Raw genomic sequence first — 57,551 nt, 5'->3', positions numbered from 1 at the left:
AACCACGGCCCGCACCACACCTTCCGGGGGTATGCGGCGGGCGCGGTCGACTACATCTCCAAGCCCTTCGACCCGTGGGTGCTGCGCGCGAAGGTCTCGGTGTTCGTCGAGCTCTACATGAAGAACTGCCAACTGCGGGAGCAGGCGGCCCTGCTGCGGCTCCAGTTGGAGGGCGGCGGCAAGCCCGCGGCCGGTGCGGCCAAGGAGCCGGCCGGACTGCTCGCCGAGCTGTCGGCGCGCCTCGCGGCCGTCGAGGAGCAGGCGGAGGCGCTGTCCAAGCAGCTCGACGACGAGTCGGCGGACGCGGCGGCTGTGGCCACCGCGGCCCATCTCGAACGCAAACTCACCGGGCTGCGCCGGGCACTCGACGCACTGGAGCCGGGCACCGGCAGTGGAGCCCCTTCGGTCCCGTCGCAGAACTGACGTCCGCCGCGGGCGCAGTTGTGCGTGAGCGAGCGTCAGTTCTCCGACCCGGACGAGCGACACGAACGGGTGAAGCAGTGGGCACACGTGTCCGCTGCCGTCTCCACAGGTAACCTCACACCTATGGCCTCACGTCCCTCCGCAGCCAAGAAGCAGCCCGCCAAGAGGGCTGCTCCGGCGAAGGCTCCGACGAAGAAGGCCGCTGCGAAAAGGGCCCCCGCGAAGAAGGCGGCCGCCAAGAGGACCGCCCGCCCGGCGCCCAAGCCGGCGCCCAGCCCCACCGGGGGCATCGTCAAGCTCGTGCGCGCCGTGTGGCTGGGTACCGCGCACGCCGTCGGCGCGGTGTTCCGGGGCATAGGGCAGGGCGCGAAGAACCTGGACCCGGCCCACCGCAAGGACGGCGTCGCACTGCTGCTGTTCGGCCTCGCGCTGATCGTCGCCGCCGGCACCTGGGCGGATCTGCGCGGCCCGGTCGGCGACCTCGTCGAGATCCTGGTGACCGGCGCCTTCGGCCGCCTCGACCTGCTCGTGCCGATACTGCTCGCGGTGATCGCCGTCCGCTTCATCCGGCACCCGGAGAAGCCCGAGGCCAACGGCCGCATCGTGATCGGCCTGTCCGCGCTCGTCATCGGCGTCCTCGGCCAGGTCCACATCGCCTGCGGCGCGCCCGCCCGCAGCGACGGCATGCAGGCCATAAGGGACGCAGGCGGCCTCATCGGCTGGGGGGTGGCGACCCCGCTGACCTACACCATGGGCGAGGTGCTCGCCGTACCCCTGCTCGTGCTGCTCACGATCTTCGGGCTGCTGGTCGTCACGGCCACCCCGGTCAACGCGATCCCACAGCGCCTCAGGCTGCTCGGCGTGAAGCTCGGCATCGTCCACGACTACGGCAGCGAAGACGAGTTCGGCGAGGACGACGAGCGCTACGACGAGCAGTGGCGCGAGGCGCTGCCCGCGCGCGCCCGCAAGCGCGGGAGCGCCCCCGAGGCGTACGACCCCGACAGCGCCGAGCAGGAGGCCCTCACCAAGCGCCGGAGCCGCCCCCGGCGCTCCGCGGTGCCCCAGCCGGACATGCACCGCCCCATGGACGCCGTGGACGTCGCGGCGGCCGCCGCTGCGGCCCTCGACGGTGCCGTCCTGCACGGCATGCCGCCCTCGCCGATCGTCGCCGACCTCACCCAGGGCGTACGGGTGGGCGGCGACCGCGAGGAGACCACCCCGACGCCCGTGCCGGCGCCCGCCACGCGCCCCAAGCAGGAGAAGCTCAAGGCCGAGGTCATGGACCTCACCAAGGCGCCCCCGGAGGAGGTCCGCGACCTGCCGCCGCGCGCCGAGCAGCTCCAACTCTCCGGCGACATCACGTACGCGCTGCCCTCGCTCGACCTCCTCACGCGCGGGGGCCCCGGCAAGGCGCGCAGCGCCGCGAACGATGCCGTGGTCGCCTCGCTGACGAACGTCTTCTCCGAGTTCAAGGTCGACGCCGCCGTCACCGGCTTCACGCGCGGGCCGACGGTCACGCGCTACGAGGTCGAACTGGGCCCCGCCGTGAAGGTCGAGCGGATCACCGCGCTCACCAAGAACATCGCCTACGCCGTCGCCAGCCCCGACGTGCGGATCATCAGCCCGATCCCCGGCAAATCCGCGGTCGGCATCGAGATCCCCAACACCGACCGGGAGATGGTCAACGTCGGGGACGTCCTGCGGCTCGCGGACGCGGCCGAGGACGACCACCCGATGCTGGTCGCGCTCGGCAAGGACGTCGAGGGCGGCTACGTCATGGCGAACATGGCGAAGATGCCGCACATCCTGGTGGCCGGCGCCACCGGCTCGGGCAAGTCGTCGTGCATCAACTGCCTGATCACGTCGATCATGTGCCGCGCTACCCCCGAGGACGTCCGCATGGTCCTCGTCGACCCCAAGCGCGTCGAACTGACCGCCTACGAAGGCATCCCGCACCTGATCACGCCGATCATCACCAACCCGAAGCGGGCCGCCGAGGCGCTCCAGTGGGTCGTACGCGAGATGGACCTCAGGTATGACGACCTCGCCGCCTTCGGGTACCGGCACATCGACGACTTCAACCAGGCGATCCGCGACGGCAAGCTGAAGACGCCCGAGGGCAGCGAGCGGGAGCTCAAGACCTATCCGTATCTCCTGGTGATCGTCGACGAGCTGGCCGACCTGATGATGGTCGCGCCCAGGGACGTCGAGGACTCGATCGTGCGCATCACGCAGCTCGCGCGCGCGGCCGGCATCCACCTGGTGCTCGCGACGCAGAGGCCGTCCGTCGACGTCGTCACCGGTCTGATCAAGGCGAACGTGCCCTCCAGGCTCGCGTTCGCCACCTCCTCGCTCGCCGACTCTCGCGTCATCCTCGACCAGCCCGGTGCCGAGAAACTCATCGGCAAGGGTGACGGGCTGTACCTGCCGATGGGGCAGAACAAGCCCACCCGTATGCAGGGCGCCTTCGTCACCGAGGACGAGATCCACGCCGTCGTCCAGCACTGCAAGGACCAGATGACGCCCGTCTTCAGGGACGACGTCACCGTGGGCACCAAGCAGAAGAAGGAGATCGACGAGGACATCGGCGACGACCTCGACCTGCTGTGCCAGGCGGCCGAGCTGGTCGTGTCCACGCAGTTCGGCTCCACCTCGATGCTCCAGCGCAAGCTGCGCGTCGGCTTCGCGAAGGCCGGGCGGCTCATGGACCTCATGGAGTCCCGGGGCATCGTCGGACCCAGCGAGGGGTCCAAGGCACGTGACGTTCTTGTGAAGGGTGACGAACTGGATGGCGTGCTCGCGGTGATCCGCGGGGAGTCTGAAGGGTAGGCGCGGGTAGACGGGTCCCGAGGGGGTGCGGCCGTCCGTGACTCACCCGTTAGAGACCGTCGGGCAACCGTTTCCCTTTGCCGTACGTCAAGTTGAGCGAGAGGACAGATGGGGCTCCCACCATGGGGTCCGTGTCTGGCCCGCCGTCGGGTTGTCCGGCCATACCGATGGCGTACAAAGTCCCACCGCCCGGTTGCCCCACCCTTTCATACCCCCCCTAGACTGAACTTCCAGCACAGGTGGCTACACGCTCGAAAGGCGCCCCCGTGTCCATCGGCAACTCCCCTGAAGACGAGCGTCCGTTCGAAGACGGTCGTTCCTCAGACGGTCATGAGGAAGAAGCCCGCCCTTCCGTCGGCCGAGCCCTGCAGCAGGCGCGCATCGCCGCCGGGCTGACCGTCGACGACGTCAGCAGCGCCACCCGGGTCCGCATCGCCATCGTGCACGCCATCGAGGCCGACGACTTCACGCCCTGCGGCGGTGACGTCTACGCCCGCGGGCACATCAGGACCCTCGCCAAGGCCGTCCACATCGATCCGGCTCCACTCCTCGCGCGGTACGACGACGATCACGGCGGACGTCCGGCCCCGACGCCGGCGGCGCCCCTCTTCGAGGCGGAACGTATCCGTCCGGAGCGCCGGGGACCCAACTGGACCGCGGCCATGGTCGCCGCGATCGTCGCCGTGGTCGGCTTCGTCGGGTTCACGGCGTTCAAGGGCGGCGACAGCGGCAGCGACGCCAAGTCGCAGGTCGCCCAGGGAGCCTCGCCCAGCACGAGCAAGCCGGCCAAGCCGACCCCTTCGAACAGCGATAAGGCCACGCCCAAGTCCGACCCCTCCGACAGTGCCATCGCCGCCGCGCCCCAGGACAAGGTGACGGTCCAGGTCAGTGCGGTCGACGGCCGCAGCTGGATCTCCGCCAAGGACCACAACGGCCAGTTGCTCTTCGACGGACTCCTCAAGAAGGGCGAGTCCAAGACCTTCCAGGACAGCTCGAAGGTCAACCTGATCCTCGGCGACGCCGGAGCGATCCAGCTCTACGTCAACGGCAAGAAGATCCAGGACGACTTCCAGCCCGGAGCGGTGGAGCGGCTCACGTACACGAAGGGCGACCCCGAGGTCGGATGACAGGTCCGGCACCCGGTCTCACGGGGTGAGTGATCAAGGGGTTGGCCAAGATCGGCCAACCCCTTCGACGTGGGGTGTCAGTGGGACGAAGTAGTCTTGAGCCCATGCCTGAACGCCGTACCGTCGCACTCGTCACTCTTGGCTGCGCCCGTAACGAGGTGGACTCGGAGGAGCTCGCAGGCCGCTTGGAGGCGGACGGCTGGCAACTCGTGGAGGACGCCGAGGACGCGGATGTCGCCGTCGTCAACACCTGTGGCTTCGTCGAGGCCGCCAAGAAGGACTCCGTCGACGCTCTCCTCGAAGCCAACGACCTCAAGGGCCACGGCAGAACGCAGGCCGTCGTCGCGGTGGGCTGCATGGCCGAGCGGTACGGCAAGGAACTCGCCGAGGCGCTGCCCGAGGCCGACGGAGTGCTCGGCTTCGACGACTACGCCGACATCTCCGACCGCCTCCAGACCATCCTGAACGGCGGCATCCACGCCTCCCACACCCCGCGCGACCGCCGCAAGCTGCTGCCGATCAGCCCCGCCGAGCGGCAGGAGTCCGCCGCTGACGTCGCGCTGCCCGGCCACGGCCCGGTCGACCTCCCGGACGGCCTCGCGCCCGCCTCGGGCCCTCGCGCACCCCTGCGCCGTCGGCTGGACGGCGCCCCGGTCGCCTCGGTGAAGCTCGCCTCCGGCTGCGACCGGCGCTGCTCCTTCTGCGCCATCCCGTCCTTCCGCGGCTCCTTCATCTCCCGCCGCCCGAGCGACGTGCTCAACGAGTCGCGCTGGCTGGCCGAACAGGGCGTCAAGGAGATCATGCTGGTCTCCGAGAACAACACGTCCTACGGCAAGGACCTGGGCGACATCCGCCTCCTGGAGTCGCTGCTGCCCGAACTGGCGGACATCGACGGCCTGGAGCGGGTGCGCGTGAGCTACCTCCAGCCCGCCGAGATGCGCCCCGGGCTCATCGACGTGCTCACCTCGACACCGAAGATCGCGCCCTACTTCGACCTGTCCTTCCAGCACTCCGCGCCTGACGTGCTGCGCGCCATGCGCCGCTTCGGCGACACCGACCGCTTCCTCGAACTGCTCGACACCATCCGCTCCAAGGCCCCGCAGGCCGGCGTGCGCTCGAACTTCATCGTCGGCTTCCCCGGCGAGACCGAGGCCGACCTCGCCGAACTGGAGCGCTTCCTGAACGGCGCGCGCCTGGACGCCATCGGTGTCTTCGGCTACTCCGACGAGGAGGGCACGGAGGCGGCGACGTACGACAAGAAGCTCGATCAGGACGTCGTCGACCAGCGGCTCGCGCACATCTCGCGGCTCGCCGAGGAGCTCGTCTCGCAGCGCGCCGAGGAGCGCGTCGGCGAGACCGTGCAGGTGCTGGTGGAGTCGGTGGACTCCGAGGACGGCGCCTACGGCCGCGGCGAGCACCAGGCGCCGGAAACGGACGGCCAGGTGCTGCTCACGAGCGGCGAAGGCCTGAGCGTCGGCCGTATGGTCGAGGCGAAGGTGGTCGGTACGGAAGGTGTCGACCTGGTGGCCGAGCCGCTCCTTGGCTCGCTCGCGTGTAGTGAGGAGGCGGGCAGATGACCGGAGTCCCGGCATCGGCGGCGGGCGACACCTCCAGCGCGAACGGCGCGCCCGTGAGCGCGGGTTCCGGTGCGGCCTCCGGTGGTGCCTCCTCCGGTGTCGTCGAGTCCGGCGGGCCCGGCGGGCCGAAGCCGGCGCGCGGTGCGAAGGTCGTCGCCGCCGCCGTCAACCAGGCGAGCGTCTGGAACATCGCCAACCTGCTGACCATGCTCCGGCTGCTGCTCGTCCCCGGCTTCGTCGCCCTGATGCTGGCCGACGGCGGGTACGACCCGGCGATGCGCTCGTTCGCCTGGGCGGCGTTCGCCGTCGCCATGATCACCGACCTGTTCGACGGTCATCTGGCGCGCGCCTACGACCTCGTCACCGACTTCGGGAAGATCGCCGACCCCATCGCCGACAAGGCGATCATGGGCGCGGCGCTGATCTGTCTGTCCTCGCTCGGCGATCTCCCGTGGTGGGTGACCGTCGTCATCCTCGGCCGGGAACTCGGGATCACGCTGTTGCGTTTTCTTGTCATCCGGTACGGCGTCATTCCCGCGTCCCGCGGCGGCAAGCTGAAGACGCTCACGCAGGGCGTGGCCGTAGGGATGTATGTGCTGGCGCTGACGGGCTGGCTGGCCACCCTGAGGTTCTGGGTGATGGCGGCGGCGGTCATTCTGACCGTGCTGACCGGGCTCGACTATGTGAGACAGGCCATTGTGCTGCGCAGGCAGGGAATCGCCGAGCGCATGGCGGCGTCGGAGGAGACGGAAGCGTGAGTTCCACGGCCGCTGAAGTGGTGCGACTACTGACCGTGAGCGGTGCGACGCTCGCTGTCGCCGAGTCGCTCACCGGTGGTCTGGTTGCGGCGGAGATCACATCGGTGCCCGGAGCCTCCAAGGCCTTCCGCGGTTCGGTCACCGCCTACGCCACCGAGCTGAAGCACGAACTGCTCGGCGTCGACGCCACCCTGCTGACCGAGCGGGGAGCGGTGGATGCGCAGGTCGCGGCCCAGATGGCGGCCGGCGTAAGGAAGGCTCTGGGCGCCGACTGGGGAATCGCGACCACCGGTGTGGCGGGCCCGGAACCGCAGGACGGGCAGCCCGTCGGCACCGTTTTCGTGGCCGTGGACGGGCCCCCCGGACCGGAATCGGATGCAGCCGGTGGCGGGAAAGTGGCCGCGCTGCGGTTGAACGGCGGCCGGGCGGAAATTCGTATGGAGAGTGTACGGAGCGTACTCGCGCTGCTTCTGGAGCGGCTCGTGAGCGAACAGACCGGGAATGAGCGGGCACAGGATACGGAACAGAACGGGGGGTTTTGATGTTTGCAGCCCTGAGTGAACACGACATCGCTCCCCGCACGGCCGCGGCGCAAGGCGGTACGGTGGGGCGAGAAGGATGCGGCTACGCGGTCCGAGGAGGGAGCCACCGATGATTCTGCTCCGTCGCCTGCTGGGTGACGTGCTGCGTCGGCAGCGCCAGCGCCAGGGCCGTACTCTGCGCGAAGTCTCCTCGTCCGCCCGAGTCTCACTCGGCTATCTCTCCGAGGTGGAGCGGGGGCAGAAGGAGGCATCCTCCGAGTTGCTCTCCGCCATCTGCGACGCGTTGGACGTACGGATGTCCGAGCTCATGCGGGAAGTGAGCGACGAGCTCGCTCTCGCCGAGCTGGCCCAGTCTGCTGCGGCCACCGGTTCTGTGCCCACGTCGGTACGTCCGATGCTGGGTTCCGTCTCGGTGACCGGTGTGCCACCGGAACGGGTGACCATCAAGGCCCCCGCCGAGGCGGTGGACGTGGTCGCCGCGTGACGCTGACGCTGGTCTGAGCCGATGCGGCGCCGACCGGTATGAGGATGTGTTGAAGGCCCCGGCCGGGGCTTCTCCGGTGAGAGCTGGAGAGGTGAGGTCGGGGTCTTTCGCGTTCCGGGCGCTTTGTCGGTCCGTGGCGGTCCGTTTGCCGGTGTGGCCCAGCGCGGTCATGGTTGAGGCGGGTGGTGCGTCCGTGTGCCGTCGATGTGCCCTCCTCGCGGGTGACCGCGGCGGTCTGGCGTCCGGCTGGAGGTGGTGGCCATGGCGGGGCGGATAGCGCGCTGGGGGGCTGCCCTGGGACTCGGGGCACTGTGGTGGTGGGCCGTGCTGAGGCTCGCTCTGGCTGCCGACGCCGGGGTCCTGGAGGGAGCGATCGCAGCCGGAGGGTGGGGGCTGAGCCTGTTGCCGGTGCACTGTGTGCCGAAGGCCAGGGCGGCTGGAGCCGTCAGGCAGGGGCGCTGGAGGGACGCTTGGCGGGTGTCCCTCGTTACCACGGCATCGCCACGCCCCCGTTCGGACGGAGGATCTGGCCCGTCGTGAACGACGACGCGTCGGACGCCAGATGCAGCACGGCGTGGGCGATGTCCTCCGGCTCACCTACCCGGCCCAGCGGCGACAGCCGGGCCATCATCGCCTCGGTACGGGCCTGCGCCTCGCCCTCGTGGTGGTCGGTCATGGGCGTGCGTATCCAGCCCGGCGCGATGGCGTTGACGCGGATGCCGTGCCGGCCCAGCTCCGTCGCCAGCGTCTTCGTCAACTGGACGACGGCCGCCTTCGCGGCGCTGTAGCAGAGCAGCCCGGCTCCTCCGGTGTCGATCGCGCCCGACGCCATGGTGACGATGCTGCCCCTGGTGCCGCGGTCGAGCATCAGCCGGGCCGCCTCCTGGCAGGCGTACAGGACGCCCTTGAAGTTGACGTCCAGCACCCGGTCGAGATCCTCGTCCAGGGTCTCCAGCACCGGGCTGCTGTGCATGATCCCGGCGACCGCCGCCATCACATGCAGGTCCTCGCAGGACTCGACGGCCTGCCTGACCTGGGCACGATCGGTGACGTCCAGGTGGTGGACGCGGGCGCTGCCCCCCTGGTCCTTGATCAGGGTCGCCGTCTCGTGCAGGCCCTGTGCGTCGCGGTCGGCGCAGTGCACGGTGGCGCCCGCCTCGGCGAGCAGGACGGCGCAGGCGCGGCCGATACCGCTGGCGGCGCCGGTGACGAATGCGGTGCGTCCGGTGAGGTCGTACGCGTTGACGGGCATGAAGCGACGGTACGAACGTTCCTGACGGTCCGTCAATTGGTCGTACGGTGCCGGGTTCCGCGGGGTGGGGTGGTGCCCGGTGCCGGTCCCACCTGGCAGGTCGGGCACCAGTAGGTGGGGCGCTCGCGGGAACCGTCGCCTTGGTCGGCCGTGCGGATCGAGGTGCCGCAGCGCAGGCAGGGGCGGGGTGCGCGGCCGTAGACGAACAGGTCGGGGGTGTGGCGCGGGGGGCCGCTGTTCGTGAGGGTGCTTGTGGTGTTGCGGGCGGGGCGGTCGCGGTTGGCTTCCAGGAGCCGCTTGGCGATCGCGGGCAGCTTCGCGGCGCGGTCGGCGGGGAGTGCGCCGATGGGGAGCCAAGGGGTGGCGCCCAGGAGGAAGCAGAGTTCGCTTTTGTAGATGTTGCCGATGCCGGCCAGGTTGCGCTGGTCGAGCAGGGCCTCGCCGAGCGGGCGGGAGGGGTCGGCGAGGAGGTTGGACAGGGCCTGCTCGGGGTTCCAGTCGGGGCCCAGGAGGTCGGGGCCGAGGTGGCCCACCGCGCGGTCTTCGTCGGTTGTGCGGAGGAGTTCCAGGACGGGGAGGCGGTAGCCGACGGCTGTGTGGCCGGTGTTGCCGAGGATCGCGCGGATCTGGTGGGCCGGGCCGCCGCCGCTCCAGCGCCGGCCTTCGGCGTACACCCTCCATGTGCCGTCCATGCGCAGGTGGGAGTGGAGGGTGAGGCCGCCCTCGATACGGGTCAGCAGGTGCTTGCCCCGGGGTGTGACGTCCAGGACGGTGCGGCCGGTGAGGTCGACCGTGGCGTACTTGGGCACCCTGAGGTCGCTGCGGGTCAGCACCTTGCCCGCGAGGGCGGAGTGGAGGCGCTTCGCGGTCTGCCAGACGGTGTCGCCTTCAGGCATGGGTCAAGGGTGGCACGAGGTGGTGAGAGTCGGTTCGGTTCATGCGCGCAGGCGCAGGCCGCGCGGTGTCGCGATGAAGCCCGCTCCTTCCAGGAGGGCGCCGATGGGAGAGGTCAGGGCCGAGGCGCCGTTGACCCGCTCCACCGTGACCGTGCCGAGGGAACCGGCTCGGGCCGCTGCCGCGAGGGCCTCGGCGGCCGCCTGGAGGCGTGGGTCCTCGGTGGCCGTGGAGTCCGGTGCGGAGGGCCAGGCGAGCAGGGTCTTGCCGCCGCGCTCCATGTAGAGCGTGAGCTCACCCTCGACGAGCACGACTAGCGAGCCCGCTTTCCGCCCCGGCTTGTGCCCGGCCCCGGTCGGAGGCTCGGGCCACGGGAGGGCCGCGCCGTACGCGTTCGCCGGGTCGGCGGCGGCCAGGACCACGGCTCGGGTGGTGAGGGAGGGGCGGGTGCGGTGGTTGGCGTAGGGGGAGGCTGTGTTGCTCCGGGGGTGCGGGGCGGGGAAGTCGCGGGGGGAGATGTAGTCGCCCGGGGACGGGGGGTGGGAGGAAGGAGTGCGGTGCTGCCGGGCGGCCGGGGCGGTCGGTGTGCCCGCGTCGTCGAGGTCGTCGAAGTCGGTGAAGGGGCCGAAGTCGTCGGCGAAGTCGTGGACCCCGTGGGAGTCGGACGGGTCGGGCCGACCGTGGTTGTCGGAGGAGCCGTAGGTGGTCGAGGTGGTGAAGGGGGCTGCGGAACCGGACGTCGGTGTGCTGGAGCCGCTCAGGGTTCCGAAGCCGTAGGGGTCGTTGTCGGTGGGGTCCGGTGTGGGCAGGTCGTCGCCCCGGTCGCGGGCGTTCGCGACCGCGCGGAGCCGGTCCACCGCGCCGTCCATCGCGAACTGGGCGGCGCCCAGCCCCTCCACGACATAGCCGCGCCGTGCCTGACCGCTGTCCTCGAAGACGGACAGGACGCGGTACGTCGCCGAGAAGCCGCCCTCGACGCCTTCCGCGGCGACGGCTCCCCGGGTCACCACGCCGTGCCGGTCGAGCAGGGTGCGGGCCAGTGCGTGGGCGCGCACGGTCGGGTCCGGTTCGTGGGCGGGGAGCAGGGACCAGCGGCCCGCGACGGTCGGCGGACCGGTGCGGGAGGCCGGGCGGGTGGCGGCGGTGAGGGAGCCGTACCGCCCGCGCGGGACCGTGCGTTTCGCGCGGTGGGCCGTGGAACCCGCCGTACGGCCGGAGCCCAGCAGGGAGCGCATGGGGGCGAGCGTGTCGTTCGTCAGCCGGCCGGACCAGGCCAGGTCCCAGACGGCGTCGGCGAGTTGGGGATCGGTGACGTCGGGGTGGGTGGTCGCACGGACCTGGTCGGTGATCTGGCGGAAGAAGAGGCCGTAGCCGCCGGAGAGGGTGTCCAGGACCGACTGGTGCAGCGCCGTGAGTTCGAGTGGGTGTGGTGGCGCGAGGAGCAGGGGGGCCGCGTCCGCCAGGTACAGGGAGACCCAGCCGTCCTTGCCGGGGAGGGAGCCCGCGCCCGCCCACACCAGCTCGCCGGCGGAGGTGAGTTCGTCGAGCATGGCGGGTGTGTAGTTCGCCACGCGGGACGGCAGGACGAGCTTCTCCAGGGCGGACGCGGGCACGGAGGCGCCCTGCAACTGCTCGACGGCGCGCACCAGTCCGTCGATGCCGCGCAGTCCGTGGCCCTTGCCGATGTGCTGCCACTGGGGGAGGAACTGCGCCAGCGCGGCAGGCGGCACCGGCTCCAACTCGTGCCGCAGCGCGGCCAGGGAGCGGCGGCGCAGGCGACGCAGCACCGTCGCGTCGCACCACTCCTGACCGATGCCGGCCGGGTGGAACTCGCCTTGTACGACACGGCCGTTGGCCGCGAGGCGCTGCAACGCGCCCTCGGTGACCGCCACTCCGAGGCCGAAGCGGGCGGCTGCCGTGGTCGATGTGAACGGGCCGTGGGTGCGGGCGTGGCGCGCGAGGAGGTCGCCGAGCGGGTCCTTGACCGGTTCGGTGAAGGCTTCCGGGACGCCGACCGGGAGCGCTGTGCCGAGGGCGTCGCGCAGTCGGCCCGCGTCCTCGATCGCGGCCCAGTGGTCGGCACCGGCGACACGAACCCGGATCGCGCGGCGGGCCGAGGCAAGATCCTGGGCCCAGTGCGGCTCGGCGCCCCGCTCGGCCAACTCGGCGTCGGTGAGCGGGCCGAGCATCCGCAGCAGGTCGGCGACGCCCTCGACGTCCTTGATCCGGCGGTCCTCCGTGAGCCACTGGAGCTCCCGCTCCAGCTCGGTCAGCACCTCGGCGTCGAGAAGCTCGCGCAGCTCCGCCTGGCCGAGCAGCTCGGCCAGCAGGTGGGAGTCCAGCGACAGGGCGGCGGCGCGGCGCTCGGCGAGCGGTGAGTCTCCCTCGTACAGGAACTGGGCGACATACCCGAAGAGGAGGGAGCGGGCGAAGGGGGACGGCTCGGCGGTGGTGACCTCGACGAGGCGCACCTTGCGGGACTCCAGGTCGCCCATCAGCTCGGTGAGCCCCGGCACGTCGAAGACGTCCTGGAGGCATTCGCGGACCGCCTCCAGGACGATCGGGAACGAGCCGAACTCGCTTGCCACCTGGAGCAGTTGCGCGGCCCGCTGGCGCTGCTGCCACAGCGGGGTGCGCTTGCCGGGGTTGCGGCGCGGCAGCAGCAGCGCGCGGGCGGCGCACTCGCGGAAGCGGGACGCGAACAGGGCCGAGCCGCCGACCTGGTCGGTGACGACTTGATTGACCTCGCCCTTGTCGAAGGCGACGTCCGCCGCGCCCACGGGGGCCTGGTCCGCGTCGTACTCGGTGCCGGCCCTCATGGGCTCCTGGTCGAGCAGGTCCAGGCCCATCAGGTCGGCGTCGGGCAGCCTCAGGACGATGCCGTCGTCGGCGTGCATCACCTGGGCGTCCATGCCGTAGCGCTCGGAGAGGCGGGCGCCGAGGGCGAGGGCCCAGGGGGCGTGGACCTGGGCGCCGAAGGGGGAGTGGATGACCACGCGCCAGTCGCCGAGTTCGTCCCGGAAGCGCTCCACGACGATCGTGCGGTCGTCCGGGATGTGGCCGCAGGCCTCGCGCTGCTCGTCCAGGTACGACAGAACGTTCTCCGCGGCCCAGGCGTCGAGGCCCGCCGCGAGGAGGCGCAGGCGGGCGTCCTCCTTGGGCTGCGAGCCGACCTCGCGCAGGAACGCGCCCACCGCGCGGCCCAGTTCGAGCGGGCGGCCGAGTTGGTCGCCCTTCCAGAAGGGGAGCCGTCCGGGGACGCCTGGTGCGGGGGAGACCAGGACACGGTCGCGGGTGATGTCCTCGATCCGCCAGGAGCTGGTGCCGAGCGTGAAGACGTCCCCCACGCGGGACTCGTAGACCATCTCCTCGTCCAGCTCGCCGACCCTGCCGCCGCCCTTCTTGGGATCGGCGCCGGCCAGGAACACCCCGAAGAGTCCGCGGTCGGGGATCGTGCCCCCGGAGGTGACGGCGAGGCGCTGTGCCCCGGGGCGGCCGGTGATCGTGCCGGCGACGCGGTCCCACACCACGCGCGGGCGCAACTCCGCGAAGGCGTCGGACGGGTAGCGGCCCGCGAGCATGTCCAGCACGGCCGTGAACGCGGACTCCGGGAGCGAGGCGAAGGGCGCGGCACGGCGGACCGTGGCGAGCAGGTCGTCGACCTGCCAGGTGTCCAGCGCCGTCATCGCGACGAGCTGCTGGGCGAGGACGTCCAGGGGGTTGGCGGGGACCTTCAGGGACTCGATGGAGCCGGTGCGCATCCGCTCGGTGACCACGGCGGCCTGGACGAGGTCGCCCCGGTACTTCGGGAAGACCACGCCGGTGGAGACCGCGCCGACCTGGTGTCCTGCGCGGCCCACGCGCTGGAGGCCGGAGGCCACGGAGGGCGGGGACTCCACCTGGACGACGAGATCGACGGCGCCCATGTCGATGCCCAGCTCCAGACTGGACGTGGCGACCACGGCGGGGAGTCGGCCCGCCTTGAGGTCCTCCTCGACCTGGGCGCGCTGCTCCTTGGAGACCGAGCCGTGGTGGGCGCGGGCGATCACCGGGGGCGCGCCCTGGGCGGCACCGGAACCGCCCATCAGCTCGGCCGGTGCGTGATGCTCGTCCAGGGGCTCGCCGGTCGCCCGCTCGTAGGCGATCTCGTTGAGGCGGTTGCACAGACGCTCGGCGAGACGGCGGGAATTGGCGAACACGATCGTCGAGCGGTGCGACTGGACGAGGTCGGTGATGCGCTCCTCGACGTGCGGCCAGATCGACGGCTTCTCCGCGCCGTCGCCGCCGTCCGTGGCCGGGGAGCCGCCCAACTCACCCAGATCCTCGACCGGGACGACCACGGAGAGGTCGAACTCCTTGCCGGACGTGGGCTGGACGATCTCCACCTTGCGGCGCGGGGAGAGATAGCGGGCGACCTCGTCGACCGGACGCACGGTCGCCGAGAGGCCGATCCGGCGGGCCGGCCTCGGCAGCAGCTCGTCCAGCCGCTCCAGGGACAGCGCGAGATGCGCGCCGCGCTTGGTGCCCGCGACCGCGTGCACCTCGTCCAGGATCACCGTGTCGATGCCGGTCAGCGCGTCACGCGTGGCCGATGTCAGCATCAGGAACAGGGACTCCGGGGTGGTGATCAGGATGTCCGGCGGGCGGGTGGACAGGGCGCGGCGCTCCGCGGGCGGGGTGTCACCGGAGCGGATGCCGACCCTGACCTCGGGCTCGGGCAGGCCCAGGCGGACGGATTCCTGGCGGATGCCGGTCAGCGGGCTGCGGAGATTGCGCTCCACGTCGACCGCGAGGGCCTTCAGCGGAGACACGTACAGGACCCGGCAGCGCTTCTTCGGGTCGGCCGGCGGGGGTGTCGCGGCGAGCTGGTCCAGGGCGGCGAGGAAGGCGGCCAAGGTCTTGCCGGAACCGGTCGGCGCGACCACCAGCACGTCCGAGCCCTCGCCGATGGCCCGCCACGCGCCCGCCTGGGCAGCGGTGGGCGCGGAGAAGGCCCCCGTGAACCAGCCGCGGGTCGCGGGGGAGAAGCCGTCGAGGGCTCGATGTGCGGAGCTGACCATGCGTCCATCCTGCACCCGACCACTGACAATGCGTCTGACCTGCGGGAATTCTCCGGCGGTGGCTCGAACGATCGTTTCGGCACTTGCCGGCCGCCGTGGCGGAGAATGGCCGTATGGCAGGTTCGGACGAGTTGGCGAGGCACTGGCGGTACACGGAACTGCCCGGGGTCGACCTGCTGCGGGCCCGGTACATCCGCAAGACGTTCGTCCGGCACACGCATGAGAACTTCGTCATCGCCGGCATCGCGGACGGCGTCGAGGTGTTCCACCACGGCGGTGCCGATGTCTCCGCCGGAGCGGGAGCGCTCGCGCTGGTCAATCCGGACACTCCGCACACCGGCCGGGCCGGCGTTCCCGAGGGCTGGCGGTACGGCGCTGTCTACCCGTCGCCCGAGGTGGTGGCCGCGATAGCCGCCGAGACCACCTCGATCCGCGGCACGCCCGGTTTCAACAGTCCCGTGCTCGACGACCCCTACAGCGTCGGGCTCGTCCACCAGGTCCTGCGCGCGGCCGACGAGGGCAACGCCCTCGCCGCCGACACCCTGTTGCGGGTCGCCGTCACCAGGCTGCTCCGGCTGAACGGAGGCCCGCTGCCGCAGCGCGCAGTACGCACGGCGGGCAGCCGGGTCGCCGCACGCGCGCGTGCCGTGCTGGAGGAGCGGATGGCCGAACCGCCCACCCTGGAGGAACTCGCGAACGGTCTGGGCACCAGCCCCTTCGCGCTGCTGCGCGCCTTCCGTGACAGCTACGGGATGCCGCCCCACACCTGGCTGACCGACGCCCGCGTACGCCGGGCGCGTCGGCTCCTGGACGCGGGTACGGCACCCGCGGAGGCGGCCGTCACCGTCGGGTTCACGGACCAGCCGCACCTCAACCGGCACTTCACCCGGATCGTCGGCGTACCCCCGGGCGCGTACCAGCGGGAGCGCAAGAACGTACAAGACGCGGGGCGGCGGCTGCTCCTACCGTCGGACACGTGGCAGAACAGATCGCTTCAGACGACATACGTGCCGGAGCAGGAGGAGAACCGGGCGCCGACCCCGGGGCGAAGCCGGATTCCGCCGTCGTGCGGGACGCCCTGGGAGTCGGGATCGCCGTAGGACTGTCGGGGTTCGCCTTCGGGGTGACCTCGGCCGGTGGCGGGCTCACCCTGCTCCAGACCTGCGCCCTCAGCCTCCTGGTGTTCACGGGTGCCTCCCAGTTCGCGCTCGTGGGGGCACTCGCGGCCGGCGGCAATCCGCTCACCGCGGCGGCGGGTGCCTTCTTCCTGGGCGTGCGCAACACGTTCTACGGGCTGCGCCTGTCCCAGTTGCTGGCCCTCCCGCGCGCGGTGCGCCCGTTCGCCGCCCAGTGGGTCATCGACGAGACGACGGCCGTCACCCTCGCGCAGCCCACGCGCCGCGCCGCGCGGATCGGGTTCACCGTCACCGGGCTCACTCTCTACGCGTTGTGGAACCTCACCACGCTGCTCGGCGCACTGGGCGCCCAGGCCATCGGGGACACGGACGCGTGGGGTCTCGACGCGGCCGGGCCCGCCGTCTTCCTCGCACTGCTCGCGCCCATGCTCAAGACCAGCACCGAGCGTGCTGTAGCTGCACTCGCGGTCCTGCTGGGACTGGGCCTGCTGCCCGTACTGCCGGCCGGTGTGCCGGTCCTGGCGGCGGCTCTCGCGGCGCCGATCGCCCTCTACGTAGTGGGTCGTCGGCAGGGCGGCACACACAACGACGCGCAGGAGGAGGACCGTTGACCGTCTGGATCGCGATCGCAGCGACCGCTCTCGGCTGCTACGTCGTCAAGGTCGCCGGTCTGCTCGTGCCCGCGGGCACGCTCGAACGGCCGCTGGTGCGGCGGCTCGCCGCCCTGCTGCCGGTCGCGCTCCTCGCCGCGCTCACCGCTCAGCAGACCTTCGCCGACGGGCACGCGCTCGTGCTCGACGCCCGGGCCGCGGGGCTCGCGGCGGCCGCCGTAGCGCTGGTGCTGCGGGCACCGTTCCTGCTCGTCGTCGCGGCGGCCGTCCTGGTGACGGCGGGCGTACGGGCCCTGGGCGGCTGAGGCGGCCCGGAGTCAGCCCACGGAGCGGCCGTACGCCTTGAGGGTGCGCAGTGCCTGGATCGTCACCATGGGGCGTGCCTCCAGGGCGATGCCCTGCGCCCACTGGCGCCAGCGGATCGGCCAGCCGCCGTCCTCCTGCTGGTCGGCCGTCAGGTGGTCCAGGGAGCGGGCCATCTCGTCGTCCGTGAACCACGCGCGCGCGAGGGAGCTCGGCGTCCTCGCGTAGTCGTACGGGAAGTGGTGCTCGCCCGGCGCGTACCCGGGGGCGACCGGATAGGCCTCCAGATGCTCCGGGTCCAGGGCGGCGAGCCGGTGCTCGCGCACCAGACGGCCCAGGCGGTCGGCGGCGGCCTCCGCGCGCGGGCGGTCGGGCGCCGAGTCCAGGAAGGCTACGGCGGCCTCGATCTCGTAGGGGTGCGACTTCTCCAGGGAGTCGACGGCCTGCCAGCAGAAGTCGGTCGCCCGGAACAGCCAGGCGTGCCACACCTCGTTGCGGTGCAGCAGGCCCACCACCGGCCCGGTGGCGAGGAGTTCACTGGGCGGGTCGTCCACGATCGGCACGAACGGAGCCGCCGGATAGCCGCGCTGGCCGGGATCGATCGCCGGCAGAGCGCCGTCGGCGGTGGAGACCGAGGTCAGATAGCGGCACACGCGTTCCACTCGCTGCCCGCCGCAGCGCCCGATGGAGTCCAGCACACGCAGCGCGTGACCGGTGTGCAGCGGCTGGCTGACCGGGCCGCGCAGATCGGGCTCCAGCGCGTGCCCGTACCCGCCGTCCTCGTTGCGGTACGCGTCCAGCGCGGTCTCCACCGGATCGGGGTCGCCGTTGAGGAAGTGGTACGCGAAGAGGCGCTGTTCCAGCACGCGCGCGGTGAGCCAGACGAAGTGCTCGGCGCGGAAGAGCGGGGAGTGCGCCGGGGGCGTCGGGGGGAGTGGGGAAGCTCCTGTTTCGGCCATGCGTCAGACCGTAGGGCGGAAAGCGGTCTCGGCGAGCGGTCCCGGCTCGGGCCCACTCTCAGGGGCGGGATACTGATGTCATGCGGTTGACGGTCTTCTGGCAGCGGATGACGGAGCATTTCGGGGCGGGGTACGCCGAGAGCTTCGCCCGCGATCACGTGATGACGGAACTCGGCGGACGGACGGTGCACGAGGCGCTGGACGCGGGCTGGGAGGCCAAGGACGTGTGGCGCGTGGTCTGCGCCGTCATGAACGTTCCGCGGGAAAGTCGCTGATCGGTCACGAAGATCGCCCACGGTGACCGGTTGTCAGTGGCGTAGGCGAGACTTGCACCGTGGCACCCACTGACGAGACCGGGCACGACGCCCGGCAGGCATCCCCGTCCGGCACGACGCCGCCGACCCGGCCCCCGGCCGATCGCGCCGTGCCGGGGACCGGCATGCCGCGCTGGCTGCCACGCGCGATGGTGCTGGCGCTCGCCCTCGTCGCCGTGTTCCAACTGGGCAGTTGGGCCTTCCACCAGCTTATCGGCCTGCTGATCAACATCCTCATCGCGTTCTTCCTGGCGCTCGCCATCGAGCCCGCGGTGAGCCGGATGGCCGCTTTCGGTATGCGCCGGGGTCTGGCCACCTTCCTGGTCTTCCTTGGTCTGTTGATCGTGAGCGCCGGGTTCATCACCCTCATGGGGTCGATGCTCGCCGGCCAGATCATCAAGATGATCGAGGACTTCCCGGACTACCTCGACTCCGTCATCAACTGGGTCAACGCACACTTCCAGACCGACCTGAAACGGGTCGACATCCAGGAGGGGCTGCTCCACTCCGACTGGCTGCGCAAGTACGTGCAGAACAGCGCCACCGGTGTGCTGGACGTGTCCACGCAGGTGCTTGGTGGCCTCTTCCAACTGCTGACGATCGGGCTGTTCTCGTTCTACTTCGCCGCCGACGGGCCGCGCCTGCGGCGTGCGCTGTGCTCCGTACTGCCGCCCGCCCGGCAGGCCGAGGTGCTGCGCGCGTGGGAGATCGCCGTCGACAAGACCGGCGGTTACATATACTCCCGCGGCCTGATGGCGCTGATCTCCGGCGTGGCGCACTACATCCTGCTGCAGGCGCTGGGCATCCCGTACGCGCCCGTGCTCGCCGTCTGGGTGGGCCTGGTCTCCCAGTTCATCCCGACCATCGGCACGTATCTCGCGGGCGCGCTGCCCATGCTGATCGCGTTCACCGTGGACCCCTGGTACGCGCTGTGGGTGCTCATCTTCGTCGTGGTCTACCAGCAGTTCGAGAACTACATGCTGCAGCCCAAGCTGACCGCGAAGACCGTCGACATCCACCCCGCCGTCGCCTTCGGCTCGGTCATCGCGGGCACCGCGCTCCTGGGTGCGGTCGGCGCGCTGATCTCCATTCCGGCCGTGGCCACGCTTCAGGCGTTCCTCGGGGCCTATGTGAAGCGGTACGCCGTCACGGACGATCCCCGCGTCCATGGACACCGGGTCCGGGGAACCGGAGGGCCTGGCCTGCGGGCGCGGGTGGGGAGGCTGTGGGGGCAGCGGGTGGGGGAGGCGGAGCGTGCGGTGGGCGACTCCGGTGGGGCGGTCGGCTCCGATGGGATGGCTGATTCCGGTGGGGTGGCTGGTTCTGGGTCGGCTGGGTCCGGCGGGGCCACCTCCGGACCGGCTGACTCCGGACCGACCAGTTCTGGCTCGACTGGCTCTGGGTTGACAGACTCTGGCGGTCAGAACTCCGGGCGGGCCGACTCGGGTCCGACCGGCTCCGGGCCGGCTGATCTCGACTCCTAGAACTCAGGGTCGACTGGCTCCGGACCGGCCGCCTCCGATTCCCAGAGTTCCGGCCGACCGGCTCCGTGTCGATCGGTTCCGGGTGGATTGGTTTCGGGGCGGTGGGCTCTGGCCGTTGGAGCTTCGGGGCTATCGACTCGGGCCCTACGGATTCTGGGTCGGCTGATCCCGACTGTTAGATCTCGGGGCCGAGCGGCTGCGGATCGACTCGTTCCGGACTGGCCGACTCCGGATGACCACCTTCGATGCCCGTAGTTCCGGGCCGACCGGCTTCGGGCCGACCGGCTCCATGTCGATCGGTTCCGGGCGGACTGGTTTCGGGGCGGCTGGCTCTGGCCGTTGGAGCTTCGGGGCTATCGACTCGGGCCCTACGGATTCTGGGTCGGCTGATCCCGACTCGTAGAACTCGGCGCCGACCGGCTCCGGATCGACCGGCCTCGGACTGACCGCCTCCGACTCTCAGAGCTCCGGGGCCACCGACTCCGGGCGGAGCGGACGAGTTCCGTGTCGACCGGCTCAGGCCCGACCGACACCGGGCCGACTGGTCCCGGGGCGACCGACTCCGGCCTTAGGAACTCCGGGTGTACCGACTCCGGCTCCAGGAATTCCGCCCCGACCGGTTCCGGCTCAAAGGACGCCGCACCGACCACCTCCGACCCGAGGGACTCCGAAGAAAGCTCCGCCTGAGGGGCGCTCTCGCGCGAGCACCAGGTCTCCGCGATCAGTACATGAGCACCGCCCACACCCCCGCCCCGGCCACCGCGACGGCGTAGCAGCCGACCGCGAGCCGTACGGTCCGCCGTCGTGCCGTCTCGCTCCAGGACGTGCGGGACAGTAGCCAGGCCAGGGCCGGCAGGACCAGGACGGCGTGCAGGCTCACCCCATGCAGGGGCTTGAGCGGGGCCGTCGAATCGTAGGCCGCTTCCTGGTGGCCGGTTCGGGCCAGGACCACCCCGCGCGCGATCATCGCGGCGCCCGAGGCCAGCGCGACGAGCAGGATCGCGAACCCGGAACGCACCGCGAGCGCCATCCCGGTGGGACCCGTCGGCCGGTGCCGGAAGGACGTCACCGCGAACACGGTGAGCAGCACCACTAGGACACCGCCACCCACCGCGAGCGTCATGGAGACCGCGGTGTCGAAGGGCGTCTCCATGTCGAGGTGCGACGGCACCCGGCGCCACGCCTGAAGGGTGATGCCGCCGACCTCCACGACGCAGTCGGCGGCGAACACGACGAGCAGCACGGTGCGCAGCCGGGCCCCGACACGTAGATACGACGTGACCCAGGTGACCGCGATCAGCGTCGCCCCGAAGGAAAGCCCGAACGTGACGGGCTTGCGCCAGGAGACGGGCCCGTACCAGGGGCCGCCGTCCACCGCGAACACCACCAGGTGCACCAGGCCGGAGAGGATCAGCAAGGCACCGGTCGCGTGGCAGAGACGTTCGGTGGGGCGTACGTGGTTCTTCAGGGTCAGGGGCATGGCCCGAGCCTCGCGGGAACCCGCCGCGCGGTCGTCGTACGGCCGAAGACACCCGCCGTACGACGGTGGAAGTAGGGCTCGCGGAAGCGTGGCGATGAGTCTTGGGGGCGCGCCGCAAGTAAAGAACCCTCTTGGACAAGCTCGGCGGTGCACCGGTCCAGCCGGAGAGACCTACTCGTAGCAGCTAGCGCTGCAAAGGATCTTGACGGTGCCGGTTCCGCCGACCGAGGAGATCGCCGTGCCCTGGGCGGGCGCGGGCTGATGGACGCGGCTGGTCTCCCACGGCGCGGGGGCGGCCGATGCCGCCGGACTCATGATGCCGACGGTCGTCCCGGCCACCACGGCCGCGATCCCCACACGCTTCCACACCCTCATCACGCTCTCCTCGCGTCGAATGCCGCCGACTGCCGTTGACTGCTGTCAGTCAACGGCCCCGGCCCCGGGACGGGAAGGATTTCCATGTCGTTCGAAGCGTCGTCAGGACGCCCTGCGGCACCGGACATCGGTGACGCGAGTGCCGCGTGGTGCGCTTGACATGAAAATCGAACATCCATTCTTATGGAGGCTCCGGCGAGGCCATGACGGGCATTTCGACAGGTTTTTGATGCTGAAGTGTCCGAGTTATCCACAGGCTGGACGGGCGTCGGGGCGCATTGTCAGTGGCAGGCGTTAGCGTCTTTGACGTGAAGCGATCGACTCAAGCAAACCGGGTGGAACCCATGGCAGGAACCGACCGCGAGAAGGCGTTGGACGCCGCGCTCGCACAGATTGAACGGCAATTCGGCAAGGGCGCGGTGATGCGCCTGGGCGAGCGGCCGAACGAGCCCATCGAGGTCATCCCCACCGGGTCGACCGCACTCGACGTCGCCCTCGGTGTCGGCGGCCTGCCGCGCGGCCGAGTGGTGGAGGTCTACGGCCCGGAGTCCTCCGGAAAGACGACCCTGACCCTGCACGCGGTGGCGAACGCACAGCGGGCCGGCGGCCAGGTCGCGTTCGTGGACGCGGAGCACGCCCTCGACCCCGAGTACGCGAAGAAGCTCGGCGTCGACATCGACAACCTGATCCTGTCCCAGCCGGACAACGGCGAGCAGGCCCTGGAGATCGTGGACATGCTGGTTCGCTCCGGCGCCCTCGACCTCATCGTCATCGACTCCGTCGCGGCGCTCGTCCCGCGCGCGGAGATCGAGGGCGAGATGGGCGACAGCCACGTCGGTCTGCAGGCCCGTCTGATGAGCCAGGCGCTCCGGAAGATCACGAGTGCGCTCAACCAGTCCAAGACCACCGCGATCTTCATCAACCAGCTCCGCGAGAAGATCGGCGTGATGTTCGGCTCGCCGGAGACCACGACCGGTGGCCGCGCGCTGAAGTTCTACGCCTCGGTGCGACTCGACATCCGCCGTATCGAGACCCTGAAGGACGGCACGGACGCGGTCGGCAACCGCACCCGCGTCAAGGTCGTCAAGAACAAGGTCGCACCGCCCTTCAAGCAGGCCGAGTTCGACATCCTCTACGGCCAGGGCATCAGCCGTGAGGGCGGTCTGATCGACATGGGCGTGGAGAACGGCTTCGTCCGCAAGGCCGGCGCCTGGTACACGTACGAGGGCGACCAGCTCGGCCAGGGCAAGGAGAACGCGCGCAACTTCCTGAAGGACAACCCCGACCTGGCCAACGAGATCGAGAAGAAGATCCTGGAGAAGCTGGGCGTGGGTGTCCGTCCGGAGAAGCCCGCCGCCGAGCCGGTCGCGGACGCGGCGGTCTCCACCGCCACGGACGACGCCGCCAAGGCGGTGCCCGCTCCGGCGGCCGCGGCCAAGGCCACCAAGTCCAAGGCCACGGCAGCCAAGAGCTGACCCGTGACACGACGAACGGACTGGGCCGAGTACGCGTACCCCGGCGTCCCCCAGGGGCGCGGGGGAGGCGAGGGCCCGGCCTACGGCGCGGCGGACGACATGCCCGAGGAGCCGTACGGCGGTGAGCCGGGCGGTGCGTGGTCGGCTGGTGGCTTCGCCGGTGAGACCGGCCCGCCGTTCGGCGGGCCGGAGCCCGGCGACGGTTCGGCGGGTACCGGTCGGCTTTTCAGGAGCCCGGCACCCGGCGGCAGTTGGTCCGGCGAGGGATCCACCGACGACGACGCACCCGGCCGCGGCTCGCGCCGCAGCCGTGGAGCACGTGACGAGGGCGGCGTACGCGGGGGTACGGCGCTCGGTGACGGCGCACGCGGTAGACGTGGGCGCCGTGGTCGTGGCAGCGGCTTCGGGGAGTCGTCCGGAGGGGACGGGGGCTACTCCTCGTCGTCGGGGGCCGAGTCGAGGGCTCAGAAGGAGGAGCCGCCGGCGGACCCGGCCGAGCGGGCGCGGGGAATCTGTCTGCGCCTGCTCACCGGGACCCCGCGCACCCGCAAGCAACTCGCGGACGCCCTGCGCAAGCGGGAGATCCCGGACGAGGTGGCGGACGAGGTGCTGTCGCGGTTCGAGGAGGTCGGACTGATCAACGACGGTGCGTTCGCCGACGCCTGGGTGGAGTCCCGGCACCACGGCCGGGGACTGGCAAGGCGCGCGCTCGCCCAGGAGCTGCGCACCAAGGGCGTCGACTCGACGCTGATCGACGAGGCCGTCTCCCAGCTCGACTCCGAGCAGGAAGAGGCGACGGCCCGCGACCTGGTCGACCGCAAGCTGCGGTCCACCCGCGGCCTTGACCGCGACAAGAGGCTGCGCCGCCTCGCGGGCATGCTGGCCCGCAAGGGCTACTCCCAGGGCATGGCCCTGAGAGTGGTCCGCCAGGCGCTGGAGGAAGAGGGCGAGGACACGGAGTTCCTCGGGGACGAGGGGTACTGATCCGGCGTTGATCCGGTTCTGACACCTCGACGGTGCGAACGTCCTGAACACGGTGGACGCGCGGGGGCGCCGACCGCGTTCAGGCAAGCATCGGGCCGGCGCCCGAGGTGGGGTTACCCCCTGAAGACGCCGGACCGCCGCAAAGCACAGACACCCGCCGAGCGGATCCCGGCGCCATCCGCGTCGGCCGGCCGCACACCCCAGGGAGGTCACCGCGTTCGGCGTGCTCCCGGACGAGGGCAGGAGTGCGGCCCGGTTGCGGCAGGCCGTGGCCGGGCCCTCCACGGCATTACCGTTCAGGTCAGCGCGGGTGACGCGCGCGGCTCCGTCGAGTTCCCGGGCATCCGCGTCCCCGCGCCGGCCGCCGCGGATTCGCTCCAGGCGCGGCGCCAGCAGGCGAACGCCGAGGTCAACTATCTGGCCATGGGCCTCGTCCTGGCCTTTACAGCCATCGCCGTGGTCAACACGCTCGCGATGTCGATCGCCGAGCGGGTCCGGGAGTTCGCGCTGCTGCGCCTGGCCGGGGCGACCCGACGTCAGGTGCTGCGGATGCTGCGCACCGAGGTGCTGTCGGTGCTGTTCCTCGCCACGGCGGTCGGCAGCGGTATCGCCCTCGCCGTCCTGACGGCGTTCAGCGTCGGCATGACCGGCCGGGCCGCGCCATCGGTCACCCCTCTCGTGTACCTCGCGGTGGTCGCGGTGGCCGGGACTCTCGCGCTGGTCGCCACCGCGCTGCCGGGTCGCGTGGCGCTCCGGGGCCGGGCGGTGGCCGCGGTGACCGCCCGGCAGTAGGGGAGGAGGGAACTGGTGGACAAGCCTGTCGGGAGTGCGTGTTTCGCAAACTCAGTGTGCGTTCCGTGAAGGGTTCGAATGTTTGGCGCGCGGGTAACTTCTGCTGCCGTCCCTCGGGTCTCCCCGCCTGCTGAGCCGCAGTCAGGCCTGCCTGAGTGCCTCCGGCCGCTTCGCCGACCGGTCCTCGTACGCCCTGAAAGGCGGCCAGCCTTGTCGTTGCCCCTGTCCGCTCGCCACCGGAGATCGCTGGTGGCCTGTCTGGTCGGCACCGGTCTCTTACTGAGCGGCTGCGGGCTGGAGTCCAGCGCCACGCCCGCCGACGACGGGCCCACCACCCTCGGGTTCGTGAACGGCGGCAGTACCGAGTTCCACACCTGTCTGCAGGAGTCGATCCAGAACACGGCCAAGAGCAACTTCGCGAAGCTCGTCACCGCCAACTCGCATCAGGACGCCGCTCAGGAGTTGTCCAACATCCAGAGCATGATCGACCGCCATGTCGACGCGATCATCGTGCAGACCGTCAGCACCACCGCGCTCAAGAGCGACATCGCCAAGGCCAAGAGCGCGCACATCCCGATCTTCCTGACCTCGGTCAGTGCCGACCCGTCCGACATCCTCGGGGCCGTGGTCGTCGACCTGAAGGCGGTGGGCAAGCTGGACGCCGACTGGATTGAGGACGACGCCGCGGGGGGTGACGTACAGGTGGGTGTCATCGCGGGTGCGCCCGGTGCCGCCTCCGACCTGCTCGTCGGCGGTTTCACCCAGGGACTGCCGGCGAACGCGAAGGTGGTCGCGAACCAGCCCGCCATGTTCGTCGCGGCGAAGGCGAAGATCGTCGCCGAAGCCATGATCAAGGCGCATCCCGATCTGGACTACGTCTTCGTCGCCAACGAGGAGATGGCGTTCGCCGCCCGCAAGGCGCTCGACGCGGACGGCGGCAAGAAGGTCAAGATCGTGACGGTCAACGGCACCGACGAGGCACTCGCCGCCCTCAAGGACGGCCGCTTCGCCGCCACCGTCTCCAACTCCGCCAAGGACACCGGCGAACTGGCCGTCACCAACGCCATCAGCCTGCTCCGCAAGGAGAAGGTGAAGAAGATCGCCACCACGCCGGCCCGGCTGATCACCAGGGCCAACGCGGACACGGCCCCGCTCTACTGCCCTTCCGACGGGTTGTGAGCGGGGTCGGACCGTCAGGTCGTAGACACGGTGTCTACGGGGTGACAGGCAGGCCCGCTGCCTTCCATGCCTGGAAGCCGCCGATCAGGTCCGTCGCGCGATGCAGGCCGAGTCGGTGCAGGGACGCGGCTGCCAGGCTGGACGCGTAGCCCTCGTCGCAGATCACTACGACGCGCAGGTCGTGGCCGGTGGCTTCGGGGGCGCGGTGGCTGCCTCGGGGGTCGAGGCGCCACTCCAGTTCGTTGCGCTCGACGACCAGGGCGCCGGGGACGAGCCCGTCGCGCTCGCGCGGGGCCGCGTAGCGGATGTCGACCAGGAGAGCCTCGCCGGCCTGGGCCGCGTTGTACGCCGCCCGGGCCTCGGTCCGTTCGAAGTCCGCGCGGACCCGCTCCAGCAACTCGTCCATTCCGCGTGGCTGTTCGCGTACGGCACTCACTGCCAGTCCGCCGGGCGCTCGACCTGCTCCAGGCGCAGCACCGGGCCGGTGCGGCTGTAGCGGCGGATCTGCGGCAGTGGCGGGTAGTAGGCGTGGACGGAGATCGCGTGCTCCTCCATGGACTCGTTGAGCACCTCGTGGACGTGGTGGTGGCCGAAGGCGCGGCCCTTGCCGGCCGGCAGCCGTCGTTCGCGGTCCACGCCCTCCTCCAGTTCGAGGGTCTTCCAGCCGTGGCTCGGGAGCCGGGCGGCGAGCGAGTTCTCCTTGAGCTCGCCGGCGGCGGTGAGGAAGGCGCCGACCGAGTCGGCGTGGTCGTGCCAGCCTGTGCCGCTGCCGGGCGGCCAGCCGATCAGCCAGGCCTCGCTGCCGCCGGGCCCTTCGAGCCGCACCCACGTGCGGCCCTCGGGGTCGAGGGGGAGCGAGGCGATCAACTCGGCGTCGGCCGCCGTACGCCGTACGAAGTCGAGCAGGTCCGCCTGCGTCGGCGCCTGGGCGGGCGCGGCGGAGGACACGGGGGCAGAGGGGGATACAGACACGTGCACCGTCCTGATGAGTGTTCGCGAGAGCGCGCGGACCCACAGACAGGGCGCGCGCGAGTGAGAGAGATGCGAATTCAGCAGGAGACGTGACAGACGCAGCCCACATAGCGGACGAGGTCCAGATGGACCTTCCGCCAGAGATGGACAGATGTGTCGGTCATGATCCGGAGTACAGCACGGCGGTGCGAAACGGTCAACACAGCGTCACTATGTGGACAGTTCGGGTGCGGAGACCTCAGCGTGAGCCGGCTGTTGCCTCCGTCTTCGCCGGACCGCCGAGCGTCGCCTCGGCCGCCGCGTACAGGTCGGCCGGGCGCACCCCGCTCAGCGCGGTGACCAGGTGTCCGTCGGGCCGTACGAGGAGGACGGTGTGGGCGGCGGCGCCCGGGTAGCTCTCGGCGACCAGCAGCTCGGCCGGGTGCGGCAGCGCCGTCACGGCGGCCGCCAGGCGGGGCATGATTCCGGCGGTCACCCAGTGTTTGCGCTCCCACACGCCCGTGCCCGGCGCGATCAGCACGACCAGCAGGGAGTCGTGACCGAGGCGGTCCCGCAGCCGTACGACGGAGCCGTCCTCCGCGGTGACCCGGACATCGGCGACCGGCGCGCCCGGCAGGGTGTCGACGGCGACCTCCGCCTCGATGTGCCGGGGCGCGAGCGGCGAATCGGCGTACGCCCCCGGCGCGCCGAGCGCTCCGCGCCCCAGGTGACCGTCCGTGAGCAGCACGTCATGGCCACGGGTCGAGCCGGGCACGACCGAACGCAGCCCGGCGCCGCCGCGCACCAGCGGCAGCGCCTGGTCGGCGGCGCGCAGCCGGGCCGCCACGACCGCCCGCCGCTCCGCCTGATAGCTGTCGAGCAGCGCTTCGTGCGGCCCGTGGTGCCAGGCGAACGCCAGCTTCCAGGCGAGGTTGTCGGCGTCCCGCAGCCCCTCGTCCAGCCCCTGCGTGCCGAGCGCCCCCAGCAGATGTGCCGCGTCCCCGGCGAGAAACACCCGTCCCACCCGCCACCGGCGAGCGAGCCGGTGGTGCACGGTGTGCACTCCCGTGTCGAGCAGGTCGTACGGCGGTGTCGGGCCCTCGGTCCAGCCCGCGAGCGTCTCCCGGACGCGGGTCAGGAGCAGCTCGGGGGTGACGAGGTCCTTGCCCGGTGGCAGCAACCAGTCCAGACGCCACACGCCGTCCGGGAGCGGGCGTCCGGTGACCTCCACGGCCGAGGTGCCGGACGTCCGCCACGGCGGCATCCGATGCAACAACGCCTGGTCGGGCCACGGAAGTTCCGTGCGCAGCGCGGCCACGGCGTGTCGCTCCACCGCCGTACGGCCGGGGAAGCGGATGTCCAGGAGTTTGCGCACGGTCGAGCGCGGGCCGTCGCAGCCGACCAGGTAACTCCCGCGCCACCAGGTGCCCTTGGGGCCACGGGTGTGGGCGGTGACGCCCGTGGGTTCCTGTTCGACCGAGTCGAGACGGTTGTCCACGGCGATCTTCACCAGGCGCTCGCCCGCGAGGGCCCGGCGCAGAGCACCGGTGAGCACGTGCTGGGCGATGTGCAGCGGGGCGGGCTCGGTCTCGTCGAACGTGATCTCGCGCATCACCTGCTTGCGCCGCATCGACCGCCATCCGGCCCAGTGGGATCCGAGCTTGGCGAGCGGTGCACCGGTCAGCCGCTCCATCAGCGCCGCGGTGTCCTCGCCCAGGACGACGGTGCGCGCGAGGCGTTGTTCGTCGTTGCCCGGACCCTCGTCGAGAAGGACGGAGGGCACCTCCTGCCGCGCCAGTGCCAGGGCGAGCGTGAGCCCCACGGGCCCCGCGCCGACGATGATCACCGGGTCCACGGTGCGGCGCCCCCTGCCCGTGACGGTGTCCTCCGGGACGCGGTTGAACAGGAAGGTGGAGCAAGGTGCACGATCACAGAACGTATGCAACCTATTGCCGGTGCTTGCGTCAAGTGACGGAGGCAGTGGCGATCACGCCACTGCCTCCGTGCCGTTCATGCCACTTGACCGATCATCAGCCCCCGCCGCCACCGGCTCCGAAGCCTGTCGCCACCTGCGAGGGGTTGAGCTCCACGGCGTCGTCGGCACCGAGGACCGCGCCCGTGCTCTTCTTGCTGCGCCGCAGCCGGCCCTCCAGCCAGCTCGCGAAGGTGGTGAGGGCGAGGTTCAGCACGATGTAGATGATCGCTACGACGATGAAGCTCGCCACGACATTGGCGTAGTTGGCCGCCAGCGTGCTGCGCGCGTTGAGCAACTCGGTGAAGCCCAGCATCACTCCGCCCAGCGCGGTGTCCTTCACGATGACCACGAGCTGGCTCACGATGGCCGGCAGCATGGCGGTGACGGACTGCGGGAGCAGGATGCTCGTCATCGTCTGGCCCTTGCGCAGACCGATCGCGTACGCGGCCTCCGTCTGCCCCTTGGGAAGGGACAGGATGCCCGCCCGTACGATCTCGGCGAGCACCGAGGCGTTGTAGAGCACCAGGCCGGTGACGACGGCGTACAGGGGCCGTTCCTCACTGCCGACGCTCGTCGAGCGGACGTAGAACTCGTTCGCGAACAGCATCAGCAGCAGGACCGGGATCGACCGGAAGAACTCGACCACCACGCCGGCCGGGACGCGCACCCACCGGTGGTCGGACATCCGGGCGATACCGAAGAACGCGCCCAGGGGGAGGGCGATCACCATGGAGAGCCCAGCGGCCTTCAGGGTGTCGCCGAGGCCCGGCAGCAGATACGTCGTCCAGGCGTCCGACGTGGTGAACGGCTGCCACAGGGACCACTTCAACTGGCCCTTGTCGTCCATCGTCCGCCAGATCCACCACAGGAACAGGGCGAGCACCAGGAAGAAGACGACGGAGAGGAGCACATTGCGCCGCTTGGCGCGGGGGCCCGGCGCGTCGTAGAGCACGGAGGTCATCGCTTCACCGCCAGTCGCTTGCCGACCCAGCCCAGGATGAGGCCGGTGGGCAGGGTCAGTACCACGAAGCCGAACGCGAAGACCACGCCGATGGCGACCGTCTGGGCCTCGTTCTCGATCATCGTCTTCATCAGGCTGGCCGCCTCGGCGACACCGATCGCGGCCGCCACGGTGGTGTTCTTGGTCAGCGCGATCAGTACGTTGGCCAGCGGTCCGATGACCGCGCGGAACGCCTGCGGAAGGATGACGATCCGCAGCACCTGGCTGAAGTTCAGCCCGATGGCGCGGGCCGCCTCGGCCTGTCCGACGGGCACGGTGTTGATGCCGGAGCGCACCGCCTCGCAGACGAAGGCCGCGTGGTAGGCGATGAGTCCCAGCAGTGCCAGCCGGAAACCCTGCACCTTGAAGTCGTCGGACGCGCCCATCGTCACACCGAAGATGTCGGCGAGGCCGAGCGAGGTGAAGACGATGATGACCGTCAGGGGGATGTTCCGGACGGTGTTCACGTAGAAGGTGGCGAACCCTCGCATCAGAGGGACCGGGCTGACCCGCATCGCGGCCAGCAGGGTGCCCCAGACCAGGGAGCCAAGGGCGGAGATGGCGGCCAGTTTCACCGTCATCCAGAACGCCCCTAGGACGTCATAACCTTGAAGAAAGTCGAACACGATCTCCCGCGCTTCCGGGTATGGGGCCTGCCTTACCGGTGTTTTCCTCGGTTACTTGACGATGTTGCCGATCTTCGGGGCGGGCTCGTTCTTGTAGTTCGCCGGACCGAAGTTCTTGGTGACCGCCGTCTGCCAGGCGCCGCTGCTGACCATCTTCTCCAGCGCGGTGTTGATCTTGTTGACGGTCGCGGAGTCGCCCTTCTTGACGCCGATGCCGTAGTTCTCGTTGCTGAGCTTGAGGCCGGCGAGCTTGAACTGGCCCTTGAACTTGTCCTGCGCCGCGAAGCCCGCGAGGATCGAGTCGTCGGTGGTCACCGCGTCCACGGCACCGCTCTGCAGGGCGGCGATGCACTCCGAGTAGCCCGAGTTCTCCCGCAGGTTGGCCTTCGGGGCGATCTTGTCCTTGATGTTCTGCGCCGAGGTGGAGCCGGTCACGGAACAGAGGTTCTTGCCGTTGAGGTCCGTGGCCTTGGCGATGGTCGAGTTCTTCTTGACGAGCAGGTCCTGGTGGGCCAGCAGGTAGGGGCCGGCGAAGTCGACCTTCTGCTTGCGCTCGTCGTTGATCGAGTAGGTGGCCGCGATGAACTTGACGTCGCCGCGCGCCAACGCGTTCTCACGGTCGGCGCTCTTGGTCTCGACCCACTCGATCTGGCTGGGCTTGTAGCCGAGCTGCCCGGCCACATAGGTCGCCACGTCCACGTCGAAGCCGGCGTAGGTCCCGTCCGGCTGCTTCAGGCCGAGGCCCGGCTGGTCGAATTTGATGCCGATCTTGATCTTGCCGCCGCCACTGGAGCCCGAACCGGAGTCGTTGCTGTCGCTGCTTCCGCAGGCCGTCGCGGCGAGCGAGAGGACGAGAGCGGTGGTCGCGAAGGCGGTGACCTTACGGAGCTTCATGATGAACATCCTTTGGCTGGTGAGGAGATGAGGGCCCGTCAGGGCGTGTGACGGGGGCCCTGAGGGCGTGCGGGGCCCTCAGCGGCAGTCGGCGGCCGCCCCGTCGTCCGCGGGCCGCCAGTGGCTGGCTGATCGGTGTTCGTCGGTGCGGCGCCTGCCGGACGTCGCTGTTCGTCAGTGGTGAAGGATCTTCGACAGGAAGTCCTTGGCCCGGTCGCTGCGCGGGTTGCTGAAGAACTGGTCCGGCACAGCTTCTTCGACGATGCGGCCGTCGGCCATGAACACCACTCGGTTGGCAGCCGAACGAGCGAAGCCCATCTCATGGGTGACGACGATCATCGTCATTCCGTCGCGGGCGAGCTGCTGCATGACCTCCAGGACCTCGTTGATCATCTCCGGGTCGAGGGCCGAGGTCGGCTCGTCGAAGAGCATCACCTTGGGGTCCATGGCCAGCGCCCGCGCGATCGCGACGCGCTGCTGCTGGCCGCCGGACAACTGGGCGGGGTACTTGTCGGCCTGGGTGGCCACGCCGACCCGGTCGAGCAGCGCCCGGGCCTTGTCCTCCGCCTGCTTCCGATCGACCTTGCGGACCTTGATCTGGCCCAGCATCACGTTCTCCAGCACGGTCTTGTGCGCGAAGAGGTTGAAGGACTGGAAGACCATCCCGACATCGGCGCGCAGCCGGGCCAGCTCCCTGCCCTCCTGGGGCAGTGGTTTGCCGTCGATGGCGATCGCGCCCGAATCGATCGTCTCCAGGCGGTTGATGGTGCGGCACAGGGTGGACTTTCCGGATCCGGAAGGTCCGATCACCACGACGACTTCGCCGCGGGCGATCGTCAGATCGATGTCCTGGAGTACGTGCAATGCGCCGAAGTGCTTGTTGACGCTCTTCAGGACGACGAGTTCGCCGGTCGCGGCCACATCTTCCTTGGCCACCGATACTTCGGTCATCGCTTGCTGGCTCCGTCCTCGTCGGTTGCGGAGGACAGTAGTGAGGCCGTACGACCAGCGTCATCACATCTGAGCGAGATCTGAGCATCACGATCCGATAGCAATCGGACACGTGTCGTAGCAGTTTGTCGGCGCGACGCGTACCGGCTGGATAACGGAAGCTCCGCGCAACCGGAACCCGCTTGACGGCGTCTTCGTCCATCAGCGTGACTGCCTGGGTGCACGCGCGCGTGAGACGTGCTTTTGTACAGGCCGAGACCAGACGAACGATGAACCGGAGGGGGCCGGGATGAGACTGCTCCTCGTCGAGGACGACAACCATGTCGCCGCCGCTCTGTCCGCGGTCCTGGCGCGGCACGGATTCGAGGTCACGCACGCCCGCAGCGGCGAGGAGGCCCTCCAGGCGCTCGTCCCCGAAAGCGACGGCTTCGGAGTCGTCCTCCTCGACCTCGGCCTGCCCGACCAGGACGGCTACGAGGTCTGCGGCAAGATCCGCAAGCGCACCAGCACTCCGGTGATCATGGTCACTGCCCGCTCCGACGTGCGCTCCCGCATCCACGGCCTCAACCTCGGAGCCGACGACTACGTGGTGAAGCCCTACGACACCGGGGAGCTGCTCGCCCGTATCCACGCCGTCAGCCGGCGCAGCGTCCACGAGGACGCGAGCGGGGGCGGCGACACCGCGCTGCGCCTCGGCCCGGTCCGCATCGAACTGCCCACCCGCCAGGTCAGCGTGGACGGTTCGGTCGTCCAACTGACCCGCAAGGAGTTCGATCTGCTGGCGCTGCTCGCTCAGCGTCCCGGGGTGGTCTTCCGGCGGGAGCAGATCATCAGCGAGGTATGGCGCACCAGTTGGGAGGGGACGGGACGCACCCTGGAAGTGCATGTCGCGTCCCTGCGCGCCAAACTGCGGATGCCCGCCCTGATCGAGACCGTACGCGGCGTCGGCTACCGGCTCGTCGCTCCGGCCTCGTAGCCTCCACGCGTGCGTACACGTCTCCTTCCGCTGCTCATCGTCCTGATGGCGGCCGTCCTGCTCGCGCTGGGCGTCCCGCTCGCCATCAGCGTTGCCGCCGCCCAGCAGCAGAAGGTGATCGTCGACCGTATCGACGACACCGCGCGGTTCGCGGCCCTCGCCCAGTTCGTCACCGACGCCCCCACCGGATCGCGTCCCTCCGACACGGCCCCGGACGAACGCCAGGAGACCCTGGACCGCGAACTCACCAGCTACTACGAGGTCTACGGCATCCGCGCGGGCGTCTTCTACCGCACCGACACCTCCATGGCCAACGCGCCGGACGACTTCCTGCTGCCCAAGGCCGGCGAGGTGCGCGAGGCGTTCGCCGAGGCACTTCTCAGCCGCCGCAGTCACGACCCGGGGCAGGTCTGGCCCTGGCAGCGCAACCGCCTGGTCGTCGCCTCGCCGGTCATCCGGGACGGCGACGTCATCGCGGTCGTGGTCACCGACTCGCCCACCGGGCCGATGCGTTCACGGATCCTGCGCGGCTGGCTGACGATCGGCGCCGGCGAGATCGGCGCGATGCTGCTGGCCGTCGGCGCGGCCCTACGGCTGACCGGCTGGGTCCTGCGGCCCGTACGGGTGCTCGACGCCACCACCCACGACATCGCCACCGGACGCCTCAAGTCCCGGGTCGCGGCCGCCGGCGGTCCGCCGGAACTTCAGCGCCTGGCCCGCTCGTTCAACGAAATGGCGGACAACGTCGAGGACGTGCTGGAGCAGCAGCGCGCCTTCGTCGCCGACGCCTCGCACCAACTGCGCAACCCGCTCTCCGCGCTGCTGCTGCGTATCGAACTGCTCGCGCTCGAACTGCCGGAGGACAACGACGAGATCGCCTCGGTCCGCACCGAGGGCAAACGCCTGACCCAGGTCCTGGACGACCTGCTCGACCTGGCCCTGGCCGAACACGCGGATGCGGACCTCAGGATCACCGACATCGGCGCGCTGACCGCCGAGCGCGTCGCGGCCTGGGCACCGACCGCCGAGGCCAAGGGCGTGCGCCTGGTGGGCAGTTGCCCGCCCACCACGGCCTGGGCCGATCCGATCACGCTGTCCAGCGCCCTGGACGCGGTGATCGACAACGCGGTGAAGTTCACGCCCGAGGACGAGTGCGTCGAGGTGACGGTCGCGTCGAACGGCGAGACCTCGACCGTCGTCGTCACCGACCACGGGCCGGGCCTCACCGAGGAGGAACTCGCCCGCGTCGGGGACCGCTTCTGGCGCAGCGGCCGCCACCAGAACATCAAGGGCTCCGGCCTCGGCCTGTCCATCTGCCAGGTCCTGCTGGCCGCGGGCGGCGGCTCCCTCACGTACGGCCATCACGAACCGCACGGCCTCAAGGTGACCATGTCGGTGCCCAGGAGCGGGCCCACGGCCTGAGCGGGCGTCAACGACCTTGGTGGGCCTACGGCTTGACGGAGCGGTAGTAGCGCCGGGCGCCCTCCTGAAGGGCCAGGGGGTCGGTGTAGATCGCCGTGCGCAGGTCCACCAACTGCGCGGAGTGGACGCGCTTGCCGATGCCGTCACGGCTCTTGATCACGACCTTGGTGACCCACTCCGTGAGTCTGGCGTCCATGTCCTTGCGGGTCATCAGCAGGTTGGACACGGCGATGGTCGGGACGGTGGCCCCCCGCTGGATGCCGGGGTAGGCCGACTCCGGCATGTTGGTGGCGCGGTAGTAGCGGGTGGCGTCGCCCTGCTCGTGCATCTTGGCCACGAGGTCCGCCCCGATCGGCACGAACTTGAACGCGTAGTGCTCGGCGAGGTCCTTCAGGCCGTCCGTCGGCAGTCCGCCCGACCAGAAGAACGCGTCGATCTTGCCCTGCTTGAGCAGGTCCGGTCCGGTGTCGATACCGGCCGCCACCGGCTCGACGGCCTTCTTCGGGTCGATGCCGGCCGCCGTGAGCACCCGGTCGGCGATCAGTCGCACACCCGAGCGGTCCGGTCCTATGGCCACCCGCTTGCCCCGCAGGTCGGCGACCGAGTCGATGTCCGAGTCGCGCTCCACGATGAGCTGGACGTAGTCGTCGTACAGCCGCGCGACCCCGCGCAGCCCCGCGGCACCGGGCTTGTTGTCCATCTCGTACGTCCCGACGGCGTCGGCCGCGGCGATGGTGAAGTCGGCGTGGCCGGTCGCCACGCGCGCGACGTTCTCCTGCGACCCGTCGCTGTTCACCAGCTTCACCTTGAGACCCGGCATGTCCTTGTCCATCTCGGCCCGCAGGAGCGAGCCGTATTTCTGGTAGACGCCGAGCGGTGTCCCGGTGCTGAAGGTGATCGTCCCGGTCGGCGGCTCGTCGCCCAGGGGCATCAGCCACCACACCAGCAGCCCGAGCACGACGAAGCCGGCGGCCGCGCCCTGCAGGGCCCGGCGCCTGCCGATACGGGAGAACAGCTTGAGCATGCGCGCGATCCTGCCAGCCCGTATGCGGTGCTGACCAGGGCCGGGCGCGCGGGCCCGGTGTCAGTGGCGGTCGCTAGGGTCGTGGCATGAGCTCCTCGCCCGCCGACCTGGTCCGCGAATTCCACCTGGCCTTCGGCCTCGACGCCCGTGGAACACCCACCGAGGTCGCCCCCGGCCTGGCCGCCCACCGGGGTGAACTGCTCGCCGAGGAGGCCGCGGAAGTAGCCGAGGTCTCGGTGACCGGCCCGCTCGACCGGCTGGCGCACGAACTCGCCGACGTCGTCTACGTCGCGTACGGCACGGCGCTCGTCCACGGCATCGACCTCGACGAGGTGATCGCCGAGGTCCACCGCTCCAACATGACCAAGATCGGCCCGGAGGGCGAGATCGCCCGCCGCGCCGACGGCAAGGTCCTCAAGGGGGAGCACTACGAGGTGCCGGACGTGTCGGGGGTGCTGCGCAAGCAGGGGTGGGGCGCCGACAGCCGCGACCGGCCCACCGGAACTCCGTATTCCGAACCCACTCCGAAGTGACCTGAGCCACGGCGGTTCCCAGCCGCAGAAAGAGCCACTCCCGGCACCGCCTACCCTTGTCACATGAGCAGCGGTGACCGGAGCGGGGCAGTGGACGTCAAAACGTACGAAGTGCGCACCTACGGGTGCCAGATGAACGTCCACGACTCCGAGCGGCTCTCCGGTCTCCTGGAGGGCGCCGGTTATGTGCGCGCGCCCGAGGGTTCGGACGGTGACGCGGACGTCGTCGTCTTCAACACCTGCGCCGTGCGCGAGAACGCCGACAACCGGCTCTACGGCAACCTCGGGCGCCTCGCCCCGATGAAGACGAAGCGCCCCGGGATGCAGATCGCCGTCGGCGGCTGCCTCGCCCAGAAGGACCGCGACACCATCGTGAAGAAGGCGCCCTGGGTGGACGTCGTCTTCGGCACGCACAACATCGGCAAGCTGCCCGTCCTGCTGGAACGCGCGCGTGTGCAGGAAGAGGCGCAGGTCGAGATCGCGGAGTCCCTGGAGGCCTTCCCCTCGACGCTGCCGACCCGGCGCGAGAGCGCCTACGCGGCCTGGGTGTCGATCTCCGTCGGCTGCAACAACACGTGCACCTTCTGCATCGTCCCGGCGCTGCGCGGCAAGGAGAAGGACCGTCGCACCGGCGACATCCTCGCCGAGATCGAGGCCCTGGTCGGCGAGGGCGTCTCCGAGATCACGCTGCTCGGCCAGAACGTCAACGCGTACGGCTCCGACATCGGCGACCGCGAGGCCTTCAGCAAGCTGCTGCGCGCGTGCGGCTCGATCGAGGGCCTGGAGCGCGTCCGCTTCACGTCTCCGCATCCCCGCGACTTCACCGACGACGTCATCGCCGCGATGGCCGAGACGCCGAACGTGATGCCGCAGTTGCACATGCCGATGCAGTCCGGCTCCGACCCGATCCTGAAGGCCATGCGCCGGTCCTACCGCCAGGAGCGTTACCTGGGGATCATCGAGAAGGTCCGCGCGGCCATCCCGCACGCCGCCATCACCACCGACATCATCGTGGGCTTCCCCGGGGAGACCGAGGAGGACTTCGAGCAGACGATGCACGCGGTCCGGGAGGCACGTTTCGCGCAAGCGTTTACGTTCCAGTACTCCAAGCGGCCCGGCACCCCGGCCGCGACCATGGAGAACCAGATCCCCAAGAAGGTCGTCCAGGCGCGCTACGAGCGTCTGGTGGCCCTCCAGGAGGAGATCTCCTGGGACGAGAACAAGAAGCAGGTCGGCCGCACCCTGGAGCTGATGGTCGCCGAGGGCGAGGGCCGCAAGGACGGCGCCACCCACCGCCTCTCCGGCCGTGCGCCCGACAACCGCCTGGTCCACTTCACCAAGCCGGACCAGGAGGTCCGCCCCGGCGACGTGGTGACGGTCGAGATCACCTACGCCGCCCCGCACCACCTCCTTGCCGAGGGCCCCACTCTGAACGTGCGTCCCACGCGCGCGGGCGACGCCTGGGAGAAGCGGAACGCGGCCGAGGCCGCCCAACCGGCCGGCGTGATGCTGGGCCTGCCGAAGATCGGCGTGCCCGCGCCGCTGCCGGTCGCCACGGGGAGCGGTTGCGGCTGCGACTGAGGCCGTCACCCGCTGAGCGACGCCGACGAGTCCGAGGGCGTGGCCATGTGGACCGTCTGCGTGCCTTGTTAGTGTTCCGGCCATGCTCGTAGCCGCCGCCGTCTGCCCGTGCCCCCCGATCCTCGTCCCCGCTGTCGCCGCCGGTGCCGCGTCCGAGCTGGCCGCCGCGCGGGCCGCGTGCAGTGATGCCCTGGGGGTGCTCGCCGCCGCCCGGCCCGACCGCCTCGTGGTAGTTGGGCCCGCCGAGCGGAGCGGGCGCGGGCCGCACCCCGAGGGTGCGCGGGGTTCGTTCCGCGGCTACGGCGTGGATCTCGACGTACGGCTGGGCAAGGACGGCGCGGACAGTGCCACGGCGTCGGAGCGTGAGCTTCCGCCCTCGCTCGCCGTCGCCGCCTGGCTGCTGGAGCGGACCGGATGGTCCGACGCCCCGATCGAGGGACTCGGCGTGGGGGAACCTCTTGAGGCCGAGCGGTGTATTGAAGTCGGAAGGGACATCGTCGCGCAGGCGGAGCGGGTCGCGCTGCTGGTGATGGGCGACGCCAGCGCGTGCCGGACGCTGAAGGCACCCGGCTATCTCGACGAGCGGGCGGCACCTTTCGACGCGGAGGTCGCGCGTGCGCTGGGGGCGGCGGACGTGGCTGCCCTCAAAGCGCTGGACGCCGAGCTGGCGTACGAACTGAAGGCCTCCGGCCGCGCCCCCTGGCAGGTCCTCGCGGGCGCGGCAGAGGGCGCGAACCTCAGGGGCGCGTTGCTGTACGAGGATGCGCCGTACGGGGTCGGGTACGTGGTCGCGAGCTGGTCGTAGGTGCGGGCGCGCAGGACGGGGTGAGGTGCTCCGCGTTCACGGCATCCGCCCGACACCGAAACGGCGGACGGCCGAGGAGCCATACGCTCCGCGGCCGTCCGCCGATCGATGTGAAGGTGTCGTTCAGGAAGCCGGTGGTGGCGAGTCGGGCGACGCTGTGCTCGTGCCGCCGTCGGTCGGCCTGGCGCTCCCCGGGTCGTCCTTGTGCGCGAGTCGGTCCATGGCGTCCTTGGCCTTGCCCGTGCCTGACTGGATCTTGTCGCTGTACTTGCCCTTGGTCTTCTCGTCGACCATCTTCGCGGCCTTGTCCAGGCCGCTCTCGATCTTGCCTCCGTGCTGCTGAGCGAGGCCCGAGACCTTGTCCTTCGCCGGGGCGAGTTTGGCCTTCAAACCGTCCATCAGACCCATGGTTCACCTTCCCACGCGGGGCAGTTACGTTCGGGCGCCTTCGCCGGCCTCGCTGTCGGCGGCCTCGTCGGCGGACTGCTGCTTGGGGATCCCGACGCCGTCCGCGGCCTCGGCAGCCTCCGTCACCGCCGTCTCCGCCGCGTCCTCGACCCCAGCCTTCGCTTCGGTCTCCGCCGCCTCGTCCGCCGCTTCAGCCGCCAGGGGCTCGGTCGGCTCCGTGTCGGCCTGCGTTTCGGCGGTTGACGCCTCCTCCGTAGCCTTCGACCTCCGAAGAAGCCGGTCAAAAACGCCCATATCCACTCCATACGTTACTCGTGCGGGCGAATTCCCGCGTAGCCCGGTGCGTCCGTTTGCGTCGTCCGGGTCACCGCCTCCAGAAATCGGCGGCGGGACATCTCGCAACGGGCAACGACCTCACGCGCGTGCTGTCACGTAACTCGTTCGAGGCGAGGGTCGGACGTTTGCGAGACTGGGACCGTGAGCAGCGCACCCCCCGCCCCCCGAGTCATCGCCGTCGTCGGACCGACCGCGGCCGGAAAGTCCGATCTGGGCGTCTTCCTGGCCCAGCGTCTGGGGGGCGAGGTCGTCAACGCCGACTCCATGCAGCTCTACCGAGGGATGGACATCGGCACCGCCAAGCTGACGCCCGAGGAACGCGGCGGCATCCCGCACCATCTCCTGGACGTCTGGGACGTGACGGTCACAGCGTCCGTCGCCGAGTACCAGAGGCTCGCCCGCGAGCGCATCGACGCACTGCTCGCCGAGGGGCGCTGGCCGATCCTGGTCGGCGGCTCCGGACTGTACGTGCGCGCGGCGGTCGACAACCTGGAGTTCCCGGGCACCGACCCCGAAGTCCGGGCCCGCTTGGAGGAGGAACTCGCCCTGCGCGGCTCAGGAGCCCTGCACGCCCGCCTGGCCGCCGCCGACCCCGAGGCCGCGCAGGCGATCCTGCCCAGCAACGGCCGCCGTATCGTCAGGGCCCTGGAGGTCATCGAGATCACCGGCAAGCCCTTCACCGCCAACCTCCCCGGCCACGACTCGGTCTACGACACCGTCCAGATCGGCGTCGACGTGGCGCGTCCCGAACTCGACGAGCGCATCGCGCGCCGGGTCGACCGGATGTGGAGCGCGGGACTCGTGGACGAGGTGCGGGCACTGGAGGCGCGCGGCCTGCGCGAGGGGGTCACGGCGTCCCGTGCGCTCGGCTATCAGCAGGTGCTCGCGGCGCTCGCGGGGGAGTGCACGGAACAGGAGGCGCGCGCGGAGACCGTGCGTGCCACCAAGCGCTTCGCGCGCCGCCAGGATTCGTGGTTCAGGCGCGATCCCCGGGTGCACTGGTTGAGTGGGGCTGCGGCGGATCTCACAGAACTTCCGCACCTGGCACTGGCGTTGGTCGAACGACCGGTCACAGCCTGATCACGTCATGGCATCGGGACGCTCCGGCCGCGGTTCGGGCCTTCGGGGGCGTGCCATCATCGAGCTTCGATCGACCAAGTGGAGTCCGAGTTGGGAGGGCGCGTGGCGATGGAGGCCGGCCCTCGCGACACCGCAGAAGGCATCGAGCAGGTCACCGCGGACCGTGGTGAACCGGAAGAGGGCGATGGCCTACTGAGCCCGGACGGCCCGGACGAGATCCAGGGCGGTGTGACCGCCGACGGTCCGGGGCCCGACGAGATGTTCGCCGGACCTGAGGTCGAGGTCGAGCTGCGCCCGCAGCGCCGGCTTCGCATCTGGCAGCTCGCCCCCATCGTGGCGCTGGCCGCGGTCGGCTCCCTGATGTTCGCCTTCCCGCTCGCCTTCGACTTCGGCGACAGCGGGGCCGTGGTCGCCATGCTCGGCCTGCTCATCTGCTCCTGCGCGGCCGGCTGGGGCATGATGGCCGCCCGCCGCGTCGGCTACACCTGGCCCGGCTTCCCGCAGCGCGGCTCGGGGCGCGGCCTGGACTGGCGGGTCGTCATCGCGTACTCCCTGGTGGTGGGCGTGGTCGTGGTCCTCGCCGTGTGGCGCGTGGCGCGGTTGCGCTAGTCACCGTGATCGCCGGCTGTCATGGCCACCCCGTACGATCGAGGAATGAGCACGCGGATCGCCTTCCTCAAGGGACACGGCACCGAGAACGACTTCGTGATCGTCCCGGACCCCGAGAACGTCATCGACCTCCCTCCGAGCGCCGTGGCCGCCCTGTGCGACCGCCGCGCGGGCGTCGGCGGTGACGGACTGCTGCACGTCGTACGGTCCGCCGCGCATCCAGAGGCGCGGGACATGGCGGGCGAGGCGGAGTGGTTCATGGACTACCGCAACGGCGACGGCTCGGTCTCCGAGATGTGTGGCAACGGAGTGCGTGTGTTCGCGCGCTATCTCCAGCGCGCTGGACATGTGGCCGCAGGAGACCTCGCGGTCGCCACGCGCGGGGGAGTCAAGACCGTCCACATCAGCAAGGACGGTGACATCACTGTCGGCATGGGCAAGGCGCGTCTCCCCGAAGGGGATGTCACGGTCAGCGTCGGCGGGCGTAGCTGGCCCGCTCGGAACGTGAACATGGGCAACCCGCACGCGGTCGCCTTCGTCGACGACCTCGCGCACGCCGGCGATCTCTACTCCCCGCCGCCCTTCAACCCGGCCACCGCCTACCCGGATGGGGTGAACGTGGAGTTCGTGGTCGACCGCGGCCCCCGGCACGTCGCGCTGCGCGTGCACGAGCGCGGCGCCGGCGAGACCCGTTCGTGCGGCACGGGCGCGTGCGCGGTCGCCGTGGCCGCCGCCCGGCGGGACGGCGCCGACCCGGCCGTCACCGGTACGCACGCGACGTACACCGTCGACGTGCCCGGTGGAACGCTGGTGATCACCGAGCGGCCCGACGGCCAGATCGAGATGACCGGCCCCGCGGTGATCGTCGCCGAGGGCGAGATCGACAGCGCGTGGCTGGAAAGCGCCATCCGCTGAACGAGTGATTCGCGGTCCTGGCCGCTCCGGACACCCCGATCCGCAGTCTTCGGTGTCCGGTGCGGCTTGAAACCACGGCTGATCCCTTATGGCGTGGCGCAAAACCGTAAACCTCCCGACCTTCGCTCGAATGGGTGATCCGTTTCACGCTCGGCGAGAGGCGGTCAGTCGCACGTGGTGGGCTCGGTAGCATCAAGCACCGGCCCGGACGGGGGATCGTCACCATCCCCTGAGCCGAGTACGCCATGGGGCACCCGTCCGCCGGTCAAGCAGCCGGAGGTGCCCATGAGTGCGGAGGCCACGAACCCTGCGAGCCCAGGCCCTGTGATCAACACAGTGCCCCGCAGGAAGGCCCGCCCCAGGATCGACCTGCGCCGACTCGGCCGGGCCGCCCTGCTCGGTCCCGCCGCCCGCGACCGGCTGCCCGACGCCATCGGCCATGTCGCCGAGGCACATCGCGCCCACTATCCGGACGCCGACCTCGAACCGCTGCGCCGCGCCTGGGTCCTGGCCGAGTCCTCGCACCGCGGCCAGATGCGCAAGAGCGGCGAGCCGTACATCACACACCCCCTCGCCGTGACCCTGATCCTCGCCGAACTCGGCGCCGAGACCACGACGTTGACGGCCTCCCTGCTCCACGACACCGTCGAGGACACGGAGGTGACACTCGATCAGGTCGGCGAGGAGTTCGGCGCCGAGGTGCGCTATCTCGTCGACGGCGTCACGAAGTTGGAGAAGGTCGACTACGGAGCCGCCGCCGAGCCGGAGACGTTCCGCAAGATGCTCGTCGCCACCGGCAGCGACGTCCGGGTGATGTCGATCAAACTCGCCGACCGGCTGCACAACATGCGCACCCTGGGCGTGATGCGCCCCGAGAAACAGGCCCGCATCGCCAAGGTCACCAGGGACGTCCTCATCCCGCTCGCCGAACGGCTCGGCGTCCAGGCACTGAAGACCGAACTGGAGGACCTGGTCTTCGCGATCCTCCACCCCGAGGAGTACGACCACACCCGCGGGTTGATCGTCGACAACGCCTCCCGCGCGGACGATCCGCTCGCCGAGGTCACCGACGAGGTGCGCACCGTCCTGCGCGACGCCGACATCCAGGCCGAAGTCCTCATCCGGCCACGGCACTTCGTCTCCGTGCACCGCGTCGCCCGCAAGCGCGGCAGGCTGCGCGGCGCCGACTTCGGGCGTCTCCTGGTGCTGGTGAACGAGGACGCGGACTGTTACGGCGTCCTCGGTGAACTGCACACCTGCCTGAAGCCCGTCGTCTCGGAGTTCAAGGACTTCATCGCCGTACCCAAGTTCAACCTGTACCAGTCGCTGCACACCGCCGTCGCCCACACCGACGGCCAGGTCGTCGAAGTCCTCATCCGCACCCACCAGATGCACAAGGTCGCCGAGGCCGGCGTCATCGCGCTCGGCAATCCCTACGCTCCTCCTTCGGAGGAGCAACAGACCGCGCACGACGGGGAGCGCGCCGACCCCACCCGGCCCGGCTGGCTCTCCCGGCTCCTCGACTGGCAGGAGGGTGCGCCCGACCCGGACACCTTCTGGTCGACGCTCCGTGAGGACCTCGCCCAGGACCGCGAGATCACCGTGTTCCGGCCCGACGGCGGCACGCTGGGCCTGCCCGACGGCGCGACCTGTGTGGACGCCGCGTACGCGCAGTACGGCGAGGACGCCCACGCCTGCATCGGCGCCCGCGTCAACGGCCGCCTGGCGACCCTCAGCACGGTCCTGAAGGACGGCGACACCGTCCAGCTCCTCATGGGCCAGGACCCGGCCTCCGAGCCCTCCAGAGAGTGGCTGGAGCACGCGCACACGCCCGCCGCCCGCATCGCCATCCAGCGGTGGATCGCGGCCCATCCGGGACGCGGCGACGAAGAGGCCGCCGAGGAGGCGCAGAGCGTCCGATCGGCGCCCCCCGCCTCCGAGGACAGCCCGGACACGGCCGTCGAGAGCCCCGCCACGCCCGTCGTGGACCAGCCGGGCGCGACCGTACGGCTCGCCGGCTGCTGTACGCCCGTACCGCCCGACGACGTCACCGGGTTCTCGGTGCGCGGCGGGGTCGTGACCGTCCACCGCGTGGAGTGCGCCGCCGTGGCGCAGATGAAGAGTGTGGGGCGCGCGGAGGTCGGTGTGCGCTGGGGCGACACCACCGAGTGCCGGGTCACGCTGGTAGCCGAATCGTTCGGCCGCCCGCATCTGCTCGCCGATCTCACCGAGGCGATCGCCCTGGAGGGCGCGGAAATCGTCTCGGCGACCGTCGAACCCCCGAGCCAGCAGCGCGTCCGCCACACCTACACGCTCCAACTCCCGGACGCCGCCCACCTCCTGACCCTCATGCGGGCGATGCGCAATGTGCCGGGCGTCTACGACGTGAGCCGCGCGCAGCACCACACGACGGCCTTCTGAGACCCGCGTCGGAGAGCGCCTCCCGGCCACCCGGACACGCGCCCGCTCGCGAGCCCCGGTGCGCACGGAGCCCCGTAGACCCCCGGAAGACCCCGTTCGAGTGGGCCGGGCGCGAGTCGTCGCCGTGCGGCACGCGCGCGCTGGTAGCGGTGGTGCATGCTGCTCACCCTCCGCACCGCGACCCCTGGGGCCGGTACCAGGACCCCCCGAAGGCTGAAGGCGGCCCTGCTCGCCTCCGCCGTGTCCGTCTGCCTCGTCGCCGCGAGCGCTCCGCCCGCGCCCCTGGGCGTCGGTGACCGCCTCTTCCCGACCCTGGGCAACCCGGGCTACGACGTGGCGTCGTACGACCTCTCCTTCACCTATCCCGGCACCAACAGCAAACCGCTCCAGGCCGTCACCACCATCGACGCCTGGACGACCGAGACGCTGGACCGGATCAACCTCGACTTCGCGCACGGCACCGTGGACTCGGTCGAGGTCGACGGGCGGCCCGCCACCTTCACGAGCTCCGGCGAGGACCTGGTCGTGACCCCGGAGGAGCCGCTTTCCGAGGGAACCTGGACGCGGATCACCGTGCGGCACACCAGCGACCCCGTGTCCGCCAAGGGGCAGGACGGCGGCTGGGTGCGCACCAAGGACGGGCTCGCCATGGCCAACCAGGCCGACGCCGCGCACCTGGTGTTCCCGTGCAACGACCATCCCTCCGACAAGGCGATGTTCACCATCCGGGTCACCGCGCCCAACGCGTACACCGCCGTCGCCAACGGACTGCCGGCCGGCGTCGACAAGGTCGGCGCGAACACCACCTGGACGTACCGCACGCAGCACCCCATGGCCACCGAACTCGCCCAGGTGTCCATCGGCCGCTCCGCCGTACTGCACCGCACCGGACCGCACGACCTGCCGATGCGCGACGTCGTCCCCGCGGAGGACGCCGGGAAGCTCGAACCGTGGCTCAAGAAGACCCCCGACCAGATCGCCTGGATGGAGAGCAAGGTCGGCCGGTACCCCTTCGAGACGTACGGGCTGCTCATGGCCGACGCGTCCACCGGCTTCGAACTGGAGACCCAGACGATCTCTCTCTTCGAGAGAGATCTCTTCACCGAGCCCGCCTACCCCAAGTGGTACGTCGAGTCGATCATGGTGCACGAGCTGTCGCACCAGTGGTTCGGCGACAGCGTCAGCCCACGCGCCTGGTCCGACCTGTGGCTCAACGAAGGACACGCCACCTGGTACGAGGAGCTGTACGCGCAGGAGAAGGCCCACAGGCCCATGGAGACGCGCATGAAGGCCGCCTACGGCGCCTCCGACGGCTGGCGCGCCGCCGGCGGACCGCCCGCACTCCCCAAGGCCCCGGCGCCCGGCCAGAAGATCGGCATCTTCCGCCCGAACGTCTACGACGGCGCCGCCCTCGTCCTCTACGCGCTGCGCCAGGAGATCGGCCGCCCGGCCTTCGAACGCCTGGAACGGACCTGGGTCAGCATCCACCACGACGGCACGGCCACCACGAAGGACTTCGAGGACCTCGCCTCCGCGATCTCCGGCCGCGACCTGAGCGACTTCTTCAACGCCTGGCTCTACGGCGAGAAGACCCCGCCGATGCCGGGGCACCCGGACTGGACCTCGCAGGAGCCCACGCCCTCGCGGAAGCCCGCGAAATAAGGCGGTGACGTGGCGATCCGTGCCGTGCGACCATCGTCGGGTCGGCGGCGCGGTTCCCCGGGAATCTCCGGGGGCACTCGCACGTTATGACCTTTGCAGCACTCTCATCGACGCTCATCGACGTAAGGACCCAATGACCTCCTCTTCTTCCCCTTCCCAGGACACTGAGCGCCTCGCGCACGCCTACCCCGAAGGTCTTCGGGCCGATGCCCTGATGGAAGAGGACGTCGCCTGGAGCCACGAGATCGACGGAGACCGGGACGGCGACCAGTTCGACCGCTCCGAGCGCGCGGCCCTGCGCCGTGTGGCGGGCCTCTCCACCGAACTCGAGGACGTCACCGAGGTCGAGTACCGACAGCTCCGCCTGGAGCGCGTCGTACTCGTCGGCGTCTGGACCACGGGGACGGTCCAGGACGCGGACAACTCCCTCGCCGAGCTGGCCGCCCTCGCGGAGACCGCGGGCGCGCTGGTGCTCGACGGTGTCGTCCAGCGCCGCGACAAGCCGGACGCGGCCACCTACATCGGTTCCGGCAAGGCCAACGAACTGCGGGACATCGTCCTGGAGACCGGCGCCGACACGGTCATCTGCGACGGTGAGCTGAGCCCGGGCCAGTTGATCCACCTGGAAGACGTCGTCAAGGTCAAGGTCATCGACCGTACGGCCCTGATCCTCGACATCTTCGCCCAGCACGCCAAGTCCCGAGAGGGCAAGGCGCAGGTAGCGCTCGCGCAGATGCAGTACATGCTGCCGAGGCTCCGCGGCTGGGGTCAGTCCCTGTCCCGTCAGATGGGCGGCGGCTCGGGCGGCGGCCTCGCCACCCGTGGTCCCGGTGAGACCAAGATCGAGACGGACCGGCGTCGTATCCGCGAGAAGATGGCGAAGATGCGCCGGGAGATCGCGGACATGAAGACCGGCCGTGACATCAAGCGCCAGGAACGCCGTCGCAACAAGGTGCCCTCGGTCGCGATCGCCGGTTACACCAACGCCGGCAAGTCGTCCCTGCTCAACCGCCTCACGGGCGCGGGCGTCCTGGTCGAGAACGCGCTGTTCGCGACCCTCGACCCGACCGTGCGCCGGGCCGAGACCCCGGGCGGACGGCTGTACACGCTGGTCGACACCGTCGGCTTCGTCCGGCACCTGCCGCACCACCTGGTCGAGGCCTTCCGTTCCACGATGGAGGAGGTCGGCGACGCCGACCTGATCCTGCATGTAGTGGACGGTTCGCACCCGGCCCCGGAGGAGCAACTGGCCGCCGTACGCGAGGTGGTCCGGGATGTCGGCGCCACCAAGGTGCCCGAGATCGTGGTGATCAACAAGGCGGACGCGGCCGACCCGCTGACCCTCCAGCGTTTGATGCGGAACGAGAAGCGGTCCATCGCCGTCTCGGCCCGCACCGGCCAGGGCATCGACGAGCTGCTCGCGCTCATCGACAGCGAACTGCCGCGCCCCTCGGTCGAGATCGAGGCCCTCGTGCCGTACACCCACGGCAAGCTGGTCGCCCGTGCCCACTCCGAGGGCGAGGTGATCTCCGAGGAGCACACCCCGGAGGGCACCCAGCTCAAGGTGCGGGTGCATGAGGAACTGGCGGCGGATCTCGCGCCGTACGTCCCGGCACCGCTGGCCTGAGGGCCGTAGCGCAGCACATCCTGAGGCTCGCCCCGATGACGGGGCGAGCCTCGGCTGCGTCTACTGGCCGGCGAACTTCTTGCTGACCGAGTCGTACACATCCTTGGCCACATCGCCCAGCCGCGGACCCGCAAGCCAGCCCGAAGTCACCGGGCCGATCGAGGTGTTGGACACCAGCGCCGGCTTGCCGTCCGAGCCCGTCTCCACCCAGCCGCCACCGGACGAACCGCCGGTCATGCTGCAGCCGATGCGGTACATCGTCGGGTCCGAGGCGTTGATCGACAGCCGCCCCGGCCTGCCCGCGCACTGGTACAGCGTCGAACCGTCATACGGCTTCGCCGCCGGGTAGCCGGTTGCCGTGATGCTCGACACCTTCGGCACGGCCGGCGCGTCGAAATTCACCGGCAGCGCCGAACCGACCGTCTCCTCAAGGGACTTGCCCCCGTTGCCCTTCTCGGGCGTCACATGGATCACCGCGTAGTCGTACGACGAACCCTGCCCGCCCGTCTCACCGCCCTGGTCGATCCACTGCTGCGAGGTCTGAGCCCAGTCGGCCCACCACACACCGTACGGAGCGACCTGGTCCCGGGTGGCGGTCTCCAACTGCGCTGTCGTCATACCCGCGTTGTTGTACGACGGCACGAACGCGGTGTTGCGGTACCAGCCGCCCTTCTTGCCCGCGTGAACGCAGTGGCCCGCCGTCCACACCAGGTTGGACTTGCCCGGATGCGCCGGGTCCTCCACGACCGTAGCCGAGCAGACCATCGTGCCCTCGGGGGAGTCGAAGAACACCTTGCCCGCCGTCGCCGCGTTGGCGTGGTACGTAGGCGACACGGCCTTCGCGTCCACCACCGCGGGCGTCGGGTCGGTCACGCCCTGGTCGCCGGAGATGTCGTTGGTGTCGACACCCTTGTCCGGGTCGTCGGCGTCCCGCATCCGGCCGGAACTCCACAGCCCCTTGATGATCGGGTTGATGTAGTCATCGGCCTCGCGCAGCCAGTCGTCCTTGTTCCAGTTCTTCCAGGCGCCGTTCTTCCACTTGTCGATGTCGATCCCGTGCTCTTTGAGCTTGTTCTTGATGTCGTCCGGGATCTTGATCTTGCCGTCGCCGGTGTCACCGCTGGTCGCGGACGCGGTGGACTGGCCGTCCGCCTTGGTGTCCCCGGAGCCGCAGGCGGTCGCGGTGAGGGCGAGAGCCGAAGCGAGGGCAACTGCGGTCAGCACGGAGGAAGTTCTGCGACGCGCGCCGCTCCCTCGATGTGCGCTGAAGGACGGCCGTATCGATCGCATGGTCTTGACTCCCCCTGGGTGAACGGACGGTGCGCCACGGCTGTGATCTCAGCCGGAAAGCATGGTGAGTTCGCGCTGAACTCACGGCCTTCAGGAACGGCATCACACACTATGCGCTCGCTGTGGGGGACTTCCCACGGAACAGCAACGGTTCCGTCACGGCAAGGATCTTGAACCAACCCGTAACCCGTTGGGTGGTACGGAGGTTGGCAGCCACGGGGGTCTGCCGTCGGTACGTGGTCCCCTGCGCTCGTGGCGACGCGAGACCTCAACTCGCCTTTGGACAGCTCGCTTTCGGACGGCGGGAGGGACGGAGAGCCGTGGTCGAGTCTGCGTTCGGGGGATGTGGGCCCGCCGGGATCGCGGTGGGCGAAGCGCACGGGGTGCAGGAGGGGATTCTCCGGCGCCAGACCGCGCGCGAGCCGGCGGCACGGACCTACGCACGCGCCCTTCCCATCGTGCCGGTGCGGGCCCGCGGTCTGACCATCGAGGGCGCTGACGGCCGCCGCTACCTGGACTGCCTCTCGGGCGCCGGGACGCTGGCGCTCGGGCACAACCACCCCTTGGTCCTGGAGGCGATCCGCGGTGTCCTCGACTCGGGCGCCCCGCTGCACGCCTTCGACCTCGCCACTCCCGTCAAGGACGCATTCGTCGCCGAACTGTTCCGCACGCTGCCGCCCGCACTCGCCGAGCACGCGCGCGTGCGGTTCTGCGGACCGGCCGCCACCGACGCGGTCGAGGCCGCGTACAAGCTGGTCCGGGCCGCGACCGGCCGCACCGGAATCCTTGCTTTCACCAGCGCGCTCGAAGCCTCCGGTGGGGCTTCCGTCGACCGCCTTCCCTACCCTCAGGACTACCGCTGCCCGTTCGGCATCGGCGGCCCGTACGGCGCCGAACTCGCCGCCCGCTGGACCGAATCCGTCCTCGACGCCGCCGACGTCGAGTCCGGTCTGCCGAGCCCCGCCGGACTGATCCTCGAACCCGTCCAATGGGAAGGCGGAGTGATCCCCGCCCCCGACGACTGGATGCGGCACATCCGCCGACTCACCGCCGCACGCTCCATCCCGTTGATCGCCGACGAGGTCCAGACGGGCGTCGGTCGAACCGGCACCTTCTGGGCGATCGAACACAGCGGAGTCATCCCCGACGTGATGGTCCTCTCCAATGCCATCGGCGGCAGTCTGCCCCTGTCCATCGTCGTCTACCGCGACGACCTCGACCTCCGGCAACCCGGCCCCAACACAGGCACGTTCCGCGGCAACCAACTCGCCATGGCCGCCGGCACGGCGACTCTCGCCCACGTCCGCGAGAACGGCCTGGCCGGACGCGCGGCCGAACTCGGCGCGCGGATGCTCGCCCAACTTCGTGGACTGGCCGACGAATTCACGTGTGTGGGGGATGTGCGGGGGCGGGGGTTGATGATCGGGGTCGAGTTCGTGGGTGAGGACGGGGACGCGGGCGGGTGCGGGGTGGACTCGGCCTCGCTGACGCAGCCCGCGCGCGGTCCCCGTCCCGCCGCTCCCGACCTCGCTGCCGCAGTCCAACAGGAGTGCCTTCGCCGCGGCCTCATCGTCGAACTCGGCGGTCGCCACGCGAGCGTCGTACGCCTCCTCCCACCCCTCACGATCACCGACGAGCAGGCGACAGCGGTACTCGACCGTCTTTCCGACGCGGTGGAAGCCGTGGCGCGCGGCCAGACCGGCTCCGCTACCAGGCCCACCGGCCACACCGGCCGCCGCTCCGAGCGGGCTAGGTAGTGCACTGCGGCCGGGGTGATCGAGGTGGCCGTGCCGAAGGAAGGAGCGCCACCGGTTACCAACTCGGCTGACCTGTAGGACCAGTTGCAGAACACACCAGCCCAACGCCCACCAGAGCGCCGGGATTCGTCGCCACACGACTCCCACTCCGAAACACCTCCCGAGGAACAGTCTTGAATCCCACGACCACCCCTGACGGCCACTCCCACGAGCCGAGCCCTCGACACATGCAGACCCTGGCGCCGTCGGCCGAGTGCGTTCCCCGCCAGCAGCCCCGGAGCCCGGAAACAGAGCAGCCGCGCGGCACGAACACCGAACTCCTGGAGCACCCGGACCCCCACACCGCCGCCCAGGCCGCGGCCGTCGAAAACCTCCTGCGCTGCTGGGTACGCGAAACGAACCTCTCCGCCCCGACCGACGGCACCCTCCGCATCCCGCTCCCCGCCAGTGGCACCGCCCTGCTCGCCGAGGTCCACTACTGGTCCCCGACGGGCTGGCACCGTTTCGGCCTCCCCTACCTGTCCGACGCTGCCCATGACGCACCACCGGCCGACGCCGTCACGGTCGCGTCCCTGTTGGCGAGGGAGGCGGCCGCGCACGGTGGCGGCTCGGCACCGGACGCTGCTCCGGAGACCGCAACCGTCACCGCGCCGGAAACCGTGACCGACCTGGTGGCCCGTGTAGCCGACTCCGTCCGCCGTACCGTCACTTTCATCACCGACCGCCGAGCAAGCCCGACCGACGGTCCTGATCTCTTCCTCTCCGCCGAACAAGCACTCCTGCTCGGCCACCCGTTGCACCCGACCCCGAAGAGCCGCGAGGGCCTCTCCGAAGCTGAAGTCCGCCAGTATTCACCGGAGTTGCGCTCTTCCTTCCCGCTGCACTGGCTGGCTGTCGCCCCTTCCGTGCTCGCCACCGACTCGGCCTGGACCGAACGCGGCCGCCCTGTCCCCGCCGCCCAGCTCACGGCCAGACTCGCCGGAACCGAACTGCCGCTGCCCGAGGGCCACGCCGCCCTTCCCCTGCACCCCTGGCAGTGGCGCGAGATCCAGCACCGTGCCGACATCGCGGCCCTGCTCGACGCCGACCTGATCCAGGACCTCGGCCCCCATGGCACCCCGTGGCACCCCACCTCCTCCGTACGAACCGTCCACCAGTCCGGCGCCCCCGCCATGCTCAAGTTGTCCCTGGGCCTGCGCATCACCAACTCCCGTCGTGAGAACCTCCGCAAGGAACTCCACCGTGGCGTCGAGGTGCACCGCTTGCTGCGCAGTGGCCTGTCCAAGCAGTGGCAGGCCACTCACCCGGGCTTCGACATCGTCCGCGACCCGGCCTGGCTGGCCGTCGACGCACCGGCCGAGTGCGGCGCCGGCTCGGGCGAGCGGGATGGCCGCCTGCCTCTGGCCGGCCTCGACGTGGTGATCCGGCACAACCCGTTCAGCGCGTCCGACGACGTGTCCTGCATCGCAGGGCTCGTCTCACCCAGGCCGTACGCTGGACCGGGCGCCACCGTGAGCGGACCGGCGACAACCTCGAACACCAACCACTCCGCGTCCGGCGCTCCCCTGTCGTGGTCCCGTCTGGCCGAGGTCGTCACGGGCCTCGCCGCTCGGACCGGTCGGCCGCACGGAGCAGTCGCTGCCGAGTGGTTCCTGCGCTACCTGGAGCAGGTCGTCCGTCCCGTGCTGTGGCTGGACGGCGAGGCAGGGATCGCCCTGGAGGCACACCAACAGAACACGCTCCTGCTGCTGGACGGCGAAGGCTGGCCCGCAGGCGGCCGGTACCGCGACAACCAGGGCTACTACTTCCGTGCGTCCCGTCGCGCGGAACTCGACGCCCGATTGCCCGGGATCGGCGAACACAGCGACACCTTCGTATCCGACGAAGTCACCGACGAACGCTTCGCGTACTACCTCGCGATCAACAACGTGCTCGGTCTCATCGGAGCGTTCGGTTCGCAACGTCTCGCCGACGAGCGGCTGTTGCTCTCCGCCTTCCGCCGCTTCCTCCGCGACGTGGCGTCCGGACCCGCCCGGCTGCGTACCTCCCTGCCGGCGCGCCTGCTCGACTCACCCGTCCTCCGCTGCAAGGCCAACCTGCTGACCCGGCTGCACGGCCTCGACGAACTCATCGGCCCGGTCGACACCCAGTCCGTCTACGTCACCATCGCCAACCCCCTTCGCCCCTGAGGAACATGACCCACCCCACCTCCTGAGAGGAGCGCCACCGTGCCTCCCATCGAAGCGAGCGCCGACAGTGCGGCCGCCCCTGCCTCCAGCACCAGCACCAGCACGAGTGCAGGCGCCAGTCCAAGCACTGACGGCGAGGACACCCTCGACCTCCGCCTGCCCGAGGAGTTCATCGCGTTCTGCGCCGAGGCGGACACAACCAGCGCTGCCGTCCGCGACGTCGTCGACACCAACGGGCGACAGAACCCGGCGGGAGGCGCGGCTCCGCCCGGCCCCCGCATCCCCTCCGGCGACGATCTCCTCAACTGTGTCGGCGACTGGGGTCGGACCCGTATCCCCGCAGGCGCCTTCCACCTCGTTCCTGTCGAATTCGAGCGCGACCTCCCCCTGATCAACGGCTGGATGAACGACCCCGTAGTCGCAGAGTTCTGGGAGCTGGCAGGCCCTCGGAAGCTGACCGAAGACCACCTGCGCGCCCAACTTGCCGGCGATGGACGCAGCGTTCCCTGTCTGGGTGTCTTGGACGACACCCCCATGAGCTACTGGGAGATCTACCGGGCGGACCTCGACCCGCTGGCCCGCCACTATCCCGCCCGACCGCATGACACCGGCATCCACCTCCTCATCGGTAACGTCGCCGACCGAGGACGAGGGCTGGGCAGCACCCTCCTCCGGGCCGTCGCCGACCTCGTACTCGACAAACGCTCCGCCTGCGCTCGCGTCGTCGCGGAACCAGACCTACGTAACACTCCTTCCGTAGCCGCTTTTCTGAGCGCCGGTTTCCGGTTCTCCGCCGAGGCCGACCTGCCCGGCAAGCGGGCCGCCCTCATGGTCCGAGACCGTTCCCTGCGCGATCTGCTGTAGCGCCACGTGGCGGCGCCATCACATTTGGTACACCGCTCGGCCCGATCCGGTTCCCACTTCCTCGAATCGGCCGGAGATGCACCGGTGCACATCCATCCACAGCCGTTGCCCGCAACCAACCAGCCTGGTCCCATCCGAACCAAACCGATCCCACCCGAGCGAAACCCACCCCGAGGCGAAAACTCCCGTCTTGATCAACCGCCTCCCTCCAGCCTTGATCGCCCGGTTGTCAGTCCCGCCCCGTAGGGTGGTCGGGCTATGACGAAGCCCTCACTCCCCGAACTCCTGCATGCTGCCGTCACTGCCGTCGGCGGTTCGGAGCGCCCCGGCCAGGTGACCATGGCCGAAGCCGTCGCGGAGGCGATCGACGACGGTTCCCATCTGCTGGTCCAGGCCGGCACCGGTACCGGAAAGTCGCTCGGCTACCTCGTGCCCGCGCTCGCCCACGGGGAGCGGGTCGTCGTCGCGACCGCCACGCTCGCTCTCCAGCGCCAGCTTGCCGAGCGGGATCTGCCGCGCACGGTCGACGCACTGCATCCACTGCTGCGCCGCCGCCCCCAGTTCGCGATGCTCAAGGGCAGGTCGAACTACCTGTGTCTGCACCGACTCCATGAGGGCATGCCGCAGGACGAGGAGGAAGGCCTCTTCGACCAGTTCGAGGCGGCCGCCCCCACCAGCAAGCTGGGCCAGGACCTGCTGCGGCTGCGCGACTGGACGGACGAGACCGAGAACGGCGATCGCGACGACCTCACGCCGGGCGTCTCCGACCGCGCCTGGGCACAGGTCTCGGTGTCCTCCCGCGAGTGCCTGGGTGCCCAGAAGTGCACGTACGGGGCGGAGTGTTTCGCCGAGGCGGCCCGCGAGCGCGCCAAGCTCGCCGATGTCGTCGTCACCAACCACGCGCTGCTCGCGATCGACGCCATCGAGGGTGCCCCCGTCCTGCCGCCGCACGAGGTGCTGATCGTCGACGAGGCGCATGAACTGGTCTCACGAGTCACCGGAGTCGCCACCGGCGAGCTCACCCCGGGCCAGGTCAACCGCGCGGTGCGGCGTGCCGCGAAGCTGGTCAACGAGAAGGCCGCAGACCAGCTCCAGACCGCCGCCGAGGGCTTCGAGCGGCTCATGGAGCTCGCCCTGCCGGGATGCCTGGAGGAGATCCCGGAGGACCTCGGCTACGCCCTCATGGCACTGCGCGACGCCTGCCGCACGGTGATCTCCGGAATCGGCGCCACCCGCGACAAGTCCGTGCAGGACGAGGACGCGGTCCGTAAGCAGGCGCTGGCCTCCGTGGAGGCCGTGCACGATGTGGCGGAGCGCATCACCAACGGCTCCGAGTGGGACGTCGTCTGGTACGAACGCCACGACCGCTTCGGTGCCTCCCTGCGCGTCGCCCCCATGTCCGTGTCGGGCCTCCTGAGGGAGAAGCTCTTCGCGGACCGCTCGGTGACCCTGACCTCCGCGACATTGAAGCTCGGCGGCGACTTCAACGGCGTAGGAGCCTCCCTGGGCCTCGCCCCAGAGGGCACGGCGGGCGACGACCTCCCGCAGTGGAAGGGCGTCGACGTGGGCTCGCCCTTCGACTACCCGAAGCAGGGCATCCTGTACGTCGCCAAGCACCTGTCGCGCCCCGCGCGGGACGGCGATCGTGCCGACATGATGGACGAGTTGACGGAGCTGATCCAGGCAGCGGGCGGTCGCACCCTGGGCCTCTTCTCCTCGATGAGGGGTGCCCAACTCGCCGCCGAGGAACTGCGCTCCCGCATCCCGGAGTACCCGATCCTCCTCCAGGGGGAGGAGACGCTCGGTGAGCTGATCAAGAACTTCGCGGCCGACCCGAAGACCTGTCTCTTCGGCACGCTCTCGCTCTGGCAGGGCGTCGATGTACCCGGTCCGAGCTGCCAGTTGGTCGTCATGGACAAGATCCCGTTCCCGCGTCCGGACGACCCGTTGATGAGCGCCCGCCAGAAGGCGGTCGAGGATGCCGGAGGCAACGGCTTCATGGCGGTCGCCGCCACCCACGCGGCGCTCCTCATGGCCCAGGGCGCCGGCCGCCTCGTACGGGCTTCGGGGGACCGAGGTGTGGTCGCCGTACTGGACCAGCGGCTGGCCACCGCACGCTACGGCAGCTATCTCAAGGCGTCACTGCCCGACTTCTGGTACACCACGGACCGCAACCAGGTACGGCGGTCCCTGGCCGCGATCGACGCGAAGGCGAAGCAGGAGGAGCAGGAGGAAGCCGAACCGGAGTGACCCGGGGCGGTGTTGGCCCCGGCGCGCCGGGGCCCGGACAGCACAGGACCCCGGAACCGGCGCAGGGGTCCCGGGGTCCGGTCAGGGGGCGAGGCCGGTGCGGCCCGCCCGCCGCGGGCGTCACACGCGCCGCAGCACGGCCACCACCTTGCCGAGGATCGTGGCGTCGTCGCCGGGGATGGGCTCGTACGCCGAGTTGTGCGGGAGGAGCCAGACGTGGCCGTCCTCGCGCTTGAAGCGCTTGACCGTGGCCTCGCCCTCCAGCATGGCGGCCACGATGTCGCCGTTCTCGGCGACCGGTTGGCGGCGAACGGTGACCCAGTCGCCGTCACAGATCGCGGCCTCGATCATCGAGTCACCGACGACCTTGAGGACGAACAGCTCACCGTCACCGACCAGTTGGCGCGGGAGGGGGAACACATCCTCGACCGACTCCTCGGCGAGGATCGGGCCACCGGCGGCGATCCGGCCCACCAGAGGGACGTACGACGCGGCCGGCTTGCCCGCGGTGTCCGTGGGCTGCACCGACGAGGACTGGTCGGAGCCGCGGACCTCGTACGCGCGTGGGCGGTGCGGGTCGCGGCGAAGGAAGCCCTTGCGCTCCAGTGCCATGAGCTGGTGTGCGACCGAGGAGGTGCTGGACAGGCCCACGGCCTGGCCGATCTCTCGCATCGACGGCGGGTAGCCCCGCCGCTGCACCGAGTCCCTGATGACCTCGATCACCCGGCGCTGCCGGTCCGTGAGCCCCGAGCTGTCCGCCCGGATGCCGGGAGGTCGGCCTGGTAGAGAGCGCTTGTGGCCCTCGGGATTCGCGGTTTCGTTCATTGCATGCACCGGCTCGAGTCGGCCCTGGGAGCGATCCTGGGCAGTGATGGTGGCACTGTCTGCGGTGGTGGTCACGTCGGCCCCTCTCGATGGTCTCCCTGCTGGACAACGGTAGTTGCTTTCGAAAGGTTGCGCCAAACACACGTTCGAGTGAAAAATCGCGGATAGCCCGCCGCGATCATGTGTCTGGGTGTATGGCCAACGTGGTACCTGTCGGACAGGAGAGCCGTTTTCGCGCTCTCCGTCGCCCGGGCGGTGACCTCGCGGGTTGTCGCCTCAGTCTGCCATCCGGTGTCCCGGCGGGCGGGGGTCGGTCCTGTTCTGCGCGGGAGCCCCACGCCTCCTCCGTGCCGTGCTCACGGTATCTCCGTAAGTGTCCTGGCGGTACGGCTGTGCGCCCGCGTGTTCGGGGTGACGGTATGGCCGTATGGCACATGCCAATACGGGTGCGACACGCGCGTGCGGCGTGTTTGTGTGGGCCAATCACCACATCTAGTGGTTGGATTGCGGCAGCAGCCCAGAAGTTGTGGTCCCCCGGGTCT

The 57,551-nt window shown here is 70.3% G+C and carries 49 protein-coding genes and 1 pseudogene (1 of these 50 cut by a window edge); 32 read left to right on the top strand and 18 right to left on the bottom strand.

Features of this window, described 5'->3' with window-relative positions:
- The 8 genes from AB0M63_RS09725 to AB0M63_RS09690 all read left to right on the top strand — a co-directional run.
- Nucleotides 1-423, top strand: partial view of a response regulator gene (locus AB0M63_RS09725; RefSeq protein WP_033287121.1) — the 3' portion only. The gene continues 261 nt to the left of window position 1, outside the view; only the last 423 of its 684 coding nucleotides appear in the window; its start codon lies beyond the left edge, outside the window; it ends in the stop codon at nt 421-423.
- 123 nt (nt 424-546) lie between these two features.
- Nucleotides 547-3,252, top strand: coding sequence for a DNA translocase FtsK (locus tag AB0M63_RS09720; protein ID WP_366018982.1), 2,706 nt, complete (start codon nt 547-549; stop codon nt 3,250-3,252).
- A 266-nt stretch (nt 3,253-3,518) separates the two neighbouring features.
- Complete coding sequence (locus AB0M63_RS09715; protein ID WP_355902348.1) at nt 3,519-4,379, top strand: RodZ domain-containing protein; 861 nt, start codon at nt 3,519-3,521, stop codon at nt 4,377-4,379.
- A 104-nt stretch (nt 4,380-4,483) separates the two neighbouring features.
- Nucleotides 4,484-5,956 (top strand): 30S ribosomal protein S12 methylthiotransferase RimO, encoded by a 1,473-nt coding sequence (rimO, locus tag AB0M63_RS09710; protein WP_355902346.1) that lies wholly within the window; start codon nt 4,484-4,486, stop codon nt 5,954-5,956.
- Nucleotides 5,953-6,714, top strand: a complete 762-nt coding sequence (gene pgsA / locus AB0M63_RS09705) for a CDP-diacylglycerol--glycerol-3-phosphate 3-phosphatidyltransferase (protein ID WP_366018981.1) — start codon at nt 5,953-5,955, stop codon at nt 6,712-6,714. Before rimO ends, pgsA begins: the two co-directional genes overlap by 4 nt.
- Entirely contained in the window at nt 6,711-7,256 is a 546-nt protein-coding gene (locus AB0M63_RS09700; protein WP_366018980.1) for a CinA family protein, read from the top strand. The genes pgsA and AB0M63_RS09700 overlap by 4 nt, the downstream gene beginning before the upstream one ends.
- Nucleotides 7,257-7,365: 109 nt before the next feature.
- Entirely contained in the window at nt 7,366-7,740 is a 375-nt protein-coding gene (locus AB0M63_RS09695) for a helix-turn-helix transcriptional regulator (protein WP_019060943.1), read from the top strand.
- 261 nt (nt 7,741-8,001) lie between these two features.
- The gene (locus tag AB0M63_RS09690; RefSeq protein ID WP_355902340.1) at nt 8,002-8,280 is read left to right on the top strand and encodes a hypothetical protein; all 279 of its coding nucleotides are present in this window, start codon (nt 8,002-8,004) and stop codon (nt 8,278-8,280) included.
- On the opposite strand, the gene AB0M63_RS09685 is transcribed toward AB0M63_RS09690, so the two are convergent.
- From AB0M63_RS09685 to AB0M63_RS09675, 3 genes are read right to left on the bottom strand one after another with little or no spacing between them, the layout of a single operon-like run.
- A complete protein-coding gene (locus AB0M63_RS09685) occupies nt 8,228-8,992 on the bottom strand; it encodes an SDR family NAD(P)-dependent oxidoreductase (RefSeq protein WP_355902338.1) in 765 nt (254 codons plus the stop codon). The two genes, AB0M63_RS09690 and AB0M63_RS09685, sit on opposite strands and share 53 nt — an antisense overlap.
- A 32-nt stretch (nt 8,993-9,024) precedes the next feature.
- Entirely contained in the window at nt 9,025-9,888 is an 864-nt protein-coding gene (locus tag AB0M63_RS09680) for a DNA-formamidopyrimidine glycosylase family protein (protein WP_366018979.1), read from the bottom strand.
- Between the two features lie 39 nt (nt 9,889-9,927).
- Complete coding sequence (locus tag AB0M63_RS09675) at nt 9,928-14,946, bottom strand: ATP-dependent helicase (RefSeq protein ID WP_366018978.1); 5,019 nt, start codon at nt 14,944-14,946, stop codon at nt 9,928-9,930.
- A 113-nt stretch (nt 14,947-15,059) separates the two neighbouring features.
- On the opposite strand from AB0M63_RS09675, the gene AB0M63_RS09670 reads away from it, so the two are divergent.
- From AB0M63_RS09670 to AB0M63_RS09660, 3 genes are read left to right on the top strand one after another with little or no spacing between them, the layout of a single operon-like run.
- Nucleotides 15,060-16,046 (top strand): AraC family transcriptional regulator, encoded by a 987-nt coding sequence (locus AB0M63_RS09670; RefSeq protein WP_366018977.1) that lies wholly within the window; start codon nt 15,060-15,062, stop codon nt 16,044-16,046.
- A complete protein-coding gene (locus AB0M63_RS09665) occupies nt 15,950-16,693 on the top strand; it encodes an AzlC family ABC transporter permease (RefSeq protein ID WP_366019004.1) in 744 nt (247 codons plus the stop codon). The genes AB0M63_RS09670 and AB0M63_RS09665 overlap by 97 nt, the downstream gene beginning before the upstream one ends.
- The gene (locus AB0M63_RS09660) at nt 16,690-16,998 is read left to right on the top strand and encodes an AzlD domain-containing protein (RefSeq protein ID WP_366018976.1); all 309 of its coding nucleotides are present in this window, start codon (nt 16,690-16,692) and stop codon (nt 16,996-16,998) included. Before AB0M63_RS09665 ends, AB0M63_RS09660 begins: the two co-directional genes overlap by 4 nt.
- A 12-nt stretch (nt 16,999-17,010) precedes the next feature.
- Here AB0M63_RS09660 and AB0M63_RS09655 read toward each other — a convergent pair whose 3' ends face one another.
- Complete coding sequence (locus tag AB0M63_RS09655) at nt 17,011-17,955, bottom strand: hypothetical protein (protein ID WP_366018975.1); 945 nt, start codon at nt 17,953-17,955, stop codon at nt 17,011-17,013.
- An 80-nt stretch (nt 17,956-18,035) separates the two neighbouring features.
- Here AB0M63_RS09655 and AB0M63_RS09650 point away from each other — a divergent pair, with 80 nt between their 5' ends.
- Nucleotides 18,036-18,230, top strand: coding sequence for a DUF3046 domain-containing protein (locus AB0M63_RS09650; RefSeq protein ID WP_355902326.1), 195 nt, complete (start codon nt 18,036-18,038; stop codon nt 18,228-18,230).
- A gap of 164 nt (nt 18,231-18,394) precedes the next feature.
- On the top strand, nt 18,395-19,753 hold the full coding sequence (locus AB0M63_RS09645) for an AI-2E family transporter (protein WP_366019003.1): 1,359 nt from the start codon (nt 18,395-18,397) through the stop codon (nt 19,751-19,753).
- 721 nt (nt 19,754-20,474) lie between these two features.
- On the opposite strand, the gene AB0M63_RS09640 is transcribed toward AB0M63_RS09645, so the two are convergent.
- Both AB0M63_RS09640 and AB0M63_RS09635 read right to left on the bottom strand, forming a co-directional pair.
- On the bottom strand, nt 20,475-21,233 hold the full coding sequence (locus AB0M63_RS09640; protein WP_366018974.1) for a hypothetical protein: 759 nt from the start codon (nt 21,231-21,233) through the stop codon (nt 20,475-20,477).
- Nucleotides 21,234-21,404: 171 nt separating this feature from the next.
- Nucleotides 21,405-21,608: a hypothetical protein gene (locus tag AB0M63_RS09635; RefSeq protein ID WP_366018973.1), complete on the bottom strand. Its 204-nt coding sequence runs from the start codon at nt 21,606-21,608 to the stop codon at nt 21,405-21,407.
- Between the two features lie 344 nt (nt 21,609-21,952).
- On the opposite strand from AB0M63_RS09635, the gene recA reads away from it, so the two are divergent.
- The 4 genes and pseudogenes from recA (at nt 21,953) to AB0M63_RS09615 (ending at nt 26,038) form a co-directional block, all read left to right on the top strand.
- Nucleotides 21,953-23,083: a recombinase RecA gene (gene recA, locus AB0M63_RS09630; RefSeq protein ID WP_355902318.1), complete on the top strand. Its 1,131-nt coding sequence runs from the start codon at nt 21,953-21,955 to the stop codon at nt 23,081-23,083.
- A 3-nt stretch (nt 23,084-23,086) separates the two neighbouring features.
- Complete coding sequence (gene recX, locus AB0M63_RS09625; protein ID WP_366018972.1) at nt 23,087-24,067, top strand: recombination regulator RecX; 981 nt, start codon at nt 23,087-23,089, stop codon at nt 24,065-24,067.
- Between the two features lie 330 nt (nt 24,068-24,397).
- Nucleotides 24,398-24,859: pseudogene (locus AB0M63_RS09620) on the top strand (ABC transporter permease); the annotation flags it as partial.
- Between the two features lie 249 nt (nt 24,860-25,108).
- A complete protein-coding gene (locus tag AB0M63_RS09615; protein ID WP_366018971.1) occupies nt 25,109-26,038 on the top strand; it encodes a substrate-binding domain-containing protein in 930 nt (309 codons plus the stop codon).
- A 34-nt stretch (nt 26,039-26,072) separates the two neighbouring features.
- Here the strand turns inward: AB0M63_RS09615 and AB0M63_RS09610 are convergent, their stop codons facing one another.
- From AB0M63_RS09610 to AB0M63_RS09580, 7 genes are all read right to left on the bottom strand, one after another.
- Nucleotides 26,073-26,444 carry a rhodanese-like domain-containing protein gene (locus AB0M63_RS09610; protein WP_366019002.1) on the bottom strand — a complete coding sequence of 124 codons (372 nt, stop codon included), beginning with the start codon at nt 26,442-26,444 and terminating at the stop codon, nt 26,073-26,075.
- Between the two features lie 26 nt (nt 26,445-26,470).
- Nucleotides 26,471-27,010, bottom strand: a complete 540-nt coding sequence (locus AB0M63_RS09605) for a cysteine dioxygenase (RefSeq protein WP_355902310.1) — start codon at nt 27,008-27,010, stop codon at nt 26,471-26,473.
- A 238-nt stretch (nt 27,011-27,248) separates the two neighbouring features.
- Entirely contained in the window at nt 27,249-28,844 is a 1,596-nt protein-coding gene (locus tag AB0M63_RS09600) for an FAD-dependent monooxygenase (protein ID WP_366018970.1), read from the bottom strand.
- A 175-nt stretch (nt 28,845-29,019) separates the two neighbouring features.
- On the bottom strand, nt 29,020-29,925 hold the full coding sequence (locus AB0M63_RS09595) for an amino acid ABC transporter permease (RefSeq protein ID WP_366018969.1): 906 nt from the start codon (nt 29,923-29,925) through the stop codon (nt 29,020-29,022).
- Entirely contained in the window at nt 29,922-30,590 is a 669-nt protein-coding gene (locus AB0M63_RS09590; protein WP_355902304.1) for an amino acid ABC transporter permease, read from the bottom strand. The genes AB0M63_RS09595 and AB0M63_RS09590 overlap by 4 nt, the downstream gene beginning before the upstream one ends.
- A 51-nt stretch (nt 30,591-30,641) precedes the next feature.
- Nucleotides 30,642-31,484: a glutamate ABC transporter substrate-binding protein gene (locus AB0M63_RS09585; protein ID WP_355902302.1), complete on the bottom strand. Its 843-nt coding sequence runs from the start codon at nt 31,482-31,484 to the stop codon at nt 30,642-30,644.
- Between the two features lie 174 nt (nt 31,485-31,658).
- Complete coding sequence (locus AB0M63_RS09580; protein WP_355902300.1) at nt 31,659-32,435, bottom strand: amino acid ABC transporter ATP-binding protein; 777 nt, start codon at nt 32,433-32,435, stop codon at nt 31,659-31,661.
- Between the two features lie 289 nt (nt 32,436-32,724).
- Here AB0M63_RS09580 and AB0M63_RS09575 point away from each other — a divergent pair, with 289 nt between their 5' ends.
- Nucleotides 32,725-33,411: a response regulator transcription factor gene (locus AB0M63_RS09575; RefSeq protein ID WP_355902298.1), complete on the top strand. Its 687-nt coding sequence runs from the start codon at nt 32,725-32,727 to the stop codon at nt 33,409-33,411.
- 9 nt (nt 33,412-33,420) lie between these two features.
- Nucleotides 33,421-34,833, top strand: coding sequence for a HAMP domain-containing sensor histidine kinase (locus tag AB0M63_RS09570; RefSeq protein ID WP_355902296.1), 1,413 nt, complete (start codon nt 33,421-33,423; stop codon nt 34,831-34,833).
- 25 nt (nt 34,834-34,858) lie between these two features.
- Here AB0M63_RS09570 and AB0M63_RS09565 read toward each other — a convergent pair whose 3' ends face one another.
- The gene (locus tag AB0M63_RS09565) at nt 34,859-35,857 is read right to left on the bottom strand and encodes a TAXI family TRAP transporter solute-binding subunit (RefSeq protein WP_366018968.1); all 999 of its coding nucleotides are present in this window, start codon (nt 35,855-35,857) and stop codon (nt 34,859-34,861) included.
- Between the two features lie 86 nt (nt 35,858-35,943).
- On the opposite strand from AB0M63_RS09565, the gene AB0M63_RS09560 reads away from it, so the two are divergent.
- The 3 genes from AB0M63_RS09560 (at nt 35,944) to AB0M63_RS09550 (ending at nt 38,776) form a co-directional block, all read left to right on the top strand.
- Nucleotides 35,944-36,390 carry a MazG nucleotide pyrophosphohydrolase domain-containing protein gene (locus AB0M63_RS09560; RefSeq protein ID WP_366018967.1) on the top strand — a complete coding sequence of 149 codons (447 nt, stop codon included), beginning with the start codon at nt 35,944-35,946 and terminating at the stop codon, nt 36,388-36,390.
- Between the two features lie 63 nt (nt 36,391-36,453).
- Nucleotides 36,454-37,971 carry a tRNA (N6-isopentenyl adenosine(37)-C2)-methylthiotransferase MiaB gene (miaB, locus tag AB0M63_RS09555; RefSeq protein WP_366018966.1) on the top strand — a complete coding sequence of 506 codons (1,518 nt, stop codon included), beginning with the start codon at nt 36,454-36,456 and terminating at the stop codon, nt 37,969-37,971.
- Nucleotides 37,972-38,053: 82 nt separating this feature from the next.
- Nucleotides 38,054-38,776, top strand: coding sequence for a class III extradiol dioxygenase subunit B-like domain-containing protein (locus tag AB0M63_RS09550; protein ID WP_366018965.1), 723 nt, complete (start codon nt 38,054-38,056; stop codon nt 38,774-38,776).
- Nucleotides 38,777-38,899: 123 nt separating this feature from the next.
- Here AB0M63_RS09550 and AB0M63_RS09545 read toward each other — a convergent pair whose 3' ends face one another.
- The gene (locus AB0M63_RS09545; protein WP_366018964.1) at nt 38,900-39,184 is read right to left on the bottom strand and encodes an antitoxin; all 285 of its coding nucleotides are present in this window, start codon (nt 39,182-39,184) and stop codon (nt 38,900-38,902) included.
- 24 nt (nt 39,185-39,208) lie between these two features.
- Nucleotides 39,209-39,478, bottom strand: a complete 270-nt coding sequence (locus AB0M63_RS09540; protein WP_355902284.1) for a hypothetical protein — start codon at nt 39,476-39,478, stop codon at nt 39,209-39,211.
- Nucleotides 39,479-39,661: 183 nt separating this feature from the next.
- On the opposite strand from AB0M63_RS09540, the gene miaA reads away from it, so the two are divergent.
- From miaA to hflX, 6 genes are all read left to right on the top strand, one after another.
- On the top strand, nt 39,662-40,600 hold the full coding sequence (gene miaA / locus AB0M63_RS09535; protein WP_355902283.1) for a tRNA (adenosine(37)-N6)-dimethylallyltransferase MiaA: 939 nt from the start codon (nt 39,662-39,664) through the stop codon (nt 40,598-40,600).
- Between the two features lie 108 nt (nt 40,601-40,708).
- Nucleotides 40,709-41,209: a hypothetical protein gene (locus tag AB0M63_RS09530; RefSeq protein ID WP_366019001.1), complete on the top strand. Its 501-nt coding sequence runs from the start codon at nt 40,709-40,711 to the stop codon at nt 41,207-41,209.
- A gap of 45 nt (nt 41,210-41,254) precedes the next feature.
- Nucleotides 41,255-42,124: a diaminopimelate epimerase gene (gene dapF / locus AB0M63_RS09525; RefSeq protein ID WP_366018963.1), complete on the top strand. Its 870-nt coding sequence runs from the start codon at nt 41,255-41,257 to the stop codon at nt 42,122-42,124.
- Nucleotides 42,125-42,409: 285 nt separating this feature from the next.
- Nucleotides 42,410-44,545 (top strand): HD domain-containing protein, encoded by a 2,136-nt coding sequence (locus AB0M63_RS09520; RefSeq protein WP_366018962.1) that lies wholly within the window; start codon nt 42,410-42,412, stop codon nt 44,543-44,545.
- A 156-nt stretch (nt 44,546-44,701) separates the two neighbouring features.
- The gene (locus tag AB0M63_RS09515; RefSeq protein ID WP_366018961.1) at nt 44,702-46,207 is read left to right on the top strand and encodes a M1 family metallopeptidase; all 1,506 of its coding nucleotides are present in this window, start codon (nt 44,702-44,704) and stop codon (nt 46,205-46,207) included.
- Between the two features lie 133 nt (nt 46,208-46,340).
- Nucleotides 46,341-47,834, top strand: a complete 1,494-nt coding sequence (hflX, locus tag AB0M63_RS09510) for a GTPase HflX (protein WP_355902275.1) — start codon at nt 46,341-46,343, stop codon at nt 47,832-47,834.
- Nucleotides 47,835-47,894: 60 nt separating this feature from the next.
- On the opposite strand, the gene AB0M63_RS09505 is transcribed toward hflX, so the two are convergent.
- A complete protein-coding gene (locus AB0M63_RS09505) occupies nt 47,895-49,124 on the bottom strand; it encodes a hypothetical protein (protein WP_366018960.1) in 1,230 nt (409 codons plus the stop codon).
- A gap of 365 nt (nt 49,125-49,489) precedes the next feature.
- Between AB0M63_RS09505 and AB0M63_RS09500 the strand changes: the two genes are divergently transcribed.
- The 4 genes from AB0M63_RS09500 to AB0M63_RS09485 all read left to right on the top strand — a co-directional run bounded on the left by AB0M63_RS09500 (nt 49,490) and on the right by AB0M63_RS09485 (nt 56,184).
- Nucleotides 49,490-50,881 carry a diaminobutyrate--2-oxoglutarate transaminase family protein gene (locus AB0M63_RS09500; RefSeq protein ID WP_366019000.1) on the top strand — a complete coding sequence of 464 codons (1,392 nt, stop codon included), beginning with the start codon at nt 49,490-49,492 and terminating at the stop codon, nt 50,879-50,881.
- A gap of 227 nt (nt 50,882-51,108) precedes the next feature.
- Nucleotides 51,109-53,070 (top strand): IucA/IucC family protein, encoded by a 1,962-nt coding sequence (locus AB0M63_RS09495; protein ID WP_366018999.1) that lies wholly within the window; start codon nt 51,109-51,111, stop codon nt 53,068-53,070.
- Between the two features lie 39 nt (nt 53,071-53,109).
- Complete coding sequence (locus AB0M63_RS09490) at nt 53,110-53,934, top strand: GNAT family N-acetyltransferase (protein WP_366018959.1); 825 nt, start codon at nt 53,110-53,112, stop codon at nt 53,932-53,934.
- 258 nt (nt 53,935-54,192) lie between these two features.
- Nucleotides 54,193-56,184, top strand: a complete 1,992-nt coding sequence (locus AB0M63_RS09485; protein WP_366018958.1) for an ATP-dependent DNA helicase — start codon at nt 54,193-54,195, stop codon at nt 56,182-56,184.
- A gap of 120 nt (nt 56,185-56,304) precedes the next feature.
- Here the strand turns inward: AB0M63_RS09485 and lexA are convergent, their stop codons facing one another.
- Entirely contained in the window at nt 56,305-57,084 is a 780-nt protein-coding gene (gene lexA / locus AB0M63_RS09480) for a transcriptional repressor LexA (RefSeq protein ID WP_318019237.1), read from the bottom strand.
- Nucleotides 57,085-57,551: the final 467 nt, after the last annotated feature.

This window comes from Streptomyces sp. NPDC051576 (assembly GCF_040681835.1).
Classification (GTDB): domain Bacteria; phylum Actinomycetota; class Actinomycetes; order Streptomycetales; family Streptomycetaceae; genus Streptomyces.
Note: the sequence above shows the minus strand (reverse complement) of the source record. Positions and strands in the feature narration are given on the sequence as shown.

Excerpts from the sequence above, each read along its gene's own strand:
- AB0M63_RS09720 (WP_366018982.1), top strand. The coding sequence starts at position 547 with ATGGCCTCACGTCCCTCCGCAGCCAAGAAGCAGCCCGCCAAGAGGGCT.
- rimO (WP_355902346.1), top strand. The coding sequence starts at position 4,484 with ATGCCTGAACGCCGTACCGTCGCACTCGTCACTCTTGGCTGCGCCCGT.
- pgsA (WP_366018981.1), top strand. The coding sequence starts at position 5,953 with ATGACCGGAGTCCCGGCATCGGCGGCGGGCGACACCTCCAGCGCGAAC.
- AB0M63_RS09695 (WP_019060943.1), top strand. The coding sequence starts at position 7,366 with ATGATTCTGCTCCGTCGCCTGCTGGGTGACGTGCTGCGTCGGCAGCGC.
- AB0M63_RS09690 (WP_355902340.1), top strand. The coding sequence starts at position 8,002 with ATGGCGGGGCGGATAGCGCGCTGGGGGGCTGCCCTGGGACTCGGGGCA.
- AB0M63_RS09685 (WP_355902338.1), bottom strand. The coding sequence starts at position 8,992 with ATGCCCGTCAACGCGTACGACCTCACCGGACGCACCGCATTCGTCACC.
- AB0M63_RS09680 (WP_366018979.1), bottom strand. The coding sequence starts at position 9,888 with ATGCCTGAAGGCGACACCGTCTGGCAGACCGCGAAGCGCCTCCACTCC.
- AB0M63_RS09675 (WP_366018978.1), bottom strand. The coding sequence starts at position 14,946 with ATGGTCAGCTCCGCACATCGAGCCCTCGACGGCTTCTCCCCCGCGACC.
- AB0M63_RS09670 (WP_366018977.1), top strand. The coding sequence starts at position 15,060 with ATGGCAGGTTCGGACGAGTTGGCGAGGCACTGGCGGTACACGGAACTG.
- AB0M63_RS09655 (WP_366018975.1), bottom strand. The coding sequence starts at position 17,955 with ATGGCCGAAACAGGAGCTTCCCCACTCCCCCCGACGCCCCCGGCGCAC.
- AB0M63_RS09650 (WP_355902326.1), top strand. The coding sequence starts at position 18,036 with ATGCGGTTGACGGTCTTCTGGCAGCGGATGACGGAGCATTTCGGGGCG.
- AB0M63_RS09645 (WP_366019003.1), top strand. The coding sequence starts at position 18,395 with ATGCCGCGCTGGCTGCCACGCGCGATGGTGCTGGCGCTCGCCCTCGTC.
- AB0M63_RS09640 (WP_366018974.1), bottom strand. The coding sequence starts at position 21,233 with ATGCCCCTGACCCTGAAGAACCACGTACGCCCCACCGAACGTCTCTGC.
- AB0M63_RS09635 (WP_366018973.1), bottom strand. The coding sequence starts at position 21,608 with ATGAGGGTGTGGAAGCGTGTGGGGATCGCGGCCGTGGTGGCCGGGACG.
- recA (WP_355902318.1), top strand. The coding sequence starts at position 21,953 with ATGGCAGGAACCGACCGCGAGAAGGCGTTGGACGCCGCGCTCGCACAG.
- AB0M63_RS09610 (WP_366019002.1), bottom strand. The coding sequence starts at position 26,444 with ATGGACGAGTTGCTGGAGCGGGTCCGCGCGGACTTCGAACGGACCGAG.
- AB0M63_RS09595 (WP_366018969.1), bottom strand. The coding sequence starts at position 29,925 with ATGACCTCCGTGCTCTACGACGCGCCGGGCCCCCGCGCCAAGCGGCGC.
- AB0M63_RS09585 (WP_355902302.1), bottom strand. The coding sequence starts at position 31,484 with ATGAAGCTCCGTAAGGTCACCGCCTTCGCGACCACCGCTCTCGTCCTC.
- AB0M63_RS09580 (WP_355902300.1), bottom strand. The coding sequence starts at position 32,435 with ATGACCGAAGTATCGGTGGCCAAGGAAGATGTGGCCGCGACCGGCGAA.
- AB0M63_RS09575 (WP_355902298.1), top strand. The coding sequence starts at position 32,725 with ATGAGACTGCTCCTCGTCGAGGACGACAACCATGTCGCCGCCGCTCTG.
- AB0M63_RS09565 (WP_366018968.1), bottom strand. The coding sequence starts at position 35,857 with ATGCTCAAGCTGTTCTCCCGTATCGGCAGGCGCCGGGCCCTGCAGGGC.
- AB0M63_RS09560 (WP_366018967.1), top strand. The coding sequence starts at position 35,944 with ATGAGCTCCTCGCCCGCCGACCTGGTCCGCGAATTCCACCTGGCCTTC.
- miaB (WP_366018966.1), top strand. The coding sequence starts at position 36,454 with ATGAGCAGCGGTGACCGGAGCGGGGCAGTGGACGTCAAAACGTACGAA.
- AB0M63_RS09550 (WP_366018965.1), top strand. The coding sequence starts at position 38,054 with ATGCTCGTAGCCGCCGCCGTCTGCCCGTGCCCCCCGATCCTCGTCCCC.
- AB0M63_RS09545 (WP_366018964.1), bottom strand. The coding sequence starts at position 39,184 with ATGGGTCTGATGGACGGTTTGAAGGCCAAACTCGCCCCGGCGAAGGAC.
- AB0M63_RS09540 (WP_355902284.1), bottom strand. The coding sequence starts at position 39,478 with ATGGGCGTTTTTGACCGGCTTCTTCGGAGGTCGAAGGCTACGGAGGAG.
- AB0M63_RS09530 (WP_366019001.1), top strand. The coding sequence starts at position 40,709 with ATGGAGGCCGGCCCTCGCGACACCGCAGAAGGCATCGAGCAGGTCACC.
- dapF (WP_366018963.1), top strand. The coding sequence starts at position 41,255 with ATGAGCACGCGGATCGCCTTCCTCAAGGGACACGGCACCGAGAACGAC.
- AB0M63_RS09520 (WP_366018962.1), top strand. The coding sequence starts at position 42,410 with ATGAGTGCGGAGGCCACGAACCCTGCGAGCCCAGGCCCTGTGATCAAC.
- AB0M63_RS09515 (WP_366018961.1), top strand. The coding sequence starts at position 44,702 with ATGCTGCTCACCCTCCGCACCGCGACCCCTGGGGCCGGTACCAGGACC.
- hflX (WP_355902275.1), top strand. The coding sequence starts at position 46,341 with ATGACCTCCTCTTCTTCCCCTTCCCAGGACACTGAGCGCCTCGCGCAC.
- AB0M63_RS09505 (WP_366018960.1), bottom strand. The coding sequence starts at position 49,124 with ATGCGATCGATACGGCCGTCCTTCAGCGCACATCGAGGGAGCGGCGCG.
- AB0M63_RS09495 (WP_366018999.1), top strand. The coding sequence starts at position 51,109 with ATGCAGACCCTGGCGCCGTCGGCCGAGTGCGTTCCCCGCCAGCAGCCC.
- AB0M63_RS09485 (WP_366018958.1), top strand. The coding sequence starts at position 54,193 with ATGACGAAGCCCTCACTCCCCGAACTCCTGCATGCTGCCGTCACTGCC.